Source organism: Halalkalibacter sp. AB-rgal2, assembly GCF_041821005.1.
In the GTDB taxonomy this organism is placed as follows: Bacteria; Bacillota; Bacilli; order Bacillales; family Bacillaceae_D; genus Halalkalibacter.
Genome location: NZ_JBGUAV010000017.1, coordinates 1 through 55547, shown reverse-complemented (window position 1 = coordinate 55547; position 55547 = coordinate 1). Strand labels below are relative to the sequence as shown.

The following is a 55547-nucleotide window of genomic DNA, read 5'->3' as shown; positions in this document are numbered from 1 at the left end:
ACTATTAATAAACTTTGAATTAGGAAGGAGAAAGACATTATGGCAAGAGAGTTCTCCTTGAAAGATACGCGAAATATCGGGATCATGGCTCATATTGATGCTGGTAAAACAACAACTACAGAGCGTATTCTTTTCTATACTGGACGTATCCACAAAATTGGTGAAACTCACGAAGGTGCTTCTCAAATGGACTGGATGGCACAGGAGCAAGAGCGTGGTATCACGATCACTTCTGCTGCGACAACAGCACAATGGAAAGACCATCGTATTAATATCATTGATACTCCAGGGCACGTCGATTTTACAGTTGAAGTAGAACGTTCATTACGTGTATTAGATGGTGCTGTAGCGGTACTTGATGCTCAATCGGGTGTTGAGCCACAAACAGAAACGGTATGGCGTCAAGCGACAACATACGGAGTACCACGTGTCGTGTTCATTAACAAAATGGACAAAACAGGTGCTGATTTCCTTTATTCAGTAGGGACGCTTCGTGACCGACTTCAAGCAAATGCTCACCCAATCCAATTACCAATTGGAGCTGAAGATGAGTTTAATGGTATTATCGATTTAATTGATATGGTTGCGTACTTCTATGAAGATGACCTAGGTACTCGCACGGAAGCGAAAGAAATTCCTGATGAGTATAAGGACAAAGCGCAAGAATTACATGAGCAACTAGTCGAAGCAGTAGCTGAACTAGATGAAGAGCTCATGATGAAGTATTTAGAAGGTGAAGAACTAACAAAAGATGAATTAAAAGCAGCGATTCGTAAGGGTACGTGTAATGTAGAATTTTATCCAGTACTTTGTGGATCTGCATTTAAGAACAAAGGTGTTCAGTTAATGTTAGATGCTGTTCTTGATTATCTTCCATCACCTCTAGATGTACCAGCAATTAATGGTACAGTACCTGAAACAGAAGAAGAAGTAACTCGCGAACCTGGTGATGACCAACCTTTCTCTGCTTTAGCATTTAAGGTTATGACAGATCCATACGTTGGTAAGTTAACATTCTTCCGAGTATATTCAGGAACATTAGATTCAGGTTCATATGTAAAGAACTCTACTAAGGATAAGCGTGAACGTGTAGGTCGTATCCTACAAATGCATGCGAACTCTCGTGAAGAGATCTCTACTGTGTACTCTGGTGATATTGCAGCAGCAGTAGGTTTGAAAGACACATCTACTGGGGATACTCTATGTGATGAGAAGAATCTTGTTATTCTTGAATCTATGGAATTCCCTGAGCCTGTTATCTCACTATCTGTTGAGCCGAAATCAAAGGCTGACCAAGATAAGATGGGTATTGCATTAGCTAAGCTTGCTGAAGAGGATCCGACGTTCCATACTGAAACGAACGAAGAAACAGGTCAAACGATTATCTCTGGTATGGGTGAGCTTCACCTTGACATTATCGTTGACCGTATGAAGCGTGAGTTTAAAGTAGAAGCTAACGTTGGTGCTCCACAAGTATCGTATCGTGAGACAATTAGACAATCTGCTCAAGTAGAAGGAAAGTTCGTCCGTCAATCTGGTGGTCGTGGACAATTCGGTCACGTTTGGGTAGAGTTTTCTCCAAATGAAGAGGGAGCAGGCTTCGAATTCGAAAATGCGGTTGTCGGTGGATCGGTTCCTCGTGAATACATCAGTTCTGTTGAAGCGGGTATTAAAGAGTCTTTGCAAAATGGTATGATCGCTGGGTATCCAGTTATTGACCTCAAAGCGAAACTTTATGATGGTTCATATCATGATGTTGACTCAAGTGAGATGGCATTTAAGATTGCCGCTTCAATGGCACTTAAGAATGCTAAATCAAAATGTAGTCCTGTACTACTAGAGCCACTTATGAAAGTAGAAGTTGTTATTCCAGAAGAGTACATGGGTGATGTAATGGGTGACGTTACAGCACGTCGTGGACGCGTTGAAGGAATGGAAGCACGCGGAAACGCACAAATCGTTAAGGCGTTTGTTCCTTTAGCAGAAATGTTTGGTTATGCAACTTCACTTCGTTCACGTACTCAAGGTCGCGGAACGTACTCAATGTTCTTTGATCATTATGAAGAAGTACCTAAGAGTGTCGCTGAAGAAATTATTAAGAAGCAAACTGGCGAATAATTTTTCGTTTAGGAATTGTTTCGACATTATGTTTGTTGTAAGCTAAGAAAGGTGATATTCTACAATGGGTACGCACCTTTCTTACCCATAAAATACTTATACTTTTCTTAATTAAGGGAGGAAATGAATCATGGCTAAAGAAAAATTCGACCGTTCCAAAACACATGCCAACATCGGTACAATTGGACACGTTGACCACGGTAAAACAACTTTAACTGCTGCAATTACAACAGTATTAGCTAAGCAATCTGGTAAAGGTACTGCAATGGCGTATGACGCAATTGATGGTGCACCGGAAGAGCGTGAGCGTGGAATCACAATCTCAACGGCTCACGTTGAGTACGAAACTGAAACTCGTCACTATGCACACGTTGACTGCCCAGGACACGCAGACTACGTTAAGAACATGATCACTGGTGCTGCACAAATGGATGGAGGTATCTTAGTAGTATCTGCTGCTGACGGTCCAATGCCTCAAACTCGTGAGCACATTCTATTATCTCGTCAAGTAGGTGTTCCTTACCTTGTTGTATTCTTAAACAAGTGTGACATGGTTGATGACGAAGAATTACTTGAGTTAGTAGAAATGGAAGTACGTGACCTTCTTTCTGAGTACGATTTCCCTGGTGATGATGTTCCTGTTATCCAAGGTTCTGCTCTTAAAGCACTAGAAGGAGATGCTGCATGGGAAGCGAAAATCATCGAGCTTATGGAAGCTGTTGATAGCTACATCCCAACTCCAGAGCGTGACAACGAGAAACCATTCATGATGCCAGTTGAGGATGTATTCTCAATCACTGGTCGTGGTACAGTTGCTACTGGTCGTGTTGAGCGTGGACAATTAAATGTTGGTGATGAAATTGAAATCATCGGTATCACTGAAGATGCTCAAAAGACAACTTGTACTGGAGTAGAAATGTTCCGTAAGCTTCTTGACTATGCAGAAGCTGGTGATAACATTGGTGCGCTACTTCGTGGTGTAAGCCGTGAAGAAGTACAACGTGGTCAAGTACTTGCAAAGCCAGGTTCTATTACACCACATACAAACTTCAAAGCTGAAGTTTATGTTCTTTCAAAAGAAGAGGGTGGACGTCATACTCCATTCTTCTCAAACTACCGTCCTCAGTTCTACTTCCGTACAACTGACGTAACTGGAATTGTTCAACTTCCAGAAGGCGTTGAGATGGTAATGCCTGGTGACAACATCGAAATGACGGTTGAGCTTATCGCTCCAATCGCAATTGAAGAAGGTACTAAGTTCTCTATCCGTGAGGGTGGACGTACAGTTGGTGCCGGCGTTGTTGCTTCAATTCAAAAGTAATTAATTTCTATATAAAGAAGACTCCTGTCACATGACAGGAGTCTTTTCTATTCTTTTGAAAGCAATCATGCAGATAGGTGCGATCAAGGTAAGAAGTCCAATAGTCGTGAAGGCAGCTCCCCATGAATAATAGTCTAGGATGAATCCAAACAATAATGGAGCAAATATAGTAGTCGAAAACCCAACAATTGATTGAATCCCAAGAGCTAGCCCTGTTAATTCTGGATCAGTGACTTCACTAATCGCAGTGCTGTAAATGGGTGAGTCTGCTATAATACTGAAGCCATATACGATTAAAAGAATAACCATGAATGCAATCGGTAAAGATGTTAGCCAACCGATGACGACCGAACAACTAATGCTTGTCATAAGAAACCAAGTTGATGTGGTCCCTCTTCCAAATCGATCAGAAGCCTTTCCTCCTAGATAAGAGGCGATTCCACCTAGCATGATGATGAAGGATGCTAACATATTTCCGGCGGTAATCGCATTTGTTGCATGAACACCATGAACGGTAAAATAATAGACTAGAAATGGACCTATCCATGACCACATCGCATATAGCTCCCAACAATGAGCAGCATACCCTCCGTTAATGAGAACATTCCTTTTTCGGAAAACGTCCTGTAGTAATTGTTTAGAAATGACTAAAGGTTTAGAAGGAAGCTGTGGTATCTTTGTCATGAAAACAACGAAGCCTGCAATTAAACTAAACACAGAGGTTAACAGTATGACACCTTTCCAGCCAATAGAAGAAATAAGAAATCCTGAAATGAATAATGAAAATCCTGAGCCGATGACAAGTGACCCAACATAGATCCCCATTGCCTTCCCACGAGTCGAGGGTGGGAATAATTGAGATACTAGCTTCATTCCGGGAACGTAAATACCTGCAACGCCAACCCCTGTTACTGTTCGTAAAATGACAGCTGTCCAAAAACCGTTAGCTAGAAGAGGGAACCATACCCCGGATAGACCGGCAATAAGAGCGCCAATTATGATGATGTACTTTGGGTTATAGGCTGATAGAAAGAAACTGTAACTAATAACAGCTAGAACATATCCGATATGAAAGAAAGCAAAAATGATGCCAGACTGAGTTGCTGTTAGCATCCATTCGCTTTCTAAGACAGGTATAATAGAAGAAAAATTAAACCATACTTGCATAATAAGAAATTGCGCAATAGACAAAGTCCACAAAAGTCTCGTTGATTGGTTCATTACTTACTGCCTCCGCTGACGTACATTATTTGTGATACGATAATGAATTGTAACATGAAACATATGGAAACGAAGAAAATTGAGATTTCTTGAATAAAACATTGCTTTTTGCATGTTAGACTATTATAATAGATAAGGTGTGATCAGCGTAGGTTCTTCACTTGCACTGGTTATTATTTTTGTGTATAATGTTGAACGTTGGTCACTGACAGCGATGAAGCGAAAGGTTGCTGACACACCCGGCTCCTTTGCCATGGCAGGGTGTAGGAAATTTTCGCAGAGTATGTCTGTTTATAAAATGGACGATAAAGGAGGGGCTATTATGGCAAAACAAAAGATTCGCATTCGTTTGAAAGCATATGATCACAGAGTCCTTGATCAATCAGCAGTGAAGATTGTAGAAACAGCAAAACGTTCTGGTGCTAGTGTATCGGGTCCGATCCCACTACCAACTGAGAAATCTGTTTACACGGTTTTACGTGCTGTACACAAGTATAAAGATTCTCGTGAGCAATTTGAAATGCGCACACATAAGCGTTTGATTGACATTGTGAATCCTACACCGCAAACGGTAGATGCGCTAATGCGTCTGGATTTACCATCTGGTGTGGACATTGAAATTAAGCTATAAACATTTTGATGAGAAGGTCGTTTCTCATTTAATGATATGAAAATGGCAAAATAAACTGAACAATAATAGGAGGTGTAACGGATGTCCAAAGGAATCTTAGGTAGAAAAATTGGTATGACACAAGTATTTGCTGAAAATGGTGAAGTAATCCCGGTTACAGTTATTGAAGCAGAGCCAAACGTTGTTCTTCAAAAGAAGACAGTTGACTCTGATGGATATGAAGCTATTCAAGTCGGTTTTGCTGATCAAAAGAAAGCAAATGTCAACAAGCCAGCTGAAGGCCATGCTGCTAAAGCAAACACGGCTCCTAAGCGCTTCATCAAGGAAATCCGTAACGTTAATCTTGACGATTATGAAGTTGGTCAAGAAGTTAAGGTAGATACATTTGCAGAAGGTGACACAGTTGATGTGACAGGCACTTCTAAAGGTAAAGGATTCCAAGGTGCGATTAAGCGTCACAATCAATCTCGTGGACCGATGTCCCATGGTTCTCGTTATCATCGTCGTCCTGGTTCAATGGGTCCAGTTGATCCGAACCGTGTATTTAAAGGGAAGCTTCTTCCTGGACGTATGGGTGGAGAGCAAATTACAGTACAAAATCTAGAAATCGTAAAAGTGGACACAGAGCGCAACTTGCTACTAGTTAAAGGGAATGTTCCTGGAGCTAAGAAAAGTTACGTAGAAGTTCAAAGTGCGATTAAAGCAAAATAAGATTGACAGAAAGGAGGACACATCATGCCAAAAGTAGCTTTATTTAATCAAAGTGGATCTCAAGTTGGAGATGTTGAATTAAATGATTCGGTATTTGGTATTGAACCAAATAACAGTGTACTTCATGACGCAGTAGTAATGCAGCAAGCATCTCTACGTCAAGGTACACACAAAACAAAAGGACGTTCTGAAGTACGTGGTGGTGGTCGTAAGCCATGGCGTCAAAAGGGAACTGGACGCGCTCGTCAAGGGTCAATCCGTTCTCCACAATGGGTTGGTGGTGGAGTTGTATTTGGGCCGACTCCTCGTAGCTACAGCTACAACCTTCCAAAGAAAGTTCGTCGCTTAGCGATTAAATCTGCTCTTTCTAGTAAGGTGAAAGCAGAAGAGATTATTGTTCTTGAAGAGCTTGCGTTTGATGCTCCGAAGACAAAGGAAATGAAGTCAGTGCTTGCTAACATTTCAGCTGATCGTAAAGTGTTAGTCGTAACAGCTGACTACAATGATCAAGTTGCACTATCTGCTCGTAATATCCCAGGTGTTACGTTTGTTTCAGCAGACGGAATTAACGTTCTTGATCTATTAAAGCATGATAAGCTTGTCATAACGAAAGGTGCCGTTGAAAAGGTAGAGGAGGTGCTTGCGTAATGTCAAATGCTCGTGATATCATTAAGCGCCCTGTAATTACAGAACGTTCAACAGATTTAATGAGTGATAAGAAATACACGTTTGAAGTGGACGTTCGAGCAAACAAAACTCAAATTAAAGATGCAATCGAAGAGATCTTTGATGTGAAGGTTGATAATGTAAATACGCAAAATTACAAAGGTAAATCTAAACGTTTTGGTCGTTATACAGGTTTTACTGCTCGTCGTAAAAAAGCGATTGTTACATTGTCAGCAGATAGCAAAGAATTAGAATTCTTTGAAGGTGTTTAAGAACTACTAGTGAAGGAGGGAATTAAAGATGGCGGTAAAGAAGTATAAACCAACCAGTGCCGGTCGTCGTGGTATGTCTGTATTAGATTATGCAGAAATCACTACAGACAAACCAGAAAAGTCATTGTTAGCCCCTTTACACAAAAAAGGCGGACGCAATAACCAAGGTAAATTAACTGTACGTCATCAAGGTGGCGGACATAAGCGCCAATACCGTGTGATTGACTTTAAGCGTAATAAAGATGGAATTCCAGGGCGCGTTGCTACAATCGAGTATGATCCGAACCGTTCAGCGAATATCGCACTTATTCATTATGTTGATGGTGAAAAGCGTTATATTTTAGCTCCGAAAGGTCTTAAGGTTGGAGTAACAATTGAATCTGGTCCGGAAGCTGATATCAAAGTTGGGAATGCATTACCACTTAAGAACATCCCTGTTGGTACAGTTATTCATAATATCGAATTGAAGCCAGGTAAAGGCGGTCAATTAGTACGTTCAGCCGGTGCAGAAGCACAGCTTTTAGGTAAAGAAGGCGATTATGTACTTGTTCGTTTGAAGTCTGGTGAAACTCGTTATATTCTAGCAACTTGCCGTGCGACAATCGGTCAAGTAGGAAATCTTGAGCACGAACTTGTTAACATCGGTAAAGCAGGTCGTTCGCGTTGGTTAGGCAAGCGCCCAACTGTTCGTGGATCTGTTATGAACCCTAACGATCACCCACATGGTGGTGGTGAAGGTCGTGCGCCGATCGGTCGTAAGTCTCCTATGTCTCCATGGGGTAAGCCGACTCTTGGCTACAAGACTCGTAAGAAGAACAAAGATACTGATAAGTATATTGTACGTCGTCGTAAAAAATAACGGGATTGGGCTACGGTTCTTAATAAGAACCGTGGGACGGTCACGAAGGGAGGAATTCTCATGGGTCGCAGTTTGAAAAAGGGACCTTTTGTCGATGATCATTTAATGAAGAAAGTTGAAGGATTAAATGAAGCAAATGACAAGAAGGTTGTTAAGACATGGTCTCGTCGTTCAACTATTTTCCCTGAATTTATCGGTCATACAATCGCAGTATATGATGGCCGTAAGCATGTACCTGTTTACATTTCTGAAGACATGGTAGGACACAAGCTTGGTGAGTTTGCACCTACTCGTACGTATAAAGGTCATGCAGCAGATGATAAGAAAACAAGACGTTAAATGTAAGAGGGGAGGTCAATCCTATGCAAGCTAAAGCTATAGCAAAACAAGTCCGTATTGCTCCTCGTAAGGTGCGTCTAGTCGTGGATCTTATTCGTGGAAAGCAAGTCGGTGAAGCTATTGCCATTCTTCGCCACACGCCAAAAGCAGCATCTCCTGTAGTAGAGAAGCTTTTGAACTCAGCGATTGCGAATGCAGAGCACAACTATGAAATGGAGCCAAATAATCTTGTAATTAGTGAAGTTTTTGTTGATGAAGGCGTAACGTTGAAACGTTTCCGTCCTCGCGCAATGGGGCGCGCAAGTCGCATCAACAAGCGTACTAGTCATATCACATTAGTGGTAACAGAAAAGAAGGAGGGATAAAACGTGGGTCAAAAAATAAATCCTACCGGACTTCGAGTCGGTGTTATCCATGACTGGGAGTCAAAATGGTATGCTGATAAAGATTTTGCTGATCTACTACACGAGGATATTAAAATTCGTGAGTATATCGAAAAGCGTTTGAAGGATGCTTCAGTTTCTAAGGTTGAAATTGAGCGTGCTGCAAACCGTGTAAATATTACCGTTTCTACTGCTAAGCCAGGTATGGTGATCGGTAAAGGTGGTTCAGAAGTAGAGGCGCTACGTAAAGCCCTAAATACACTAACAGGTAAAAGAGTTCATATTAACATTTTTGAAATTAAGCAAGCAGATTTAGATGCGAAGCTTGTTGCAGAGAACATTGCTCGTCAATTAGAAAATCGTATTTCATTCCGACGTGCGATGAAGCAAGCGATTCAACGTACAATGCGCTCCGGTGCAAAGGGGATTAAGACTCAAGTGTCTGGTCGTCTTGGTGGTGCGGATATCGCTCGTGCTGAACATTATAGTGAAGGAACGGTTCCACTTCACACACTTCGTGCTGATATCGATTATGGTACAGCAGAAGCTGATACAACATACGGTAAGTTAGGTGTTAAAATCTGGATTTATCGTGGTGAAGTCCTTCCTACAAAAGGAACGAACAAAGTGGAAGGAGGCAACTAATCATGTTAATGCCTAAACGCGTAAAATATCGCCGTGAGCACCGTGGTAAGATGAGAGGTCGTGCTAAGGGCGGGACTGAAGTGCATTTTGGCGAATATGGTCTACAAGCACTTGATGCTTCATGGATCACGAATCGTCAAATTGAAGCTGCTCGTATTGCAATGACACGTTACATGAAACGTGGCGGTAAAGTTTGGATTAAGATTTTCCCTTCAAAGCCATATACTGCTAAGCCATTAGAAGTTCGAATGGGTTCTGGTAAAGGGGCTCCTGAAGGTTGGGTAGCTGTTGTTAAACCAGGTAAGATTATGTTTGAAATTGCTGGTGTTCCTGAGGAAGTTGCACGTGAAGCATTACGTCTGGCCGCACATAAGTTACCAGTGAAATGTAAGTTTGTAAAACGCGAAGAAGTGGGTGGTGACGCAAATGAAAGCTAATGAGATTCGTAACTTAACCACTGCTGAAATTGAGCAAAAGACACAATCATTAAAAGAAGAGTTGTTTAACCTTCGCTTTCAACTAGCGACTGGTCAATTGGATAATCCAACCCGTATTCGTGAAGTTCGCAAAGCAATCGCTCGTGCGAAGACTGTACTACGTGAACGTGAGCTTGGAATTAACAACGGCTAAAAAGGAGGTTTGCTTAAATGGAACGCAACCAACGTAAGGTTTATACAGGGCGCGTTGTTTCAGACAAGATGGATAAGACCATTTCGGTTCTTGTTGAAACATATAAGAAAGATCGTCTTTACGGTAAACGCGTAAAGTATTCTAAGAAGTTCAAAGCGCACGATGAAGAAAATAGTGCAAAAGTTGGCGATATCGTTAAAATCATGGAAACTCGTCCACTTTCTAAAGATAAACGTTTCCGCTTAGTAGAGATCGTTGAAGTAGCGGTAATTATCTAATAAGATCCTTTAGTTGAAGGGAGGTAAGATCTTATGATCCAACAAGAAAGTCGTTTAAAAGTTGCTGATAACTCTGGTGCTCGTGAAGTGCTTTGTATTAAAGTACTAGGTGGCTCAGGTCGTAAAACAGCTAATATTGGTGATGTTATTGTTTGTTCGGTAAAACAAGCAACACCAGGCGGCGTTGTCAAGAAAGGTGAAGTCGTTAAAGCGGTTGTTGTACGTACGAAGAGTGGTGCTCGTCGTAAAGATGGTTCTTACATTAAATTTGATGAGAATGCAGCGGTTATTATCCGTGACGATAAGAGCCCAAGAGGTACTCGTATTTTTGGACCTGTTGCACGTGAACTTCGTGAAAATCAATTCATGAAAATTGTTTCTCTTGCTCCAGAAGTTCTTTAATTAAGATATAAGTTAGGCCCGCTCAAGGAGGTGCAATAATGTCAATGCATGTCAAAAAAGGTGATACGGTTAAAGTCATCTCAGGAAAAGACAAAGGAAAACAAGGTGTAATTCTAGAGGCATTTCCTAAGAAGAGTCGCGTTCTTGTAGAAGGAGTTAACATGATCAAGAAGCATGCGAAGCCTTCTCAAGATAATCCACAAGGTGGGATCTTGAACCAAGAAGCGCCAATTCACTCTTCTAACGTAATGCCAATTGATCCTAAATCTGGCGAACCTACCCGAGTAGGTTTCAGAGAAGAGAATGGTAAAAAGGTAAGAGTTGCGAAAAAGTCTGGCGAAGTTTTAGATAAATAGTCAGAGTGTGAAAGGAGGTCAATAGTATGAGTCGTTTAAAGGAGAAATATTCAACTGAAATTGTTCCTTCTCTTGTTGAGAAGTTCAACCATTCTTCAGTAATGGGTGTACCTAAGCTTGAGAAAATCGTTGTCAACATGGGTGTTGGTGATGCTGTATCAAACGCAAAGGCACTTGATAAAGCTGTTGAAGAATTAACAGAAATCACAGGTCAAAAGCCATTAATTACGAAGGCGAAAAAGTCTATTGCTGGATTTAAATTACGTGAAGGTATGCCGATCGGTGCTAAGGTGACATTACGCGGAGAGCGTATGTATCAATTCCTTGATAAGTTAATTACTGTTGCATTACCTCGTGTACGTGACTTCCGTGGTGTATCAAAGAAAGCATTTGACGGCCGTGGGAATTACACATTAGGTGTGAAAGAACAATTAATTTTCCCTGAAGTTGACTATGATAAAGTGGATAAAGTTCGCGGAATGGATGTTGTTTTAGTAACAACTGCTGAAACGGATGAAGAAGCTCGTGAATTATTAACACAAATGGGAATGCCATTTCAAAAATAATCGAAGACTTTTCGAAGAGGAGGGAAAACGTTGGCGAAGAAATCTATGATTGCAAAGCAAAAGCGCACACAAAAGTATAAAGTACAAGAGTATACTCGTTGTGAACGTTGCGGTCGTCCTCATTCAGTATTACGCAAGTTTAAACTTTGCAGAATTTGCTTTAGAGAACTTGCGCATAAGGGTCAAATCCCTGGTGTGAAAAAAGCTAGTTGGTAATCCCTAGAACGGGAAGGAGGTAAAGAATAATGGTCATGACAGATCCAATTGCAGATATGCTTACTCGTATCCGTAATGCTAATACGGTACGTCACGAGAAGCTAGAACTACCTGCTTCAAAGGTAAAGAAGGAAATTGCTGATATTCTTAAGCGCGAAGGGTTTATTCGTGATTATGAGTACATTGAAGATAACAAACAAGGTGTCATCCGTATTTTCTTGAAATATGGTGTAACTAATGAGCGTGTTATTACTGGTCTAAAGCGTATTAGTAAGCCTGGACTTCGCGTATATGCGAAAGCTGGTGAGCTTCCTCGTGTATTAGGTGGACTAGGAATCGCTATTGTTTCTACATCTAATGGTGTAATGACGGATAAGGATGCACGTCAACAACAAGTCGGTGGGGAAGTTTTAGCGTACGTTTGGTAATAGATATGATAAGAACGGAGGTGTAGACGAATGTCTCGTATTGGTAAAAAGCCAGTTGAGGTCCCAAGTGGTGTTACTGTAACACTTGATAGTCATCTTATGACAGTTAAAGGTCCTAAAGGCGAACTTAAACGTAAGCTACACGAAGAAATGAAGATCAATATTGCTGAAAACGAAGTGACAGTAGAACGTCCTTCGGATAATAAAGTACATCGTGCTCTTCATGGTACAACTCGTAGCTTAATTCAAAATATGGTTGAGGGAGTAACAAAAGGTTTCGAGCGTTCTCTTGAACTTGTCGGTGTCGGTTACCGTGCTAGTAAATCAGGTCAGAAGCTTGTACTAAACGTTGGTTACTCACATCCGGTTGAAATTACTCCTGAACAAGGAATTGAAATTGAAGTTCCTTCAAACACGAAAGTGATTGTAAAGGGAATTGATAAGGAACGCGTAGGTGCGATTGCATCTAACATCCGTTCTGTTCGTTTACCTGAACCTTATAAAGGTAAAGGAATTCGTTATGAAGGCGAATATATTCGTCGTAAAGAAGGTAAAACAGGTAAATAATCACTAACATACGGAAAGGATTGACGTTCAATGATTACGAAGCCTAATAAAAATGCGGCACGTAAAAAACGACACTTACATGTACGTCGTTCAATCACTGGAACACCTGAACGTCCTCGTCTAAATGTATTCCGTTCTTCGAAGCACATTTACGCGCAATTAATTGACGATGTAAATGGGGTTACACTTGCGTCAGCATCTACTTTAGATAACGAAGTAAATGCGAGTGAGTTAACAAAGACGGAAGCAGCGAAGGCCGTAGGCGAACTAGTTGCAAAACGTGCAGTTGAAAAAGGTCATGAATCAGTAGTATTTGATCGTGGCGGATATTTATATCATGGTCGAGTAGCGACGCTTGCAGATGCAGCGCGCGAAAACGGTTTGAAATTCTAAAAAAGGAGGGAAAAACGAATGCGTCGTATTGACCCTAACACGTTAGAACTTGAAGAAAAAGTAGTAGCTGTCAATCGTGTAGCGAAAGTTGTTAAAGGTGGACGTCGTTTCCGCTTTGCTGCACTTGTTGTTGTCGGCGATAAGAATGGACACGTAGGATTCGGAATGGGTAAAGCACAAGAGGTTCCAGAAGCAATTCGCAAAGCTGTCGAAGATGCAAAGAAGAACCTTATCGAAGTACCAGTTGTGGGTACGACAATCCCTCATGAGATTGTTGGACACTTCGGTGCAGGTCGCGTTCTACTTAAGAATGCATCAGAAGGTACTGGAGTTATTGCTGGAGGACCGGTACGTGCGGTACTAGAGCTTGCTGGTGTTGGTGACATTCTATCTAAATCACTAGGTTCAAACAATCCAATCAATATGGTTCGTGCTACAATCGAAGGCTTAAAGAACCTAAAACGTGCTGAAGAAGTTGCGAAACTTCGCGGAAAATCAGTAGAAGAACTGTTAGGTTAAGGGAGGGATAGGAATTGGCTAAGAAATTAGAAATTACCCTCACTCGTAGTCTTATCGGACGTCCAGAAGACCAACGTGTAACGGTTAATACACTTGGTTTACGTAAAATGCACCAAACGGTTGTTCAAGAAGATAATGCTGCGATTCGCGGTATGGTGAACAAAGTTGCTCACCTTGTAACTGTAAATGAAATCGAAGCATAATAGGATTACTTAAATTTGAGGAGGTGTCAACATGAAACTTCATGAGTTGAAGCCTGCAGAGGGATCTCGTAAAGTACGTAACCGTGTCGGACGCGGGATCGGTTCTGGTAATGGGAAAACAGCAGGAAAAGGGCACAAAGGTCAAAATGCTCGTTCAGGCGGTGGAGTAAGACCAGGTTTTGAAGGTGGTCAAAATCCAATTTACCGTCGTCTACCTAAGCGCGGATTTACGAATCCTACTCGTAAGGAATGGACGATTGTGAATGTAGAAACGCTGAATCGTTTCGATGCAGGAACTGATGTAACTCCTGAGTTGCTAATTGAAACAGGTGTAGTAAAGAACGTTAAGCATGGTATTAAGATTTTAGGAAATGGAAATCTTGAAAAAAGCCTAACTGTGAAAGCTCACAAGTTTTCTTCTTCAGCATTAGAAGCGATTGAAGCAGCTGGCGGAAAAACTGAGGTGATTTAATGTTCCGGACGATCTCCAACATTTTTCGGGTGGGTGATTTACGAAATAAAGTAATTTTCACCCTACTCATGCTCATTGTTTTTCGGATCGGAAGTTTTATTCCTGTTCCAGGCACGAACAAGGACGTATTAAATTTCTATGACGATCAAGCAAATGCATTTGGGTTTTTAAACACGTTTGGTGGTGGAGCATTAGGGAACTTTTCTATTTTTGCGATGGGGATTATGCCATACATTACAGCATCGATTGTCGTTCAATTGTTGCAAATGGATGTCGTCCCTAAATTCGCAGAATGGGCGAAAGAAGGGGAAACTGGTAGACGTAAATTAGCTCAGTTTACCCGCTATGGAACAATCGTATTAGGCTTTATCCAAGCGCTCGGAATGTCAATCGGATTTAATTCGATTTTCCCAGGATTAATTCCTAATCCATCTGTGCCAACATATATCTTTATTGCACTCGTACTAACAGCGGGTACGGCCTTCTTAATGTGGTTAGGTGAACAAATCACAGCTAAAGGCGTTGGTAATGGTATTTCTATCATTATCTTTGCGGGTATCGCTGCTGGTATTCCAGGTGGAGTCAATCAATTATATGCGACACAAATTGAGACTGCTGGAGAACAGCTATTTTTAAGTATTGTTACAGTGCTTCTACTTGCACTTGCCGTGTTAGCAATTGTCGTTGGAGTCATTTTTGTTCAGCAAGCATTAAGAAAGGTGCCTGTACAATATGCAAAGCGTTTAGTTGGTCGTAGTCCAGTAGGCGGTCAGTCTACTCATTTACCGTTAAAGGTTAATGCAGCAGGGGTTATTCCAGTTATCTTTGCACTCTCTCTCTTTATTTTCCCACCAACGATTGCTGGATTCTTTGGTTCAGGAAATGAGATTGCAAATTGGGTAACGAGAGTTTTCGACTATACGAATCCTATCGGCATGGTCATCTATGCAGCGTTGATCATTGGTTTTACGTATTTTTACACGTTTATTCAAGTCAACCCTGAAAAAATGGCTGACAACCTGAAGAAGCAAGGTGGCTATATTCCAGGGATCCGTCCAGGTAAAACAACGCAATTTTACTTAACACGCATTTTATATCGTTTGACGTTTGTTGGCGCGCTATTCTTAGCTACAGTTTCCATTATTCCTGTGTTCTTCACAAACTTAATGGACTTACCAGCCGCTGTACAAATTGGCGGTACTGGATTATTAATTGTAGTTGGTGTAGCATTAGATACGATGAAGCAAATTGAAAGTCAGTTGATAAAACGTTCTTATAAAGGCTTTATTAAGTAATAGGGGGAACAGGGGAAGGTGTTCTTCCTGTTCGCCTGTTGTTAAGACCGAAGATGGGGTGAATGAACGAATGAATCTTATTTTGATGGGTTTACCGGGCGCTGGTAAAGGAACTCAGGCTGAGCGTATTGTCGAGAAGTATGAGATCCCTCATATTTCAACGGGAGATATGTTCAGAGCTGCAATTAAAAACAAAACCGAGCTTGGTTTAGAAGCGAAATCTTACATGGATAAGGGAGAGCTTGTTCCAGATGAAGTAACGATTGGAATAGTGCGTGAACGCTTATCTGAGTCAGATTGTCAAAAGGGCTTCTTGCTAGACGGCTTTCCTCGAACAGTAGCACAAGCTGAAGCATTAGAAGAAATGCTCAATTCTATGGGTCGTAAGCTTGACTTCGTGCTAAATGTTGAAGTTCCTGTTGAGCTTTTGCTTGAGCGTCTAACAGGTCGTCGCGTTTCTCCAACGACAGGAAGAACATATCATGTCTTATTTAACCCACCAAAGGTTGAAGGCAAATGTGATGTCGATGGTAGTGAATTAATTCAGCGTGATGACGATAAACCCGAAACTGTTAAGAAAAGACTAGAAGTTAACCAACAACAAGCTAAGCCGCTTTATGATTTCTATTCAGAAAAAGGATATCTCAAGAACGTCAATGGCGACCAAGATATCAATGAAGTCTTTGCAAATATTGACTCATTGCTGAAAGGGATTCATGCATGATCATTTGTAAAACGGAACGAGAATTAGAAATCATGCGGGAAGCTGGTAAGATTGTTGCTCTGACACATCAAGAGTTAAAGCAGCATATTCAACCCGGTATATCTACTAAGGAATTGGATGGGATTGCAGAAAAGCTGATTCGTTCACATGGTGCAACACCCTCATTCAAAGGTTATAATGGATTTACTGGTAGCATCTGCGCTTCGGTAAATGAGGAATTGGTGCACGGTATTCCTGGTAAGCGAGTGCTTAAAGAAGGGGACATCATTAGTATTGACATTGGTGCAAAGCTAAATGGCTATCATGGAGATTCAGCTTGGACCTATGCCGTTGGCGACATTGCAGAAAATGATCAAGAACTATTAGAAGTGACGGAAACGTCCTTGTATCAAGGTCTCGATCAAGCAAAATTTGGCGCGCGATTGTCTGATATCTCTCATGCGATTCAATCTTATGCAGAGCCATTAGGTTATTCAATTGTACGTGAGTATGTCGGGCACGGCGTTGGGCAAGACTTACATGAGGACCCACAAATACCTCATTATGGTCCCCCTGGGAAAGGTCCACGCCTAAAGCCGGGTATGGTGTTAGCGATTGAGCCGATGATTAATGCTGGAACCAGGTACGTACGCACACTTTCTGATCAGTGGACAGTTGTTACAGTTGATGGAAAGAATTGTGCGCACTTTGAGCATACAATTGCAATCACAGAATCAGGGTATGAGATTTTAACAAAAGCTTAAATGTAGGTGATGGTATTTATGAATGACTCTGGTCCAAGTCCAGAGCTTGGTCGAATCGTACTTATCAAGAAAGGTCGTGACCAAGGACAGTTTGGCATCATTGTTGAATTGATTGATGATCGCTTTGTTGGTATCGCAAACGGTGATACTCGTAAGGTTGACCGTGTCAAAAGGAAAAACCTCAATCACCTTGAGCTCGTTGATTATATTGCTGATGAAGTACGCAATAGCTTTGTAGAGACAGGACGTGTTACTAATGGAAAGTTACGGTATGCAATTACAAACTTTCTTGAGCAACACTCTGATTTACTGAAGGAAGGAGAGTAAATCCATGGCAAAAGAAGATGTTATCGAGGTAGAAGGAACGGTTATTGAACCTCTTCCAAATGCAATGTTTCGTGTTGAATTAGAAAATGGTCATAAGATTCTTGCCCATGTTTCTGGTAAAATCAGAATGCACTTTATTCGTATTTTACCAGGTGATAAGGTGACAGTGGAGTTATCACCTTATGATTTAACACGTGGACGAATCACATATCGATATAAATAAATTGTTACGCTGATTGTATAATCAGACGACTCCGTACTAAATAGGAGGTAAAAAAAATGAAGGTAAGACCATCAGTCAAGCCTATTTGTGAGAAGTGTAAGGTTATCCGTCGTAAGGGTACGGTTATGGTTATTTGTGAAAACCCTAAACACAAACAAAAACAAGGTTAATTTACAAGGAGGTGCGCATACATGGCACGTGTTGCAGGTGTTGATATTCCTCGTGATAAGCGCGTTGTGATTTCACTTACGTATGTATTTGGAATTGGTAAAACAACAGCTTCTGAAGTTCTTGCTCAAGCAGGTGTTTCTGAGGATACTCGTGTACGTGACTTAACGGAAGAAGAGTTAGGACGTATTCGTGAAGCAGTAGAAGGTCAAACAGTAGAAGGGGATCTTCGTCGTGAAGTTTCTCTAAATATTAAGCGTCTAATTGAAATTGGTTCATATCGTGGTATCCGCCATCGTCGTGGGTTACCAGTACGTGGCCAAAATTCTAAGAACAATGCTCGTACACGTAAAGGTCCTCGTCGTACGGTAGCAAATAAGAAGAAGTAGGAAAGGAGGTAACATAGTAAATGGCTAAGAAAACGAATACTCGTCCAAAGCGTCGTCAACGTAAAAATATTGAAACTGGTATTGCTCACATTCGTTCTACTTTTAACAATACAATTGTGACAATTACAGATCCACACGGTAATGCTATTTCTTGGGCAAGTGCTGGCGCGCTAGGTTTTAAAGGTTCTCGTAAATCAACTCCGTTCGCTGCGCAAATGGCTGCTGAAGCTGCTGCAAAAACAGCGATGGAACATGGTATGAAAGTAATTGAGGTTACTGTTAAAGGTCCTGGTGCTGGTCGTGAGGCAGCAATCCGTTCTTTACAAGCTGTTGGACTTGAAGTAAACATGATCAAAGATGTTACTCCGGTTCCGCACAACGGTTGCCGTCCACCAAAACGTCGTAGAGTGTAACCTGACACATATTGTATAGAATCTTCTAATTTGTCTATAATGGATAGAGCGATAATCGTCCGTTAGAAGATTAGTATCATGCAAAGGAATTGCCGACTGAATCACCGGTCAGGCAATCCCTGCAAGTCTACCGGAGTTCGACGTTTTGAAGGAGGGTTTGTTAATGATTGAAATCGAAAAGCCAAATATTGAAGCGGTTGAAATAAGTGAAGACGCAAAGTATGGAAAATTTGTAGTTGAGCCACTCGAAAGAGGTTACGGGACAACACTAGGTAACTCCTTACGTCGTATTCTACTTTCTTCTTTACCTGGCGCCGCTGTTTCAACGGTTCAAATTGACTCGGTCTTACATGAATTCTCAACCATTGAAGGGGTTGTAGAGGATGTAACGACGATCATCTTGAATGTAAAGAACCTTGCCCTGAAGATCTATTCTGAAGAGGAGAAGACTTTAGAAATTGATGTTCAAGGTGAAGGGGTCGTAACAGCAGCAGACATTACTCATGATAGTGATGTTGAAATCTTAAATCCAGACTTACACATTGCAACGTTAGCAAAAGGAGCTCATTTGCATATGCGTTTGACTGCTCAGCGTGGCCGTGGATATGTGTTAGCAGAAGGGAATAAGAGAGACGATCAACCTATCGGGGTTCTTCCTATTGATGCCATTTACACACCTGTTTCTCGTGTGAATTATCAAGTTGAGAATACGCGCGTCGGTCAAGTGACCAACTATGACAAACTAACTCTTGATGTCTGGACTGACGGAAGCATTCGCCCTGAAGAAGCTGTTTCAATCGGGGCAAAAATCTTGACTGAGCATTTGAATATCTTTGTTGGATTAACTGATCAAGCGCAAAACGCTGAGATTATGGTTGAAAAAGAGGAAGATCAAAAAGAGAAAGTTCTTGAAATGACGATTGAAGAGCTTGACCTATCTGTTCGTTCTTACAACTGTTTAAAGCGTGCTGGCATCAATACGGTGCAAGAGCTTACTCATAAATCGGAAGAAGATATGATGAAAGTGCGTAACCTTGGTCGTAAATCTTTAGAAGAAGTTCAAGAGAAATTAGGAGAACTTGGTTTAGCCCTTCGCAATGAAGAATAAGCTAAGTCACATAGTGAATTGCAATAGTGACAAAGGAGGGGAATTTACATGGCATATGCAAAATTAGGTCGTGATAGTGCTGGTCGTAAGGCGTTGTTCCGTGACCTTGCTACTGATCTTATTATTAATGAGCGTATTGAAACAACAGAAGCAAAAGCAAAAGAGCTTCGTTCAATCGTGGAGAAAATGATCACTCTTGGTAAGCGTGGAGATCTTCACGCTCGTCGTCAAGCAGCTGCTTTCATTCGTAAAGAAGTTGCAAATGAAGAGTCTGGTCAAGATGCTGTACAAAAGCTTTTCTCAGACATCGCACCACGCTTTGAAGACCGTCAAGGTGGATACACTCGTATTTTGAAAGTCGGTCCTCGTCGTGGAGATGGTGCACCGATGGTTATTATCGAGCTTGTTGAAAAAGGTGAATAAGTAACGTGATTTTAAAGGGCAAATCAGATCCGGGCTATTACGCTCTGACACTGGGCCCTTTTTTTGATAGATATGAAAGTATCACATTGTTAGATGTTTCATCATGGAGGAAATAGGTGGATTGCAGCAGTCGACGGCCATGCTTTATGAAAGAACCGCATTTTAATAAACGCTCAACTCCTTTGTAACGCCCATCACGACGGAATGAAGAAAAGAATTGCCGATCGACTGCACAGGGATGGACGGAGAAGGAGCACATAGGTCAGCTGCTGTATGCGGTTCCTCATTCCTCTATTTCGTTTTTTATGGTTCGTTTTGGCCTCTATTTTGGCTTTTCTCCCTCGTTTCGAATGCTTTCTCTTATTTTAAAGGGAACCTTAAAAGTTAAAAACAAACTTTTTCAGTGTCCATTTTTGAAGACACTAGTTTTGTTGTTTATATAGTTGAACACTATGGAAAAAAAGGTGTTGGTCGTTTTGTCGAGTTTAATTGCAATGAAGGATGTCTTTTTTCGTTATCATGAAGACGTACCATGGACATTACAAGCGATGAATATAACAGTGGAAAAGGGTGAATGGCTGACGATTGTTGGTCGTAATGGCTCGGGGAAGTCAACGTTTGCTAAACTACTAAACGGACTTCTTCTCCCTACTGAAGGCGAAGTGATTGTTGACGGATATAATACGAAAGATGAGCAAGCTTTGTTTCCAATTCGACAAAGGGTTGGAATGGTCTTTCAAAACCCTGATAACCAGTTTGTTGCGACAACTGTGGAGGATGATATCGCATTTGGCCTTGAAAATATGGGGATAGCACCTGCTGAGATGAAGGTACGTATTGAAAAATATGCCTCCTTAACGGGAACTCGACATTTGCTTAAGGAAGAGCCTCATCGCTTATCAGGTGGACAAAAGCAACGAGTCGCGATAGCAGGAGTTGCAGCGATGGAGCCAGAATTAATTGTATTTGATGAAGCTACATCAATGCTTGATCCTACGGGACGAGAAGAAGTGCTTACTACGATTAAAAGCCTTCAACAACAAGGCTCTGCGATTGTGACGATTACGCATTACATGGAAGAAGCGTTAGAGAGTGATCGAGTTGTGTTGATTCAAGGAGGTCAAGTGACGGTCGATGAGGCTCCGATGTCTTTTTTTGAAAAGGCGGTTCAAATTCGTGAAGCGGGCTTAACGGTTCCACCTCTTGTCGCATTACAGCATCAATTAAGGGAAAGAGGCATTCCGATTCAGCGTCTTTTCTTGAAGGAAGAGGAGTTGATGGAGCAGTTATGGATATTGTCTTCAACAACGTAAGTCACATATATATGCGCAAAACACCGTTTGAGAAGTATGCATTAAAGAATATCGAGGTCACGATCCCATCAGGCTCATTTACGGCTATTATCGGAGCAACAGGATCTGGGAAATCAACGTTCACTCAGCATATCAATGGGCTTCTAACGCCCACAGAGGGAACGGTCCAAATTGGATCACATCACATTACGCGAAAATCGCGAGGAGATATGAGAGCGTTACGTCAGGATGTTGGCTACATCTTCCAATATCCAGAGCATCAACTGTTTGAGGAAACAGTAGAGAAGGATATTTGCTTTGGACCGCTTAACTTTGATGTTTCGGAAAGTGATGCTAAGCGAAAGGCGCATACGATGATTGAATTAGTCGGCTTATCTAAGGATGTTCTACAAAGGTCTCCTTTTGAATTAAGTGGGGGACAAATGCGCCGAGTGGCGATTGCGGGAGTGTTGGCAAGTGAACCAAAGGTGATCGTGCTAGATGAGCCAACAGCAAGCCTTGATCCGATTGGGAGAGAGGAAATGATGACGCTATTTACAACGTACCAAAAGGAGCATGAGGCGACGATTGTACTTGTAACCCATCAGATGGATGAAGTCGCTCGATATGCGGATCACGTAATCGTTATGAACAAAGGTGAAATAACAATGCACGGGACACCTTCAGAAGTCTTTTCACAAGGCGAGATGCTTTCTTCGGTCGGATTACATACTCCACCTGTTATGAAGCTCGGGAATCTGTTTAAGAGACGATTAAACTTGGGAGAATGGCCAACGGTATTTGATGAAGGTGAGCTAGCAGAGCATATGGCGACATTTCTTCTTTCGAGGAGGGAGAAATGATGTTTCAGCATATTTTGATTGGTCAATATTTCCCGGGACAATCGATTGTCCACCGGCTTGACGCAAGAGCGAAATTACTTGCTGTCATGGTGCTAGTTGTCGTGATCTTCCTAGCGAGAAATTGGCTTTCCTTAGGGATCATCTGCTTCTGTCTATTTGTTCTCATTCTACTTTCAAGAGTTACTATTTCTTATATTTGGCGTGCAATGAAACCGATTCTATTATTAGTGATCATTTTATTTCTTATTCAGTTGTATACGTATCGCGATGGTGCTGTGATCGTGGGTGATGGAATCTTTGCGATTACTGAGGAAGGACTCACCCAAGGTGCAATGATTGCGATAAGGCTGCTCTCGCTCATATTAGTGACGTCTTTGCTCACATTAACGACAAAGCCGATTGTGTTAACGGATGGATTAGAGTACTTGTTACGCCCGTTTGAAAGGGTGAGGCTTCCATCTCATGAGCTAGCTCTCATGATTACGATTGCGATTCGATTTGTCCCGACACTGCTCCAAGAAACAGAGAGGCTACTGAAGGCGCAATTCGCCCGAGGGGTTAGCTATCGTTATGGCCCTTGGAAAAAAAGAATGACAGCTCTTGTAAGCTTACTAGTTCCTTTGTTCGTGCATTCCTTTAAGCGTGCTGAGGATTTAGCGACAGCGATGGAATCACGAGCATACCGTGGTGGAGAAGGACGAACGAAATACCGTGCGTTACAATGGTGTGTACGAGATACGGTGGCGTTAGTCGTTGTGATGATCATTTCAGGTGTTATTGTCTATTTACGATATGTATAAAGGGTGTGAAAGGATGCAGCGTGTAGCATGTCTTGTTTCATATGATGGTACGAACTTCTCCGGTTATCAAGTCCAGCCTCAAAAGCGAACGGTGCAGCTTGAGCTTGAACGTGCTCTGACGAAGCTACATAAAGGGCAGGAAATAAAGGTTATATCCTCTGGACGAACAGATGCAGGTGTGCATGCGATTGGACAAGTGATTCATTTTGATACGTCCTTACATATTCCTCTGGAGCGTTGGCCAAACGCCTTCAATGCTTGTTTGCCTAATGATATTCACATTCATGAGGTAAGGTCAGTTGATCCGCAATTTCACGCACGGTTCGATACAGAGGGAAAGGAATATCGCTATCGTTTGCTGCTTAATAAGCAAGGTGATGTATTCCGTCGTCATTACACACATACGATCGAGCGCGATATAAGTATGGAGAGGATGAAGTGTGCGGCTCAATATTTAGTGGGAAAGCATGATTTTTCTTCCTTTTGTGCAGCCAATACAGATGTCACAGATAAAGTGCGCAAAGTAACGGCAATCGAGCTTTGGAAGGACCGGGACGAGGTTATTTTCAGCTTCAAAGGCAATGGCTTCTTGTATAATATGGTGAGAATTATGGTCGGAACGCTGCTAGAGGTCGGCTATGGTAAATTGGAATGTGATGATGTCGCTCAAATATTAGTAGCGCGAGATCGAACGAAAGCAAGCAAAACCGCGCCAGCACAAGGTTTATACCTTTGGAAAGTCGAATATCCGAATCCCGTCTTTCATATATGATAAAAACAACGAATCCTAGTGTAACATTGTATTGACATTGGATATTGAATATTATATGATGGTAGATGGTAATTCCAAAAACCCACTAGCCCCGGGTTCCGGAACGATACTATAGACATGGATATGTAAAGCTTTTTTTAGTTTGTACAGGAAATTGAAAGTGATTGTTTATTAGGAGGGTAAATTATGCGTACAACATATATGGCAAAGCCAAACGAAATTGAGCGTAAATGGTATGTCGTCGACGCAGAAGGTCAAACACTTGGTCGTCTTGCTTCTGAAGTAGCATCCATTCTTCGCGGTAAGCACAAGCCAACATTCACACCACACGTTGATACAGGTGATCACGTGATCGTGATAAATGCAGAGAAGATTGAACTAACAGGAAATAAACTAAATGACAAGATTTATTACCGTCATTCTCTTCACCCAGGTGGCTTGAAGAAGACAACAGCTGGAGATATGCGAGCGAACAAGCCTGTGCGTATGCTAGAGCTAGCAATCAAAGGCATGCTTCCAAAGAATACACTTGGACGCGCTCAAGGAATGAAGCTACACGTATATGCAGGTAGCGAACACAAACATCAAGCTCAAAAACCAGAAGCATATGAACTTCGTGGTTAATCGATAGGAGGGTATTATTTTGGCACAAGTACAATATTATGGTACAGGTCGTCGTAAGAATTCAGTTGCTCGTGTGCGCTTACTGCCAGGCGATGGACGTATCGTGATTAACGGTCGTGAACTAGATGAATACTTTGGTCTTGAAACACTTAAGCTTATTGTTAAGCAACCACTTGTAGAAATTGACGTAGAAGGTCAATATGACGTTCTTGTTAATGTTGATGGTGGAGGTTACACAGGTCAAGCTGGTGCAATCCGTCACGGAGTTGCACGTGCGCTACTTCAAGTAGACCCTGATAACCGTCCGGCTCTTAAATCAGCTGGATTCTTAACTCGTGATGCACGTATGAAAGAACGTAAGAAATACGGTCTTAAAGCAGCACGTCGTGCACCTCAGTTCTCAAAACGTTAATATCACTGTTATATCAACGTTCGGCCCTCTTTGCTCTTATGGAGCAGGGAGGGTTTTTTCGGTTCTATTATAAATGTTGGGGTATGGAGAAAGTTTTGTGAAAAAAAGCACGCAGACCCTAATGTCCTTAATACTTGAATTTGCCGAAACAAGAAAAAGGATAGGAGCTGCGTGTACATGCACCATAACATGATTATCCCAGTATTAGAAGATGTCATTATTACAAATTCAGAAGTCATTGAGGGAACCTGGAAGCTTTCTGTAGAGGTTCCGAAGTGTCGTCATAAATGTCCTTGTTGCGGTAATAGGACCAACCGTGTTCATGATTACAGGCTTCAGAAGATCAAACATCTTAACGAAACGAAGGTATTTAAATGTAAATTTGGCTTTAAACGGTATGAATGTTTCCGAATGCGAATCTTATTGCACCATCAATTGAAATACATACCGGTACATATAGGTTAAGGGGCAGGCGGAAACTTGCCTACCTAAACATTTGACTTAGAACCCTTTTTATATGAAATGTATTCTCCCACTCTCTTTTATTGGTTATAATAGGAATATAGTCATAAACAGGGGGTGTATCATGGGAAAAAGCAATTTTCATTTTCTTTCTGACAAATGGGACATCTTAGCTAACCTAGGTGAGACCGCAGAAAGTAACGTCTTTATAGATCCAAACACAACCTTGATGAAACTACGAGTATTTGCTGAGACGTTAACGAAATTTATACTGGCATTTGAAGAGATTAAGGAAACGTATGATACAAAACAAACAGATCGCATCCAAGCATTAAGAAGAGATGACCTAATTACTCAAGAAATAGATGATATCCTTGAAACCATTCGCAAAAAAGGTAATAAGGCTATGCATGAGGGATATGGTACACAGAAGGAAGCTCTAGCATTAGTCCATATGGCATTCCGTCTAGCCGTTTGGTTTATGCAAGTATACGGTGACTATAATTTTGAGGAGCCGGAATATCAGGAACCAGTTCCAGTAAAAAAAGTGGATGAAGAAGAACTAAATAAATTGTCTGCTACATATGAAAATAAATTAGCAACACTCGAGAACGAACTAGAAAAACTAAGGCTCGTTCAAACTCATATACCGGATAAAGACAAGCTCAAACGAAAAAAAGCTGCTAGAACGTTTGGAAGTAACTTAAACTTAACAGAGGCCGAAACACGTATAAAAATAGATGAACAGTTACGCGAAGCAGGTTGGGAAGTGGATACGGAAGAGCTGCGATATGGAAAAGGTGTTCGTCCTGAAAAAGGAAAGAATTTAGCTATTGCTGAATGGCCATTAAAAAAAGGATTTGCCGATTATGCTTTGTTTATTGGGTTAGAGTTCGTTGGAATCATCGAAGCGAAGAGATTGAGTAAGAACATCCCCTCTGACATAGAGCAGGCAAAGAACTATGCTCGGCTAGTAGAAAAAAAGGGCGACGAGACTATCTTACAACCGTATGGCGATTATTTTGTTCCGTTTTTATTTGCAACAAATGGACGACCATACATGAAGCAATTTGAGTCTAAATCAGGAATATGGTTTTTAGATGCAAGAAAGCCAACCAATCATCCGCGTCCCCTTAAGGCATGGTATTCTCCACAAGGTCTAAAAGAGTTGTTAAAACAAGACGTAGATCGAGCAAATCAAAAACTCCAAGATGAAACACTAGATTATTTAAATTTACGACCTTATCAAGAGGATGCCATCAAAGCGGTTGAACGTGCTGTGGAAAAGGAACAGCGTGAGATTTTACTTGCAATGGCAACAGGAACTGGGAAAACAAGAATGGCAATTGGTCTTATTTATCGTCTCATAAAACATAACCGTTTTAAACGTATTTTGTTTTTAGTTGATCGGTCTGCACTTGGGGAACAAGCAGAGGGTGCATTTAAAGATTCTAAGCTAGAAAATTACCACTCATTCACGGAAATTTTTGAGCTTCAATCTCTAGATGATGTACAACCTAATCCAGAAACAAAAGTGCAAATTGCCACTGTACAAGGGATGTTAAAGCGATTATTCTACTCTGACAACGAGCAAAATAAACCGACTGTAGATCAATATGATTGTATCATCGTCGATGAAGCTCATAGAGGCTATACACTCGATAAGGAATTGTCAGAAGTAGAAGAGTTATTTAGGGATCATCAGGACTATGTGAGTAAATACCGCCAAGTGTTAGAGTATTTTGATGCAACAAAAATCGGTTTAACTGCCACTCCTGCTCTACATACTGTTGAGATTTTTAGGAAAGCTGTGTTTACTTATTCCTACCGTGAAGCAGTGGTGGATGGCTATTTGATCGACCATGAGCCACCGTATCAATTTGAGACAGCGCTAAAGAAAAAAGGCATTCAATGGTCTGTCGGAGAGACAGTAGACATTTACAATACTCGGACGGGTGAAATCGAAACGGAGCTGCTAGAAGACGAAGTAAATATTGAAGTAACCAACTTTAATAAAACCGTGATTACCGAAAACTTTAACCGCGTGATTCTAGCAGAACTAGCTAAGTACATTGATCCAACGAGTCTGGGAAAAACGTTAATGTTCGCAGCAACAGATGATCATGCCGATATGATTGTAAGGATTTTTAAAGAAGAGTTAGAAGAAATTCATGGACCAATTGATGATAATGCGGTAATGAAAATTACTGGCTCGATTAAAAATCCATCCCAAGCGATAAAGTTATTTAAAAACGAACGCTTACCGAACATCGTTGTGACCGTTGATTTACTAACAACAGGCGTCGACGTGCCTCCGATTACCAATTTGGTCTTTCTAAGACGTGTTCGCTCTCGGATTCTCTATGAGCAAATGCTGGGCCGGGCAACAAGGCGTTATGATGAAATTGGAAAGGATCACTTCTCTATTTATGATGCAGTCGGAATCTACGAGTCACTAAAGCCTTATACAACAATGAAACCAGTTGTCAAAAGCCCAAAAGTAACCGTGCAACAGTTAGTAGAAGAATTGGAGCAGTTGGATGATAAAGGCCAACAACAGCAGCATAAAGAAGAATTGATTGCAAAAGTCCAGCGTAGAAAGCAGCGTTGGGAAGAAAAGGACCATGAAGACTTTAAAGTCCTATCGGGTGGGCAAACGATAAATGAGTTCGTGGAATGGATGAAACAATCAGAACCAGAAAAAGTGATCGAAAAATTAACATCTAACCAAAACATACTACAGTACCTTGACGAGAATAGAGGAAGACCTGTACTTCAGTATATTTCAACACATGAAGATGAAGTGAGAGAAGTTACTCGTGGGTATGGGGATGCGGAGAAGCCAGAAGATTATTTGCAAAGCTTTAATCAGTTTATTAAAGAGAACATGAACTTGATTCCAGCTCTTCAAGTGGTCTGTACACGTCCTAAAGAATTAACGCGTCAGCAATTAAGAGAGTTAAGGATTGCACTAGACCAAAAGGGTTTCACAGAAAAGAGCTTACAAACAGCGTGGCGAGATGCGAAAAATGAAGATATTGCAGCTGATATTATTAGTTTTATTCGCCAACAGGCATTAGGGGATCCATTAATGGACCACGAGGAACGAATAAAGAATGCGATGAAAAAAATCTATGGAATGAAAGCATGGCCGAAAATCCAGAAGTCATGGTTAGAACGGATCGAAAAGCAACTTTTAAAAGAATCTGTCTTAGACCCAGACCCAGAGCAAGCATTTGATGTCGAACCATTTAAAAGTCGTGGTGGATACAAGCAGTTAAATAAGATATTTGATGGACAACTAGACGATATTGTGAGTAAAATCAACTATGCATTATATGTTAATGATGAGAAGGAGCAAGCTTAATATATGGGTAACCAACAGATTGTACAGAAATTATGGAATTTATGTAACGTATTACGAGATGATGGGATTACGTATCATCAATACGTAACAGAATTAACTTATTTATTGTTTTTAAAAATGATGAAGGAAACAGATAACGAGGATAAGGCAGCGATACCTGAAGAGTACCGCTGGGGTTCATTAGTAAGCATTCATGGTCTTGAACTAAAGACTCATTACCAAAAGTTGCTTATTGATTTAGGTAATGAAGGTAACGATGTTCTAAAGCAAATCTATACAAATGCTAAAACAAATATAGATGAACCAAAGAACTTAGAGAAAATTGTTCGTTCAATTGACGAGCTTGATTGGTACAGCGCAAAAGAAGAGGGGCTAGGTGACTTATACGAGGGTCTATTAGAAAAGAATGCGAGTGAAACAAAATCAGGTGCAGGGCAGTACTTTACTCCTCGTGTTTTGATTGACGTAATTGTTAAGCTGGTAAACCCACAACCGGGAGAGCGTTGTAATGACCCAGCCGCTGGAACATTTGGATTTATGATTGCAGCGGACCGTTATGTTCGTGAGCAAACAGACGATTATTTTGATTTAGGGGAAAAAGAAGCTGAATTTCAAAAATATAAAGCTTTTACTGGTGTTGAACTTGTGAAAGACACTCATCGTCTAGCACTGATGAATGCGATGTTACACGACATTCAAGGTGAAATTACATTAGGTGATACATTATCGGAAATGGGTAAGAACCTTAAAAATTATGACGTGATCTTGACGAATCCACCATTCGGTACAAAGCAAGGTGGGGAACGTCCTACCCGTGATGACTTAACATTTACTTCTACGAACAAACAGTTAAACTTCTTGCAGCATATATATCGTGCTTTAAAACCAGATGGTAAAGCACGTGCAGCTGTTGTATTACCAGATAACGTCCTATTTGAAAGTGGAATGGGAGCTAAAATTCGAGAAGATTTAATGGATAAGTGTAACCTACACACGATCTTACGCTTACCTACTGGGATTTTTTATGCTCAAGGTGTTAAGACGAACGTTCTTTTCTTTACTCGTGGTGTAACAGATAAGGATAATACAAAAGGTGTGTGGGTGTATGATCTACGAACGAATATGCCTAGCTTTGGTAAAAGAACACCTTTAACAGAAAAGCATTTTGAAGCATTTGTCTCTGCATATGAATCAGAAGACAGAGTGAATGTAAAAGATGAACGCTTTAATGTCTTTACTCGTGAAGAGATTCAGAAAAAGGATAATAGTTTAGATATTGGGCTAATTGCAGATGAATCTTTATCGGCTTATGATAACCTACCTGATCCAATTGAATCAGCAGAAGAGGCGATTGAAAAACTTGAGCAAGCTGTTAGCTTATTGAATGAGGTTGTAGCAGAGCTTCGTGAGGTTGAGGAAGGTAAGGTTATTACTGAACCAGTTGAGGTGGGAAGGAATGAGTAGGAAAGGTAAGATAAAGCAGAAAGTAGAGGGATTGATAGAAGAAGCATTTCCTGTGGAAGAGCAGCCTTATGAAGTGCCAGAAAATTGGACATGGGTTAGCCTTGGGCATTTATCCAAAGTTGTTTCAAAGGGTACTACCCCTCCAAAGAGTAAAGGTCATGATTATACAGATGAAGGTGTCAATTTTTTAAGGGTTGAGAATATCACAAAAAATAGAACTTTAGATTTATCAAAAGTGAAATTTATTAATGAAGTTACTCATGATAGTGTTCTAAAGAGATCTAAGGGGGAAGAGAATGATATCTTAATTTCTATAGCAGGAGCATTAGGAAGAGTAGCAATAATTAAAAAAGAACACCTTCCGTGTAATATGAATCAAGCTATAGCATTCATAAGACTTCTTAATAATAAGATAAATCATGAATATATAATGTATGGTCTTTCTTCTCCAGCCTTGCAAAATAATTTATTAAGTCAACAAAAGACTACAGCACAGGCAAACCTAACATTAAAAAATATAAGTGAAATATCAATTCCTTTACCTCCTTTAAAAGAACAAAAACGAATTGCTGACAAAGTGGAACGCCTTTTAATTAAAATTGGCGACGCAAAGCGATTAATTGAGGAAGCAAAGGAAACGTTTGAAATTCGACGAGCTGCAATTTTAGATAGGGCTTTTCGTGGGGAATTAACTAAAAAGTGGCGTGAGGAAAACCCCGTTAATAATCATGACTTAGAGCAGCTAGTTAATGATGGTGATTTTCCTTACCAACTACCTTTAGGTTGGAAGTGGAAAAAATTAAAAGACGTTGTGGAACAAGACAAACATGCAATGAAAAGGGGCCCGTTCGGGAGTGCTCTAAAAAAAGAGTTCTTTGTAAAAGAAGGTTATAAAGTATATGAACAAAAAAATGCGATTTATGACGATTTCACAATTGGTACGTATTATATAAATGAAGAAAAATACAAGGAACTGGAAGCGTTCAAAGTTCTTCCAGGTGATTTGATAATTAGTTGTTCCGGAACAATTGGTAAAATTGCTATAGCTCCTCAAGATATAGAAGAAGGCGTTATTAACCAAGCTCTATTAAAGATCTCATTGAATGAAGATTTAATTAATTCGCAATATTTTATAGAGTTGTTTCGCTCCGAGACTTTTAATAATCAAGTTACTGATAATACAAGAGGGACAGCTATAAAAAATATTGCTTCAGTCAAAGTGTTAAAGGAATTAATGGTTCCAGTACCTTCAATAAATGAACAAAGAGAAATTGTTAGGATATTGAGTGGTTATGATGAAAAACAAAAAGAAATATTGGAGAATTTAAATTTTAATACCGAACAATTGAAAACATCTATCTTAAATAAAGCCTTCCGTGGCGAACTGGGTACAAATGATCCAACAGAAGAAAGTGCAATCCAATTACTAAAAGAAGTCCTACAAGAACAAGTAAAGTAACATAATTTTCGTGACCACATTCTGACCACGAAATATATAGAAGAATATATTACCCATTTTTTATATAAAGCAAAAAGCCCTAAAAAATAAGGCTTTTCGAAAATCATTTCATTCCCAGTTTCTTCATATTTAATAGTTGAATAAAAGAGCGTAAGAAATACGGTCTTAAAGCAGCACGTCGTGCACCTCAGTTCTCAAAACGTTAATATCCTTGTTATATCAACGTTCAGTCCTCTTTGCTCTTATGGAGCAGGAGGGTTTTTTCATGCCCCGATGTGGAATTGAATACCCCTTGAATACCCCGAGCTAAAAAGTCATGTACTTCTGGAACATCTCGGCTGTTTTTTCCTTCGCTTCTTCGGTCACGGGAGTGTAAATATCCAATGCCTCTTATTTGAATCGATGGTTCGTTTGCTATCTGCGCGTTGTTAATTTTGCTTAGGTCGTGTACTTTTGGAGAAATTGTGGTAAGATGGTACTAACAAAGCATATACTAAAAAGTGACCACAGTTCCCGCTGTGGCCACTAGATATCCATTCTCTTAATAGGGGATTCGTGTTATCTGTTCTATGAAGAAAAAATAGCCCTCGCCCATGCGAATAGGGGGGCTATTTTTTTACGTTCAAAATAGCAATAACAACGGCAATCAGCGCTATCATCATAGTCGAGAAAGAAATCATGAGTGTTAGAGCCTGAAATGTCGTCATGGCCTCACCCCCTTTCGGGGACAACACCAACCACCCTATCCGTTTTTTAAAAACGCTAAATCGAATGAATATCTATCATCTATTATACCATAAATATCCACAGTACACCTTTGTTTTCATAAAGAAAACCCTGTAATATCAAGGTGTTTTACGGTTTTTATATCGATGTTCTGGGCGATTAATGTGTGGGAACCAAGTATTTGGATAACTACCTTTATTGGTGCAATTTCCTTCAACAAAGAAAAAAGTGCACCGTGAAGCGTTACACTAAGAGGGCACCAAAAAAGTTAAAAATCAAACCTTTTCAGTGGCCAAGTAAACCAAATGCTTTTAAGTGCTTGCTAAAAATCCAATTTAATTACGGTCCAATACTTACGTAAAGTGAATTAACAGCTACTCCTAGAAAGAAGCGTTTGTACTCGTATTGATCTCCTTTAAACTCCTCTCTTTTCATAGAATGATTACCCTTTTTTCTGATTCTCAAGCCCTGATCAAAATGACCTGTTTCACATGAATATAAGAAAAAGTGTTAAATAGTTCCTTCTGATACGTTACACTAGAATTTGTCAAAAGAAACGTAAGGAATTGAAAACCTCGTAAGGAGGATGGATCACGATGAGACGTCTTTGTTTAGCTATGTGTATGGTAGTGAGTGTGATGAGTTTAGGAGGTTGTTTATCGATGTTTGGTGAAATTTCAGAAGAAGAACATGCAGAACGTACGTTGATGAGCGTCAATGAATATACAGGAGAAGAATACAGACTTCGCGGTGGTCAAGCAACGAATGACTTAGCACAGGAATTGTTCCCCGACATCGAAGAGGCGGTACAAGCGTTTTTTCGAGAGGAATACAAAACCGATGTGATCGTTCACAATGCAGTAGGGGCATCAGGAGGAGCGACGGTGTTTGTTGAATCGGTTGGTGAACCCCATTTTCATACGTTTGCCGTTATCCCGATTGACACTGAAAACAAACGAGTTCGGGCAGAGGATGTTTGGACTGAGGAAGGGCAAGTCGAGCAAAGCCTTTTTGGTGGTCTGCTGGCGATGATCATGGAGGATGAATTTAAAGCGTTAGAGGAGTATTTAGTCGGATTAACGAAGGAATATCCGGTAGTAGGGCTACGGCAAGAGGCGGTTAATAACGTGAAAGCGACCGGGTATACAACCCCTCACTTCTTCGTTCAACCTTTGACGATGGATGAGTTAGAAGAGGTCAATCAACTGTATCTCAATAATCCAGATATCACGAAAGAGGAATTGAGAGAGCACTTTGATATAGAAAGTTATAAAGCAGAGAGTTTATCAATAGTAATCAATTTATATATGAGTGAACCAGGGGTGGATCCAGATGAAGAGATATTTGACATGGTTGTAGATGATTTGGAATCTATGAATTGTATTCCTCGAGGGGCATACGCGTTTTTGTTACGCGATAATAATGTTATTAAACGTACCGGTACAGGAAATGATCAAAATTATCTTAGACGTAATACACCAAACAAGATTATAAGAGATTGATATAAGAGTTGGAGGTGCAATAAGGTGGATCAAATTACAATGAATCGTACATCTGATAGGGAACTTGTACAAATGGGAGGTTTACATGCGTATCTAGAGCATGAAGAAGGTTCAAGTATTACAATAGAAAATAGAGATTTTGAGGTCATCCACACCGAATACAACCACCCCACCGGTCTCGATGCCCTAACCGTTCAAAACCTCGAAACCGGCGAATACACCGTCGTGTTCGTCGGCACGGACGTCGAAAGCAAGTACGGCATGCAGGATGTGAAGACGAATGTGCAGCTTTTGACGGGGCCAACGCCTGCACAGCTTGAGGCGGGAGTGGCGTATGTGGAGTCGGTTCAGGTAGAGCTAGGGATTGAAGTTGAATCGCTTGCGGGTAATTCGCTTGGTGGTAGTTTGGCGAATGCGGCTGCTGTTGCCTTTCCTCATATGCGGGCTGTGACGTTGAATCCGGCGCCTCTTCCGGCAGGGTTGCTTGATCCTGATACAGAGTATGAGAATATGACCAATTATTTGACGGAGAATGATATTTTGACGACGGCGCTTCGAGCGGGGAGGATTGCTCATCAAGTCCCTGGAAAGCATGTTGAGATTTATCAAGGGGTTCCGGGCTTAGCACAGCTTGTCCCGAATCATACGGGGTATATAAAGGACGGCAATCGCCATGTGCCAACGTTAACGATTGGAGAGTACGGACAGCCAGGGTACGGCCATATATACATGGATGCCGATCGACACATTGTGACGAGCATTTGGACGGGGCAGCCGTTATATGGACAACGCTCTGAGCGCATTCAGATTGACTATGAACAGCTGTCTCTATTAGGTGCAGGGTTAGAGCCTGCTGTGATTGACCGGTTGACGTTAGCTCAAACGTATCTGACTCATGCAATGGATATTGTTGAGCATCAGAGAACGCAAAAGCATAGGCGGGTGAATGAATTGCGCGAGGCCTTTCTCGACATGTTTGAGCAGCTTGCGGATCGGCAATTGCTTTTCAATATCCATTTACCTCATAATGAATTAAAAAAGATCATTCAGCGTTTACATACCTTACTTGATCAAGCAGAAGCACAATGTGCGTCCCTTGACATCCTTTTAAATTCCCCACCGATGGAATTAGTCGAATCCCTTTTTAACACGAGCGTTGATGTGGCTAGTTTGTTCGCTCCTGTTCGAAATTATTTATATGAATTAGAAGAAAAAGTCGACGAATTGTCTTCTTATGTCAATGAACTGATCATGGACAAAGTAGAGGACTTATTAAAAGGAGGCCAGAAGGTCTTTTTGGATGTGGTTGTCGATGAGTTAGCGGCTCACCACGAATTGGTCGGTCGGAATCAGGAGCAAGTCTTAACGCAAGTGAAGGAGTTTCGAAGTCAAGTATCGCAAACGGCTTCAGAATTTGAATATGTCGACCATCAAATAACAGACGCGGTTCGCCAGGGGGGGACAGTAGGGCTATCGGGTCCTGTTCAGAGCACGAACATCGTGACATTGGAGGAGTCGCCTTACATGCTTTATTTTATGAAGTTCAAAGAATTGCATCGTAATATGGCAATTGAAGGGTTTAGGTTGAGTACATATCCAATTGTTGTCACGCTAGTTGGGGCGATTGACTTCGTTTTAGGAAGCATCAAGTTAGGAGCAGAGGCGATTCAGCTTGCGATTAGAGAAGATTCTCGGTTAGGGAGAAAAGTTCAATTAGCTGATACCGCTTTACGAACCTTTTTCAATTATGAGAGCCAAGTTATTGCTGCAGTGAACCGGGCGCGAGAGCAGCTAGATGATTTCATCGATACGGTGCAAGGGCTTCGAAATGGGCTATCTATGTTACAGGACAATTACCCAACACTCGTCAATAAGCTACGTCCCTATGTGGATTCGGCGTTATTCCGTCAAGAAGATTACCAGAATGTCTATTTCTATAACCATGCCGCACGGTCGCTCATACGAGAGTCGGAGGTTGTCTTTGACGATGTGTACTATCATTTCCAAATGAATCGAGCGAAGTCGATTAGGATGCTGAGAGAGGTATCAAATAATGTCGTTGGAAATCTACAAGTGCTGGATGAACAAGTGAAACGTTGTTCAACAGGCTAAAACTAACAATCTAACAATGATGAAGGTGAATGTGAGATGGGTCAACGTTCATCTTTTTTTGTCGTTGGTGTGCTACTGATCTATAAGGAATGCGACAAAATCGGGTCATTAGAGATCGACGAGCGCCTATTTCCCTTTCCACGTTACCTCTTTGCTAGGAGCTAGTAACTAACGGTTTGGTTTTGATAACAGTTAATCCTTATCAAAGGATAATTCCTGGCCATTGATGTAAAAGGGCTTGTTCGTATCAATGCCAGCTAACTCTAATCTGTATTTTATGCAGTGCGACAGGAATATATGGGGCTTGCTCGTTTGCGTAACGGATGAGACTGCCGAATGCATTCACTGCTTGATCTAAAGTCTGATATGAATCAGTGCCACCTAAGTTATTTATCGCACTTTGAAACGAATGCTCTATTTCTCTTAGACCGCTAAATCTTCTTACGACAATTTAGAAAGTTCAGGGACTACATCGGGGTTTTGTACATGAAGCATCTTTCGAATTATTCTATTCTTTTCTTCGATATAAGTATGTCCAAGGGAGGTCTTAGAAGTTGATAGAATAGTCTTTATCCCCAACGGTTAAGAATTTATCAATACCCGTATCGGTCTTTAAAGTAATTTTTGATCCAGGCGTTAGAATTAAGGCATTATCCGTCTGAGGGTTGTTTGTTATTTGCTTTTGTAATTCAACTTCGGTTAAAAAAGGTAGATTTTATAAGCGTTGTTATTGTTATGACTTCCTTAATTAATTCTTCCTGAGAAATTTCAAAACCCGTGTTGATCCAATTGGTTAACAGACCATAAAAGCCATATGCGGTGTAGCGTTTAAATGCAGCAAAAGCTGGTGTCGTGAACGTGACTCGTTCCCTTGCTTTAGAATTTGCAGAACGTAATATTCGTATCAATGCATGATGTCCAGGATTTATTGAAACACCCATTTTAGGTGATACAGATAGAGAATTCCTAACAAATGCAACACCAATGAAACGTCTAGGTAAACCAGAAGAAATGGCAAAAGCGGTATTATTCATGGCCAGCGATGACACTACTTTCATGACTGATCATTCCCTAGTCGTTGATGGTGGATACACGGCACAATAATAGTAGAATGTGAATGTAACCAAATGGGTAGCTTTCTCCTAAGTTGTGATGAAATCGATAAAGTTGGGCAGTTTAATGTTAACGAGGTGTCCTGCAATGTTGTTCACGTAATAATAAGAAGAGAAGGTGACTGTCATGGAAAGATTTGAAGGAAAAGTTGTACTAATTACTGGAGCAGGATCTGGCCTAGGTCGTGCTGTTGCATTACAGGTAGCAAAAGAAGGAGCGAAGCTATCTTTAGTTGATTTAAATGAAAAAGGATTAGAAGAAACAAAAAGCGAGGTTCAAAAAGTAGCTCTAAATGCCGACGTGCTTTTAGTAACGGCTAATGTCGCTAACGAAGATGAAGTTAGAAATTATGTGGATAAAACAGTAGAAGCATTTGGAACAATTGATGGTTTCTTTAATAATGCTGGAATTGAAGGGAAACAAAACGCGACTGAAGATTTCGGTTCTGAGGAGTTTCGTAAAGTTGTAGATGTCAACCTAAATGGTGTATTTTATGGTATGACATATGTTCTTAAAGTGATGAAAGAAAAAGGTAGCGGCCATATCGTAAATACGGCTTCTGTTGGTGGTATTCGTGGCGTTGGTAACCAATCAGGCTATGCGGCTAGTAAGCATGGAGTCGTTGGTTTAACACGTAATTCAGCTATTGAGTACGGTCAATTTGGTATTACGATTAATGCGATTGCACCAGGAGCCATTATGACACCAATGGTTGAAGGATCATTAAAACAAATTGGTGGTGAAGATGGATGGGAAGAAGTAGGGAAAGCGTTTGTTGAGCCTAACCCAATGAAACGTTTTGGCAAACCAGAGGAAGTAGGCTACCTTACTGCCTTCCTTCTATCTGATCAAGCAGGATTTGTCAATGCAGCGGTTGTGCCAATTGATGGTGGACAATCTTATAAGTATTAAGATATGGCTGCCCCTTTTATTTGCAATTCGGTTATCCAAAAAGGTATATCAAAACAATATCGATTACTAAAAGAAGCAAGGGGAGGGTCTCTTGCTTCTTTTACTGCATAATCAGACTTATAAAATTCGAGGAAGGAAATGTGGGGAAAGAATAGAGGGTATTGGCAAACTCAAAGAAGAGCCACGGCTTCGCGCGTTACACGTTTTTCTGAAAGAACTCCAATTTCAGAAAAACTGAAAGCCTCTGTAACGGCTTCACACGTCGCTTACAGAAAAGATGCTGTCGTGTTTTTCTTACATAATCAGAATTTATAAGCGTTTAGCGTTGCAGAAGCGGAGGGCGTAGGTCGCGTGCTCTTCGGTTCCTCATTACGCTATTTCGGTTTTTTGGTCTCATTTAGCTTTAATAGCGGAATGAGGATTCCCTTTGTTCTTTGTGAGATCCTTTTTTCTCTCTGATGGAATGCGATAAACAGCTATTGACTTTTTATATAATAAACAGAAGTTACTGGGGATTAGACTCTCTAATCAGTAGAGTTCAATAAGTTGTATGTGTTACGAGAACCTGATGAGGGTTAATCAATTTCAGAACATTCCTGCTGTTGAATTCGACGTATTATTTTAAGTGAAATAATGGTATAATAATTTCAGCGAAAGGAGTTAATATGATGCCAAATATTAAACCTGTTTCAGATTTAAGAAATTATAATGAAGTTTTAAAGGACATCGCGGTAGGTGAGCCGGTTTTTTTAACGAAAAATGGACGAGGTAAATATGCGATTATTGATATTGAAGAATATGAGAAAAACCTAGCTACGATTAAACTGCTTTCAAAGCTTATGGAAGCTGAAAAAGCAATAAAAACTGGAGATGAATGGCTAACTGAAGAACAAGTTAAGAATGATCTAGGAGTTTAATCTTTATGTATAAGTTGAGAATAAACCCTGTTGCTAAACAAGACTTGTATGATATTAAGGAATATATGATTAAAGAATTTGATAATCCGACGGCTGCTGTAAATATAGTTTCAACTATCATTGAGAGTTACAAAAAACTAAAAGTTTATCCAATGTTAGGTCTACAGTTATCATCAAAAATTCATATTGAAACAGATTACCGGTTTTTAGTCAGTGGTAACTACATTGTTTTTTATAAATTTGATGATGTTTATGTTTCGATCTATCGAATTTTAGATTCGAGAAGAGATTATGTAAAGTTATTATTTAACGAAGAAATGAATTCAAATAAGGAATAGTGAAACCTTTAAAATCGTTGAGAAATATGTGGATGAACGAACGTTATTCGTAAAACAAAGCAAGATACAGTAGAAGGCATTGGAAAAGGCTATATCACCTTTCCAATGCCTTCAATGTAAGAATGACACATATGTCTACATCCCTCGATACTCAAACCAATCAAAATCAGCGACATTTTCACTTGCTGCTCCTTGGCTGCTCGCATACATACCGATATACGCTCCGACAAATCCTCCTGCAACATCAGTACTGAGGATGCGGCCATCGACATATTCCTTCAGTGTCTGCCATTGCTCGAACTTTGTAGCATAATAAAAATGATAATCCTGTTCGATAGCCTCTACTTTTAAATAGAGCTTTTCGCTTTCTGGTAGCTTCGCTTGTGCGACAACCTCCTCAGCTCCTGCCTCGCGTTTGATGAGCTGAAGCCTTCTATCTCCGTTGATGGAAGAGAGCTCGACTCGATATTGATAGTTGTGATTTTGCAAGAGGACGATTCCTGCTACCTCCTGTTCGTGGTGCGGCTCGAACTCTAACGCACAGCGAGCGGCGAAGGATAGGTGCTCTTGGCGTCTCCCGATAAAGCTTGGGTTGACCTCTTCATTAATCATTTCAGGCTTTAGCTTTAAGCGTAGGTAGCCGGGTCGCTCAGCTAATGACCAGAAGTCACCGCGAGGCGTACGGATGAAGTTCCAGCGTTGATCTAATTCGGCTGCTTCAAAATGGTCACAAGCAGGTGCTGTTGGCCAGCGGTGTTCACGGAGTGAGGGGCGTTTTGTTTCGATTTCGATGATTCCTTTTCCTGGATTGACGAGTGGCCAATCCTCCTCCCATGTGAACGGAACGAGAAATGTTTCTCGTCCGAGGTTGCGGTAATAGCCCCCATAAGGCCTTGAAGCGAGGGCAACCATCCATCCTTCACCGTCCTGAGTTTCGACGATATCGGCATGACCGACATTGACGATAGGATAGTCTCTTCCTAAATGACGATGTGTCAATATTGGATTGAGCTTGCAGTTTTCATAAGGACCGGTAAGAGACTTGCTTCGGGCGACCGTGACGGAGTGAGTGTGGCCAGTGCCACCCTCTGCGATCAGTAAGTAATAATAGCCATTTCGCTTATAAAGGTGGGGTGATTCTTGCGCGTGGATTTGCTTAAGAGCGCCATCCCATAAGCTATAGCGTTCCCCCACTAAAGTCCCTTTCTCTAAGTCAACCTCCTGTAGCCAAATTTCCATATGCTTTGGATAGTGTTGACCAGAAGGTGGCTTGCGGTTTGCTGTACAGTAGCATGTGCCATCCTCATCAAAGAAAAACGATGAATCAATTCCTGGTGCGCCTTCTAGCCAAATCGGATCGGACCAGTCTCCTTCTGCGTCTTCGGTTGTCACGTAGAAGTTGCGACGAGCCCCTGTTTGACTTTCAACGAACGTTGTAATCATATAGAACGTTCCTTCGTGATAACGAATCGTTGGTGCATAGATTCCTTTTGAATAAGGTGTGCCATCAAGGTTTAATTGTGAAGGCCGATCGAGCACGTGGCCGATTTGTCGCCAATTCACGAGATCCTTACTATGAAAGATCGGTACACCGGGGAAGTATTCAAAGGTAGAGGTGACAAGGTAATAATCATCATTGACACGACAAATCGATGGGTCTGGGTAGAAGCCAGGGATAATTGGATTTTGAAACGTTTTCATGATTTTCCTCCCTTTCATTCCTTTGTTTCCATTAGTTTAGTATAATAAAAGCAAAAAATGTTTGTGTTTCTTGCTTAATTATGGCTCATTTTTAGTGATGTTTGCTCAATTTTGAGAGGGTGGCGAAAATGAAAGATGAACAAAAATATTATATTGAAGGCTCTCATTTTTCGATTCAATATATGTATCAAACGGGGTATTCCAGAATGACACGTCCTCATTCTCATTCCTCATATGAGCTATTTTATATTTATCATGGGAGCAAATACTTTTTTATTAACGATACGGTATACTTAGGGCAAAAAGGAGATTTAATCTTCATTCAGCCGAATGATATTCATCGGACAAGCAGTTCAAATGATCTGGAATGTGAGCGGATGCTAATGAACGTTTCAGATGAATTTATAGAGCTGGAATTAAGCCGATTCCAAGCTTCGTTTGCCCAGTTTTCTCGTTCCTTGTTTCGGTTTCAAGTAGACGAGCAACCGCTGATTGAAGAGGTGATCGAGAAGATGTACCGAGAAAGCCGCGAGCGACGAATCGGCTATGAGGCATGTGTCCGTTCCGCATTGACCGAGCTATTTGTTCAAATGAAACGAGTAGAAGTCGAAGAAAGCAACCGACACATCCATTCTGATCACCCTTTACAACAAAAGGTAACTGAGGTTGCTAGCTATATAAAGAAGCATTATGATCAGGCACTTACGTTAGATGAAGTAGCTAAAGCCGTCTATATTAGTCCGGCCTATTTAAGTCGTAGCTTTAAACGGTTAACCGGCTTTACGTTCAAGGACTATGTACAAGCTGTGCGTATACGCGAGGCGAAGCGTCTATTGCGAGAAACGTCAACGCCAATAGGGCGAATTGCTGAGCTTGTTGGCTTTTCTTATACGGCTAATTTTAATGTGACGTTTAAGAAAGTAACGGGAGTCAGACCGTTATCCTATCGCAAGCAAAAGCGAAAATAAGTGAGGAGGGGAATACGTGTATAAGGTGTTTATCGTTGAAGATGATCAATCATTACAGTCTCTTATGAAGGAAGCGCTTGAACAGCATGGATATGAGGCTTTTTTGCAAACAGATTTTAAAACCGTTACGGAGGACTTTATTCAAATACAACCAGACCTCGTTTTGTTAGATATTCATTTGCCTTATTATGATGGCTATTTTTTATGTCATAGTCTTCGAAAGCATTCGAATGTGCCAATTATCATGATTTCAGCCAAAAGTGCTGAGGTTGATCAGGTTATGGCGATTGAATATGGAGCTGACGATTATATCACAAAGCCTTTTACGTTTGACATATTGCTATCAAAGGTGAAAGCAACGATTCGGCGAGTATACGGTGAGTATGCAAAACGGGATACAAGTGTGTTCTCGATCGGTGATTTGTCTATCGATAGTCAAAAGCTGACGATGAGCTTTAAGCAACAAGGAGTAGAGCTAAGTAAAAATGAGTATAAGCTTATGAAAAAATTCATGGAGAACAACGGCACGTTCTTATCAAGAGAGCAATTAATTGAAGAAGTTTGGGATGATATAGCGTTTGTTGATGATAATACGTTAACGGTCAATATTACGAGAATCAAGCAGAAGCTGGCTGAAATTGGATTAAAGGATACAGTGATAAAAAGCAAGCGAGGGGTTGGTTATATTTTTCATTATGATGAACGGAGTGGTGACAGGTGATGAAACGAATCCTCTCTAACTATTTGAAGGATCGCGCGCTTTTTATGACTTTTTACTTGATGAGCTTCATTTGTGTCATTGGATTCTTCTATTTAAGTGATCCCATTCGAAATGAAATTCTCTATCCCGTTTATATCGGTTTCTTTTTTTTAGTCGTTTTCTTATTGGTTGATGGAACGAATTATTATCAATTTAATAAGCGTGTTCAGCTTTTACTTATGGACGAATATGCGGAGCTTCAGCCAAAGTCAAAAGAACAAGCACAGATGAAGCAATTGTTAGATAGACGTAATCGTCAGACGAATGCTGAGCATAGCCAATTAGTGGAGCAGCATAAAGAAGGTATGGCCTTTCTCTCCCATTGGATTCATCATTTAAAAACACCGGTGTCTGTTATGGAGCTCATATTAGATCGTCAATTAGAGAATGAGGAGGATATGAAGAGGCTGAAGCAGGAAAATAAAATGTTACATACGAGGATTGAGCAAGGTTTAACGATGATACGAATGGAACGTTTTGAGAATGATTTTGAAATTCGTGCGGTTCACCTAATCACTTCGTTACGAGAAGTGATTAATGAGAGAAAGAGCGACTTTATCTATAACAGCGTCTACCCACTTATTGAATGTGAGCAAGAAGAGTTACTTGTCCTAACAGATAAAAAATGGAATAACATCATGCTAGATCAAGTTATCTCGAATGCCATTAAATATTCTAGTGGTCAAGGCAAGAAAATGATAGTTCGCGTGGAGCGCGAGCATCAGCGTGTCATTGTATCGATAACGGATCATGGAATTGGGATACCTCCCTATGATATGGAGCGGATTTTTGATCCATTCTTTACTGGTGAGAATGGGCGCGAGTTTCGCCACTCTTCAGGAATTGGCCTCTATTTATGCAAGAAAATCGCAGAAAAGCTAGATCATGCATTATCCGTTCATTCAGAGTTAAACAAAGGAACGACGGTTTCGATTACATACCTTACAAAATCGTAAGGTATTTTTAGCTTGAGCGATGGTTAGGACATAGCTTGTTTATTAGTGTATAGAGAGAGGAGGGGGAAGAAGTATGGAGATTGTACATGTAGAACGATTAATGAAAATATATGGAGAGCATCAACAACAAGGGGCTACAACAGCGCTTGATGGTGTGAGTCTTTCCATTCAAAAAGGTGAATTTGTTGCGATTATGGGGCCATCAGGTAGTGGGAAAACGACCTTGCTCAATTTATTGAGTGGGATCGATAAACCGACGGCTGGAACGATTACGATAGCCGGTGATGAAATAAGCACGATGCAGAGAGAGCAGCTTGCCTTATTTCGACGAAGGCAGTTAGGCTTTGTGTTTCAAGAGTTTCATCTGCTTGATAGTCTAACGATCAAAGAAAACATTATATTGCCGATGATTCTAGAAAAGAGGAATTCCTCGTATATGAACGAAAAGGCTGCACATGTCATGGGGTTATTCGGGATAAGTGAGCTTGCTGGTAAATACCCTTATCATGTGTCTGGGGGACAACAGCAAAGAGCTGCTGTATGTAGGGCGTTAGTGAATGATCCCGATATCCTTTTTGCGGATGAACCGACGGGGAACTTAGACTCGAAGTCCTCGACGGCTATATTAGAATGCTTTCACGACATCGTAACGACATTGCAAACGACGATTTTAATGGTAACACATGATGTTTTCGCAGCGAGTTATTGTCAGAAGGTAATTTTTATAAAGGATGGGCGTATTCATTCTCAGCTTATGAAAAAAGGGAGCCGGAAACAATTTCTCGATCATATTATGGATAACCTTGCTGTTCTAGGAGGAAGAAGCCATGACCTTTAATGATCTTGTTTGGAAAATGGCGAAGGTGAATCAAAGGAAATACCTCTTTTATTTTATTTGTAATAGCTTTGTTGTGACGGTTTTTTTTATGTTTTCAACGATTTATTTTAACGAAGCGATTGTCCATGCAAATGAAATGGAAGAAGAGGCGATTTCAGCTGTATTAATGATCCCTACAGTGGCGTTACTTGCATTTACGGTTTTCTTTATCAATTATGCCCATTCGATTTTTATTAAAAGAAGGAAAAAGGAATTTGGTCTTTTCATGATGTTAGGAATGTCTGATAAAGATATTCGTAAGCTTCTGCTGCTAGAAAACGGTGCGATTGCCGTGCTATCACTTTTGGCGGGATTATTGTCAGGGAGCGTCGTTTCGCGATTGTTCTTTCTTCTGCTTATGAACGTCATTGATTTAAATGATGTGCCATTTGAATTAAATGGAAGGATGTTTGCTGCGACAATCGGAATCTTCCTCGTTATTTTTTCAGGGGCTGTTTGTCACTCATTAATCGTGACGAGCAGGAGTGAGATTACAACGACATTTAAAGATGGAAGGGTCTCTGAGGGAAATCGAATACGTAGTCCATTACTTGGTGGTGTCGGCATTGCGCTCGTGATTGGTTCAATAGCTCTGCAATACTACTTTTTTTCTGAGGTGGATAACAGCATTAATGATGGTACAGTTCTTTTAGTCGGGACCGTTGTTTTATTGATTGGGCTTTATTTGAGTTTATCTCAGCTAGGAAGTGTTATGCTTGAACTTGCAAAGAAAAAAGAGTCTTTCTATTATAGGCAGGTGCTGTTTTTAGCAAATGTTGACTATAAATTTAAACAATTAAAAGGCATTTTTATGTTAATTATAACGATGGCAATGGTAACCATTTTCTATACGTCGATGCTCCTTTATTTCTACTCGTCTGCAGAACAGCTAGCGGATGAACGGTATATATATGATGTCTTCTTTCCTCAGACGACGATGAAAAATACGATTTCTAATGAAGAGCTAGAGCAACTTTTTCATACAAACGATCATGTCATTGAGGAGCACGATGTATTAGAAGTGGTTGATTACTTTGAGCCTCATCCTCAATGGGATGATTATATTCGTTATAGCTTTATTTCGATTGAAGAGCTTAATCAATTATATTCAAAGGAATTGTCTGTAAGTAAGGGTGAATATATTTATTTTGAAAACACAGATTCATTATATGCAAATGATCGTGAGTTTGCTGAGAGGACCATTTCGATTGATGAAGATTTATCATTCTCTATGAAGGAGAAGTTAATCGCACCCGTTTTTGATCATTCTTCGCTGTATTTTTCGGATTTTATAATTGTGCATTCAGATGATTACTCAAACATTAAAGAGAGCCTTGATGTGTATACATCGAATTTCCATTTCGGATTGGAAAGGAGCAGGGGATGCCTTCTATGAGCTAAAGGAGCGTTTTCAAGCAGGGAATAGTGAGATGGAACGGGATCCGTTAATGTCGTATCTGTATTATGCTTCAGAGGAAGATGTGATGAAGCCACGTTCTAAAATAGAGGAATATCATTTAAATCGTAAAGCAGGTGGGCTGCTCTTCTTTGTGTCGAGCTTCTTAGGTGCATTATTCTTTCTCGCAACCTTCATGCTATTGTACCTAAATGTGTTCTCGAACATTGAGCAAGAGCGACAAACATTTGGAAAGCTATACAAAATTGGAATAACGGAAAAGGAAGTAAGGAAAAATATTGCAAAAGAACTACGCTTGCTCTTCTTTTTCGCTCCAATTAACGGCTTGCTCGTTGCCTATAGCTATATTGTTATTTTTGCTAAAGATGGTGGAGGGATCAAGGAGAATACTCTACTTACGACGAATTTCATCATCGTTGCGCTCTTTTATTTCACCTTACAAATCGTGTATTATCAGCTCGCGAAGCGTAAGTTTATGAAGGAATTGATGGGGTCATTGTGAATGTGGTGAAAGTATAAGATTTCAAAGAAAGGACTCGTCCACATAGATACGTATTGCATGAGGGCACATTGCCTTCATGCAATACAAAACATAAAAAGCTCCTATAATGCCGTTAACCCACCATCAATTGGATATACGGCACCGTTAATAATCGCAGACTGATCGCCTAATAAATAAACGACTAAATGCGCAACCTCTTCTGGTGTACCGTAACGTCCAGCAGGAATGCCTGATTCGACAGCTACTTTTGCTTCTTCTGAACCTTGGGTGAAGCGCTCCATCATTTTTGTTGCCGTTGGTCCTGGAGCAATGGCATTAACGCGAATACCTTGGCCCGCATATTCTCCCGTAGCTGTTTTGGTTAAGCCGACAACAGCATGCTTTGTTGCTGCATAAGGACTCACACCTGGAGTACCGACAATTCCAGCATTGGAAGCAGTGTTCACAATCGAACCTCCCCCATTTTCAAGCATTACTTGAATAACGTATTTCATTCCGTAGAAAACACCCTTAAGATTAATATCGACCACTTTTTCAAATAGGTCATCAGGGTATTCAGCTAACTTCGTAACAGACCCTTCTATTCCAGCGTTATTGAAAAACATATCAATCGTTCCGAAGGCTTTTACTGTTTCATCGACATATTGTTTTACTTCATCCCGTGAGCCTACATCTGCTTGAACGAAGATGGCTTCTGCTCCGAGCTCTTGAATAAGAGATACGGTTTCTTCTCCGCCTTCTTTTGAAATATCAACAACTGTTATACGTGCACCCTTTTCTGCAAGTAGTAAGCAAGTCGCACGCCCAATTCCACTACCGGCTCCAGTGATAATCGCTACTTTATTTTTGTATAGTTCCATATTCATTCCTCCATTTCAGATTTAGTATGCAATATGAACTAAAAAAAATACAGTAAAATGCTTTACTTTTTATGAAAAAAGGTCGATATTTGATATGTGACGTTCAATAATATTGAGAATAAAAGGAGTTTTTTAGTTGGATAAAGTACAAGCGTTTATTACATCAGTACCATATATAAAAGAGATCTTACGAGAGGAAACGATGATTACAGTTTTTGATGATAAGCAATATTTGTTCTATTCACCAAGTGCTGAATTAAATTTCGAGCATAAACCAGGAGATCCACTGCCAGATGCCTATTTGAATTTTGCTATGGTCAATGCAGAAGGGACAACGGTTGTAAAGGTGCCGGCAGAAGAATTCGGGGTGCCGTTTAATAGTATTTCCTTTCCAATTAAAGATGAGAACGGCAAGGTGATTGCAGCCGTTAATGCTGCTGTAAGCACGAAAAATCAAGATGTATTTAATGAAATTATTTTAAGTATGGATAAGGTAGCTGATTCGTTACTAGGAAAAGTACAACACATTGCTGCACATTCTGAAGAGCTATCAGCAACGACTGAACAAATTAATGAAAATACAAAGAGTACAGTAGAGCATTCATCGAAAATTACGGAAGTGACTGGTACGATTAAAGGGATTAGTGATCAAACCAATTTACTCGGTTTAAATGCAGCAATCGAGGCTGCTCGGGTAGGTAAAGAAGGTGCTGGTTTTGGCGTAGTTGCAAATGAAGTGAGAAAATTAGCGATTGACTCAAAGAACGCAACTTTAAGCATAGAGGATACATTAACAGCTATTAAGTCTTCGATTGAACAGATGCAGGAGGATTTTCATGAAATTGCGACAAGCTCTCAAGAAGAAGCGAAGCTCGTAACCGAATTTATGGCGGAAATTGAGAACTTAACGGAGACATCAAAGAAACTAAAGACATATATGGAGTCAAACGTCCTATAACAAGGATGAAAATGTATCTAAAGTAAGAGAAAACCTTTGATTTTTATACTTATAATTGGTACAATTGAAACATAAAATAAATAATTGTTCACGATAATAGCAAACTTATTGAAAAATAAGGACGCAAAGCCGCGGGCCTAAAGTAGGATTATACTAAGGTAGCCGGGTTGCCGAAGGGACTGATATGAGAGTGGATATCTATGTTCTTGGGTATCCGCTTTTTTTATGTGAATAATACATGTCCTAATGATAAATGTTTGTTGTATCTAAGATAGAACGGCATTAGGTAGTCCGACCGTGGTAAAAAACAGAAGGCCAAAATAGGAAGGGGAACGAACATGTATAAAGTTGAACCGAATTTGAAGAGGTTATTGAATTTAACTGATTGGTCTATTGAACAGCTCATTACCCGTTATAACGACTTATTGGCAGACTTGAAATTTGCTCGAAATGCGTTTGAATTTGAGAAAACATCTGATATTAAGACAGAGATGGTATACATAAAAGAAGAAATGAATAATCGGAAAAAGGCTCAAATGGAGGAAGAAGCAAAGAAGCATCGAGAAGAGCTGGAGCTACTGATTTATAATAAGAAGTGAATAACAATGATGAAGAAAATGTTCCTAAAAGGTGAAACGACTTTTGGGAGCTTATTTTTTTTGGATAGACCTAGAGCTTTTATTATGTAATTAAACCCAAAACCGACAACGATTGCTCAGCATGTGTCATGGATCAACTCCTCATACTAAGGAAAACAAAACAAGAGGAGAGGATTTTGTGACAACGGTTGTAACAACATTAGCGGATAAACGAAGGGAGAAACAGTGGAAATTCGAGCGGAGTGTATTAAAGAGCTTATCATTAAAGGAGCTGAAAAAGGATGTACAGCTTCATTTTGAGTCTGTTTTTCCTGCTTATGTGCTTTCCCATCCATTTTTAGTTGATCCTTGTATGGATATGGCGATTGACGCTTACTTGTTAGGAGCGGACTACGCGAAATTTGGTTATTATGGCGAGAGTGAAATGGATGTCAAAAAGCGTTGTGATGAGGAGTTAACGGAGATTACCCATATGGTGTTCTATATGATGCAAGGTTGGCTGACTGATACAGAATATGTGTTGGATTCGCTAAAGGTAGCCACCGATGCCTTTGTTCATAATTGGTGGATCAAAGGCTTTCGTGAAGGAGAGAAGCGCTATCGGATGAGGTTGCATTAGATAAGAGGGTAGAAGTATGTAATGAAGGAGGGAGTGAGTAAGTGCTGTATATGGTTCCTCATTCCTTTATTTTTCCTTTACTTCACTTATTCATGTCGTTACGGTTCCTGATTCCTCTATTTCAGCTTTTATTGCTCTTTTGGTCTTATATAGCTCAAATAGAGGAATGAGGGTTCCTTTTTTCTTCTTAGGGAGCGGGGTTTGCCCGATTTAGAGGAATGAGGATTCCCTTTGTTCTTTGCGCGCTCCTATTGTCTCTCAATGGAAAGCGGAGACGATAGGAGGAGGCGGGGCCGCGCTGTATGCGGTTCGTTGCTGTTGTGCTTCGCACGACGGCATTAAGATAAGACTGCTGAGCAGCTTTTCTTAAAAATCACTTCATATTCTTTTACTTGTCCTAATATACATAAGTAGACGGGGACGAGGGGGGAATACGGTGACGATAAGAAAATGGTTAAAAGGTGTCATGTTTGCCATCGGTGTTGTGTGTTTATTAAGTGTGATTCAATATCAATTTGTTAGTAACGATTCATGGGGAACGTGGAACCTCCCTTTGTCTGGGAAGGTTATTATTATAGATCCAGGACATGGAGGGATTGATGGTGGAGCGGTTTCGAAGGCCGGAGTGTTAGAGAAGGATGTGACATTGGCCATTAGTGAGCAATTACGTGACTACTTACAAGAAGCTGGAGCCCTTGTTTTGATGACGCGTGAAGAAGATCGAGATCTTGCTGATGCTGATACGCAGAAGATCCGCCATCGTAAAATACAAGATTTAAAAAGACGTGTAGAAGTGATTAATGAATCAGATGCAGATTTATTCGTTAGTATTCATTTAAATGCCATCCCTTCACCTAAATGGAGCGGAGCGCAAGTCTTTTATAATCGCGCGATTCCTGAAAATGAACCTATGGCTAAGTTTGTCCAAGATGAGCTTCGGGTTAATTTGGAAAATACGACTCGACAAGCTAAGCCAATCCATAACGTATATGTTATTAAAGAAGCAACCATTCCAGGTGTATTAATTGAAGCGGGTTTTCTTTCTAACCCATTTGAATCGGAACAGCTGAATACGGAGGAATACCAACAGAAAATTGCAGCGTCTATCTATCAAGGGTTATTACGTATGTATACGAATGAGAAGCCCCCGTTGTGATTTTATGGTCACTTCAATATTGCGAACCGTAAAGAATGAAGCCCTTTTCCTGCTTGTGCTATACTGTATATATTATTAAAAAAGGGATGGTGTCATACTTGGCTTTTACGGAATTAGAGATTAAAGGTTGGCTTAAAGGAGTAATAGATCGTGATTTAAATAAAAGTATTGTCGACACGAATGGGATTCGTGAAATTAAAATAAACGGTGACCACGTTAGCTTAAAGGTAGCTCTTGCTAAAACAGGGACAGCTGAACAAATGGACATTCAACAAGAAATTGTCCAATTGTTAAAAGGTGAGGGAGTGGATTCAGTAGGTCTTCGATTTGAGGAATTGAAGGAAGAAGAAATTCAAGCGCTTGGGGGATTTCCCCACCCCGGTGAAGCAAAGAGCTTATTAGATGAAGGCAATAACACAACATTTATTGCTGTGACGAGTGGTAAAGGTGGTGTTGGTAAATCAACGGTATCGGTGAATCTAGCTGTATCGCTTGCCCGTCTCGGAAAAAAAGTAGGGATTATTGATGCTGATATTTATGGCTTTAGCGTTCCTGATATGATGGGGATTGAAGAGCGTCCACAGGTGATCAATGAGCGAATTCATCCTGTTGATCGATTTGGTGTTAAGGTGATTTCAATGGGCTTTTTTGTAGAAGGGAATGCTCCTGTCATTTGGCGTGGGCCTATGCTTGGCAAAATGCTTAATCAGTTTTTCTCCGAGGTCGAATGGGGGGAGCTCGATTATCTAATCCTTGATTTACCTCCTGGTACAGGTGATGTGGCACTTGATATTCATACGATGCTCCCGCATTCAAAAGAGATCATTGTTTCAACACCGCACGCAACAGCAGCGTTTGTTGCTGCAAGGGCAGGTGCTATGGCTATCAAAACCCACCATGAAATCCTCGGGGTCGTAGAAAATATGGCCTATTTCCAAAGCAAGCTAACAGGGGAGAAGGAATATGTATTTGGACAAGGTGGCGGCGATCGACTAGTCGAGGAGTTGAAAACCGACATGCTAGGGCGTATTCCGTTAGGGCAGCCGGACCTAAGAGAGGATGTCTTTGCTCCTTCGGTGTATGAGGAGACTCATCCAATCGGAGAGATTTATATGGATATTTCGAAAAAAGTGATCGAGAAAACGTTATAGAGGGTGTTTAAAAAAAGGTGGATTGTCCTCTTGTTGAATGAAGCAATTGTAGTCGCTATATCTTATAAAAGTCTTGTGGTGAGTGCTTTTCTCGCAACAAGACGCGTAGCGAACAGAGTCATTTCCCCTCGGAACGCCAATAAAAAGACTAAAGGGAATCCTCTTGCCGCTAAATGATTGAAACAGTGGTGAGAAGAAAGTAAGGTAACCCTCATTCCACTATTCGACTAAAACGAGTCCAAAATGAGTCTAAATAGTCGAAATAGCGGAATGAGGAACCGCCTGTAGCACGTGATCTTATCCAAAAGACCTTGTAACGTATGAAGCCATTAAGCAAAGACCGCAGCAGAGGCCAATGAAAAAGGGCAAATCGACTTTTCAGTACCTTTGTTTAGGCAAACGGCTCACTCGTTGCTCGCATGATAGGAGAAACCCATTCAACAGACAACGGTTTCGCACATTGCTTAGAGGACACTAAAAAAGTTAAAAATCAAACTTTTTCAGTGCTCTCCCATTGCGTGGTTTTCCTTAAAGCATTAACTAGATTGTTCTTGTTGTCCCTCTTGTCCCTCTTGTTCCTGCTCGTCCTGCTTTTCAACAAGCTTATCGAGCTGTTCCTCTGCTATTCCCATTAATATTTCATTAATCCTTGCTACGAAATAGGGACTTTCAAAAGCATCTGAAATAATGGTCATCACTTGTTGTCTATATTCTTTTGATTTCATTAATTCGAGTAATGCTTGCTCCATTTCAGGGTCTTGAAGGACATCAATTAGCATGGATTGATACTCGGGGTCCTTCATTAATACCTTAATCATTTCTTCATTTTCTGTTTGCATCGTTTCTGAATAGATTTTGGCAAATTCAGGGTCTTTCACTGCCTCAGTCCAAAATGTTCTTCCTTCTTCAGACGTCAGTGTTTGTTGGATCGTGTCACGAACAAATGTATCTTCTAACACAAGCTCTTTTCGAACTTCCTCATCGGCTAGAAGCTCTTGGATGGCCTGCTTCCCTTCATCAGTTTTAAGCATATCGACCATCATTTTCTTCATGCTTTCGTAATCAGGAGGTTGGTTGCCGTTCTCAGCTGCTGCACAGCTAGTAAGAAACGTGAAAAGGAGACATATTAATAAGATGAAGGTACGAAAAGTCATAGCTGTCTAGCTCCTTTCTGTCATTTTGTCATTAATTTGAGATATTTTCACTGAAATTATTCATGAACGCGTGAGAACAGCTAGCATTTTATGAATGAGGTTTGATACAATCATGACAGCATAACTGAATTTGGAGGATTAGCTAGTGAATAGTCGTAAAGTCGTCTTTCTTTTTTTTACTACATTGCTTATTGGAAGTGTTAGTGGTGCCATTGTTGGTTTAATTTTAGATTATGACATGTATGTAGAGGGCTCTTTCTTGAATCTAGTCTTTGGGGTTGTTTGGCTTTTAGGAATAAGTGCAGCCTTTACGTTGATTAGCCAGATGGGTTTTTTCGCTTACTTGACGGTCCACCGTTTCGGACTTGGTTTGTTTAAGTCACATAAACTATGGAATGCCGTTCAGCTTATTTTAGTTGCGTTTGTTATTTTTGACCTTATTTACTTTAGGTATATTGCATTTGTTGAAGAGGGACAAACGATATTTGGGTACATGGTGATGCCGATTTTATTATTAGCATATGGGTTAGTAGTCGCTTACTTAAAGGCGAGGGATACGCATGAAGGAGCATTTGTGCCTGCGTTGTTCTTTATGGTAGTCGTGACAACGATTGAATGGGTGCCTGCACTCACTGTAAATGATCCTAAGTGGCTCTGGTTATACTTAACTCCTCTTCTTTTTGCTAATACGTATCAATTGTTGATTTTACACAGGCTTACGAAACAGCCAGTTAAATAACAGGATAAGGGGTGCTTCTAGGGCTAATAATAACCATTGGAAGCACCCTTTTGTAACGTCTTTAGCACGATGGAATTTATAAGTGGTCCCCCTATTCTAGACTTTCCGATGGACTGCAGACGGTTGGACTGAGACGGGGTGCATTAGTCCACGTGCTGTTTACAGTTCTTTATTTCTCTGATTTGGCTTTCTCTTTCTTTTCGAACTCCTTCTGAAAATGGCTCCGTTCGTTACGCGCCTTTGTGCTCAGAAAACCACTGATCATAAGATTTTTAAAAGATGTAGCGGCTATGTTCATTGCTTCATTCAACAAGGGAAAGCCAGTCCTTCTTGAACAACCTTCCTTAATGTATTTCTTCTGTTTGAGTTTCTGTGTTAGCCATTAATTCCTCTACAGTTTTAAAAGAAAATCCTGCATCTTGCAATTGATCAATAATGATTGGTAATGCCTGATGGGTTTGTTTAACAGAATCAGAAGCATGAAATAAAATCACATCTCCAGGCTCCGTGTTTGGCACTACAGATTGGATAATAGCTTCTACCCCAGGATTTTGATAGTCATTTGAATTGACGCTCCAATGAATGGTGCTATAACCAGCTCGATCTGATATGGATAATACCTCTTTATTGAAGCTCCCATTTGGTGGTCGTAGCAACGTAGGCCTCTCGCCCGTTAATTCTTCTAGTACTTGTGTGCTTTTATTTAAATCATTCCTTACTTTGTCCTGCTCCCATGTAACATAGTCTTTGTAACGATAGCCGTGACTTCCGATGCTGTGTCCACGCTTGTGGATCTCTTCAATTAACTCAGGGTATCGTTCAGCCCAAGATGCAGAGACGAAGAAGTTGGCCTGTTCAATCCCCTTTTCATCTAAAATTTCAAGAATAGGGAGTAACTGCTCCTCTCCCCAGCTAATGTTAAACGTAAGGGCGATTTGCTTCTTATCAATCTCGGCTTTGTAAAAAGCTTGTGGTCCATCCGTTGTTGAAAAAACACTGATTTGATTTCGTTCGACAAACACTAAACTCGCGGTGAAAAAGGCAACAAGTATGATTAGCATTAGTTGCTTTATTTTTTTTGCGCTTACGATCCAATAGAAATTCAATGGTTTAGTCCTCCTCGTCGTTGTTCGTTACCATCAATCTATTTCAAAACTGGACAAGATATGAATAAAAATCATCAGAAACGAAAAGAATTTAAGGAGGTTACTTTTTAAATGGATAAGCAAGCATGAAATTTGCAGAAATAGTTTTTGGAAGAAATAACGAGAGAAGGGAAAGTATCTATGCCGTCGGTACACGTTTTGTTTCAGGCAAGTTTAAATGATTGTATCGACTGCGCATGATGTTTCCAAGATAGATGCTCATAGAGTTGTATTCAAAAATAATAAAGTGATGATTTATTTCCAATAGTCGAGGTGGTCGCGTGTTAGGGTTCATGTTTAATGAGCAGGAAGTACAAGAAGTGGAGTATATGTTAAGAAGGGAAATGGAGGAAATCTTATTAGATTTATCTGATCCTCGTATTGATGACGTCGTGAAGGTAGCGATGGAAGAGAAATATCAGGTTATATTCAATATGTATAAACGTTTTGTTCCTGCAAATGAAACGTTAAAGTATCTATTGAAAAGAAACCGAAGAAATATGCAATAATTTTTGAAAAATATATTGACTCGATGATGCAAACATGTTAAATTATTAATCCACCCGGTAGCAGTCATATTGTTTATGAAATTTAATTTGACAACGATGATTCACCGTGGTATATTATTTTAGTCGCTTAAGAGCGATGTCAAGCAAGCTCTTTGAAAACTGAACAAAAGCCAAGCGAAAAAGAGACAATTGTTGCGAGAGCAACAAGGAATCTCGTCAATGTTTTATGTAGTATATGAGCTAATTCAACTCAACTTTTATGGAGAGTTTGATCCTGGCTCAGGACGAACGCTGGCGGCGTGCCTAATACATGCAAGTCGAGCGGACTTTAA

67 protein-coding genes, 1 rRNA gene, 3 pseudogenes and 1 riboswitch are annotated in these 55547 nt (G+C 40.5%); of the genes and pseudogenes, 64 read left to right on the top strand and 7 right to left on the bottom strand.

The features are described 5' to 3' along the window. Positions 1–39 precede the first annotated feature (39 nt). On the top strand, positions 40–2118 hold the full coding sequence (gene fusA / locus ACERJO_RS13800) for an elongation factor G (RefSeq protein ID WP_247106954.1): 2079 nt from the start codon (positions 40–42) through the stop codon (positions 2116–2118). 130 nt (positions 2119–2248) lie between these two features. Continuing rightward, the gene (gene tuf, locus ACERJO_RS13795) at positions 2249–3439 is read left to right on the top strand and encodes an elongation factor Tu (protein WP_247106955.1); all 1191 of its coding nucleotides are present in this window, start codon (positions 2249–2251) and stop codon (positions 3437–3439) included. A gap of 27 nt (positions 3440–3466) precedes the next feature. Here tuf and ACERJO_RS13790 read toward each other — a convergent pair whose 3' ends face one another. Beyond that, entirely contained in the window at positions 3467–4660 is a 1194-nt protein-coding gene (locus ACERJO_RS13790) for an MFS transporter (protein WP_373647864.1), read from the bottom strand. A gap of 322 nt (positions 4661–4982) precedes the next feature. On the opposite strand from ACERJO_RS13790, the gene rpsJ reads away from it, so the two are divergent. The 42 genes and pseudogenes from rpsJ to rpsI (ACERJO_RS13580) all read left to right on the top strand — a co-directional run. Beyond that, positions 4983–5291: a 30S ribosomal protein S10 gene (rpsJ, locus tag ACERJO_RS13785; protein WP_099305467.1), complete on the top strand. Its 309-nt coding sequence runs from the start codon at positions 4983–4985 to the stop codon at positions 5289–5291. Between the two features lie 81 nt (positions 5292–5372). Then, positions 5373–6002 (top strand): 50S ribosomal protein L3, encoded by a 630-nt coding sequence (gene rplC / locus ACERJO_RS13780; protein WP_247106958.1) that lies wholly within the window; start codon positions 5373–5375, stop codon positions 6000–6002. Positions 6003–6026: 24 nt separating this feature from the next. Further along, positions 6027–6650 (top strand): 50S ribosomal protein L4, encoded by a 624-nt coding sequence (gene rplD / locus ACERJO_RS13775; protein WP_247106960.1) that lies wholly within the window; start codon positions 6027–6029, stop codon positions 6648–6650. After that, entirely contained in the window at positions 6650–6940 is a 291-nt protein-coding gene (gene rplW / locus ACERJO_RS13770) for a 50S ribosomal protein L23 (protein ID WP_247106962.1), read from the top strand. The genes rplD and rplW overlap by 1 nt, the downstream gene beginning before the upstream one ends. Before the next feature lie 28 nt (positions 6941–6968). Continuing rightward, positions 6969–7799, top strand: coding sequence for a 50S ribosomal protein L2 (gene rplB / locus ACERJO_RS13765; protein WP_247106964.1), 831 nt, complete (start codon positions 6969–6971; stop codon positions 7797–7799). Positions 7800–7859: 60 nt separating this feature from the next. Continuing rightward, the gene (gene rpsS, locus ACERJO_RS13760; protein ID WP_035345220.1) at positions 7860–8138 is read left to right on the top strand and encodes a 30S ribosomal protein S19; all 279 of its coding nucleotides are present in this window, start codon (positions 7860–7862) and stop codon (positions 8136–8138) included. A 23-nt stretch (positions 8139–8161) separates the two neighbouring features. Further along, on the top strand, positions 8162–8503 hold the full coding sequence (rplV, locus tag ACERJO_RS13755) for a 50S ribosomal protein L22 (protein WP_247106965.1): 342 nt from the start codon (positions 8162–8164) through the stop codon (positions 8501–8503). Between the two features lie 3 nt (positions 8504–8506). Then, entirely contained in the window at positions 8507–9166 is a 660-nt protein-coding gene (gene rpsC / locus ACERJO_RS13750) for a 30S ribosomal protein S3 (RefSeq protein WP_247106966.1), read from the top strand. Positions 9167–9168: 2 nt separating this feature from the next. Beyond that, positions 9169–9603 (top strand): 50S ribosomal protein L16, encoded by a 435-nt coding sequence (gene rplP / locus ACERJO_RS13745; RefSeq protein WP_247106967.1) that lies wholly within the window; start codon positions 9169–9171, stop codon positions 9601–9603. Then, the gene (rpmC, locus tag ACERJO_RS13740; protein WP_035345231.1) at positions 9593–9796 is read left to right on the top strand and encodes a 50S ribosomal protein L29; all 204 of its coding nucleotides are present in this window, start codon (positions 9593–9595) and stop codon (positions 9794–9796) included. Before rplP ends, rpmC begins: the two co-directional genes overlap by 11 nt. Positions 9797–9813: 17 nt before the next feature. Beyond that, positions 9814–10074 (top strand): 30S ribosomal protein S17, encoded by a 261-nt coding sequence (gene rpsQ / locus ACERJO_RS13735; RefSeq protein WP_247106969.1) that lies wholly within the window; start codon positions 9814–9816, stop codon positions 10072–10074. Positions 10075–10107: 33 nt separating this feature from the next. Then, a complete protein-coding gene (rplN, locus tag ACERJO_RS13730; protein WP_035345236.1) occupies positions 10108–10476 on the top strand; it encodes a 50S ribosomal protein L14 in 369 nt (122 codons plus the stop codon). Positions 10477–10520: 44 nt separating this feature from the next. Further along, entirely contained in the window at positions 10521–10832 is a 312-nt protein-coding gene (gene rplX, locus ACERJO_RS13725; RefSeq protein WP_247107049.1) for a 50S ribosomal protein L24, read from the top strand. A 26-nt stretch (positions 10833–10858) separates the two neighbouring features. Further along, a complete protein-coding gene (rplE, locus tag ACERJO_RS13720) occupies positions 10859–11398 on the top strand; it encodes a 50S ribosomal protein L5 (protein ID WP_247106970.1) in 540 nt (179 codons plus the stop codon). 30 nt (positions 11399–11428) lie between these two features. Further along, the gene (locus ACERJO_RS13715) at positions 11429–11614 is read left to right on the top strand and encodes a type Z 30S ribosomal protein S14 (protein ID WP_012957149.1); all 186 of its coding nucleotides are present in this window, start codon (positions 11429–11431) and stop codon (positions 11612–11614) included. A 29-nt stretch (positions 11615–11643) separates the two neighbouring features. Continuing rightward, complete coding sequence (gene rpsH, locus ACERJO_RS13710; protein WP_247106971.1) at positions 11644–12042, top strand: 30S ribosomal protein S8; 399 nt, start codon at positions 11644–11646, stop codon at positions 12040–12042. A gap of 30 nt (positions 12043–12072) precedes the next feature. Then, the gene (gene rplF / locus ACERJO_RS13705) at positions 12073–12609 is read left to right on the top strand and encodes a 50S ribosomal protein L6 (protein WP_247106972.1); all 537 of its coding nucleotides are present in this window, start codon (positions 12073–12075) and stop codon (positions 12607–12609) included. A gap of 30 nt (positions 12610–12639) precedes the next feature. Beyond that, positions 12640–13002: a 50S ribosomal protein L18 gene (gene rplR / locus ACERJO_RS13700; protein ID WP_247106974.1), complete on the top strand. Its 363-nt coding sequence runs from the start codon at positions 12640–12642 to the stop codon at positions 13000–13002. 18 nt (positions 13003–13020) lie between these two features. After that, positions 13021–13521: a 30S ribosomal protein S5 gene (rpsE, locus tag ACERJO_RS13695; RefSeq protein WP_035345252.1), complete on the top strand. Its 501-nt coding sequence runs from the start codon at positions 13021–13023 to the stop codon at positions 13519–13521. 14 nt (positions 13522–13535) lie between these two features. Continuing rightward, positions 13536–13724, top strand: a complete 189-nt coding sequence (rpmD, locus tag ACERJO_RS13690; RefSeq protein WP_247106976.1) for a 50S ribosomal protein L30 — start codon at positions 13536–13538, stop codon at positions 13722–13724. A gap of 31 nt (positions 13725–13755) precedes the next feature. Beyond that, positions 13756–14196 carry a 50S ribosomal protein L15 gene (gene rplO, locus ACERJO_RS13685; protein ID WP_247106977.1) on the top strand — a complete coding sequence of 147 codons (441 nt, stop codon included), beginning with the start codon at positions 13756–13758 and terminating at the stop codon, positions 14194–14196. Further along, the gene (secY, locus tag ACERJO_RS13680) at positions 14196–15491 is read left to right on the top strand and encodes a preprotein translocase subunit SecY (RefSeq protein WP_247106979.1); all 1296 of its coding nucleotides are present in this window, start codon (positions 14196–14198) and stop codon (positions 15489–15491) included. Before rplO ends, secY begins: the two co-directional genes overlap by 1 nt. Before the next feature lie 70 nt (positions 15492–15561). After that, the gene (locus ACERJO_RS13675; protein ID WP_247106981.1) at positions 15562–16215 is read left to right on the top strand and encodes an adenylate kinase; all 654 of its coding nucleotides are present in this window, start codon (positions 15562–15564) and stop codon (positions 16213–16215) included. Then, complete coding sequence (map, locus tag ACERJO_RS13670) at positions 16212–16958, top strand: type I methionyl aminopeptidase (protein ID WP_247106982.1); 747 nt, start codon at positions 16212–16214, stop codon at positions 16956–16958. The genes ACERJO_RS13675 and map overlap by 4 nt, the downstream gene beginning before the upstream one ends. A gap of 18 nt (positions 16959–16976) precedes the next feature. Then, positions 16977–17285, top strand: coding sequence for a KOW domain-containing RNA-binding protein (locus ACERJO_RS13665; RefSeq protein WP_247106984.1), 309 nt, complete (start codon positions 16977–16979; stop codon positions 17283–17285). 4 nt (positions 17286–17289) lie between these two features. After that, on the top strand, positions 17290–17508 hold the full coding sequence (gene infA, locus ACERJO_RS13660) for a translation initiation factor IF-1 (protein ID WP_010896341.1): 219 nt from the start codon (positions 17290–17292) through the stop codon (positions 17506–17508). 56 nt (positions 17509–17564) lie between these two features. Then, positions 17565–17678, top strand: coding sequence for a 50S ribosomal protein L36 (gene rpmJ, locus ACERJO_RS13655; RefSeq protein WP_003322638.1), 114 nt, complete (start codon positions 17565–17567; stop codon positions 17676–17678). A 21-nt stretch (positions 17679–17699) separates the two neighbouring features. Next, positions 17700–18065, top strand: coding sequence for a 30S ribosomal protein S13 (gene rpsM, locus ACERJO_RS13650; protein ID WP_247106985.1), 366 nt, complete (start codon positions 17700–17702; stop codon positions 18063–18065). Between the two features lie 20 nt (positions 18066–18085). Further along, positions 18086–18478 (top strand): 30S ribosomal protein S11, encoded by a 393-nt coding sequence (gene rpsK, locus ACERJO_RS13645; protein WP_247106987.1) that lies wholly within the window; start codon positions 18086–18088, stop codon positions 18476–18478. A gap of 163 nt (positions 18479–18641) precedes the next feature. Then, positions 18642–19586, top strand: a complete 945-nt coding sequence (locus ACERJO_RS13640) for a DNA-directed RNA polymerase subunit alpha (protein WP_247106989.1) — start codon at positions 18642–18644, stop codon at positions 19584–19586. A 48-nt stretch (positions 19587–19634) separates the two neighbouring features. After that, positions 19635–20009 carry a 50S ribosomal protein L17 gene (rplQ, locus tag ACERJO_RS13635; protein WP_247106991.1) on the top strand — a complete coding sequence of 125 codons (375 nt, stop codon included), beginning with the start codon at positions 19635–19637 and terminating at the stop codon, positions 20007–20009. Between the two features lie 476 nt (positions 20010–20485). Further along, positions 20486–21322 (top strand): energy-coupling factor transporter ATPase, encoded by an 837-nt coding sequence (locus tag ACERJO_RS13630; protein WP_373647863.1) that lies wholly within the window; start codon positions 20486–20488, stop codon positions 21320–21322. Then, positions 21298–22164 (top strand): energy-coupling factor transporter ATPase, encoded by an 867-nt coding sequence (locus ACERJO_RS13625; RefSeq protein ID WP_373647862.1) that lies wholly within the window; start codon positions 21298–21300, stop codon positions 22162–22164. The genes ACERJO_RS13630 and ACERJO_RS13625 overlap by 25 nt, the downstream gene beginning before the upstream one ends. Beyond that, on the top strand, positions 22161–22964 hold the full coding sequence (locus ACERJO_RS13620; RefSeq protein WP_373647861.1) for an energy-coupling factor transporter transmembrane component T family protein: 804 nt from the start codon (positions 22161–22163) through the stop codon (positions 22962–22964). The genes ACERJO_RS13625 and ACERJO_RS13620 overlap by 4 nt, the downstream gene beginning before the upstream one ends. A 13-nt stretch (positions 22965–22977) precedes the next feature. After that, positions 22978–23736: a tRNA pseudouridine(38-40) synthase TruA gene (gene truA, locus ACERJO_RS13615; RefSeq protein ID WP_373647860.1), complete on the top strand. Its 759-nt coding sequence runs from the start codon at positions 22978–22980 to the stop codon at positions 23734–23736. 186 nt (positions 23737–23922) lie between these two features. Next, the gene (rplM, locus tag ACERJO_RS13610; RefSeq protein WP_373647859.1) at positions 23923–24360 is read left to right on the top strand and encodes a 50S ribosomal protein L13; all 438 of its coding nucleotides are present in this window, start codon (positions 23923–23925) and stop codon (positions 24358–24360) included. Between the two features lie 19 nt (positions 24361–24379). Continuing rightward, entirely contained in the window at positions 24380–24772 is a 393-nt protein-coding gene (gene rpsI, locus ACERJO_RS13605) for a 30S ribosomal protein S9 (RefSeq protein ID WP_247106998.1), read from the top strand. A 177-nt stretch (positions 24773–24949) separates the two neighbouring features. Then, complete coding sequence (locus ACERJO_RS13600; RefSeq protein ID WP_373647858.1) at positions 24950–25237, top strand: transposase family protein; 288 nt, start codon at positions 24950–24952, stop codon at positions 25235–25237. A 121-nt stretch (positions 25238–25358) separates the two neighbouring features. Next, positions 25359–28601 carry a type I restriction-modification system endonuclease gene (hsdR, locus tag ACERJO_RS13595; protein ID WP_373647857.1) on the top strand — a complete coding sequence of 1081 codons (3243 nt, stop codon included), beginning with the start codon at positions 25359–25361 and terminating at the stop codon, positions 28599–28601. Between the two features lie 3 nt (positions 28602–28604). After that, positions 28605–30065, top strand: a complete 1461-nt coding sequence (locus ACERJO_RS13590) for a class I SAM-dependent DNA methyltransferase (RefSeq protein ID WP_373647856.1) — start codon at positions 28605–28607, stop codon at positions 30063–30065. Further along, positions 30058–31524, top strand: a complete 1467-nt coding sequence (locus ACERJO_RS13585; protein WP_373647855.1) for a restriction endonuclease subunit S — start codon at positions 30058–30060, stop codon at positions 31522–31524. Before ACERJO_RS13590 ends, ACERJO_RS13585 begins: the two co-directional genes overlap by 8 nt. Positions 31525–31664: 140 nt before the next feature. Further along, positions 31665–31730, top strand: a pseudogene (rpsI, locus tag ACERJO_RS13580) (30S ribosomal protein S9); the annotation flags it as partial. Between the two features lie 402 nt (positions 31731–32132). Here the strand turns inward: rpsI (ACERJO_RS13580) and ACERJO_RS13575 are convergent. Beyond that, positions 32133–32231 (bottom strand): putative holin-like toxin, encoded by a 99-nt coding sequence (locus ACERJO_RS13575; protein ID WP_247107031.1) that lies wholly within the window; start codon positions 32229–32231, stop codon positions 32133–32135. A gap of 615 nt (positions 32232–32846) precedes the next feature. On the opposite strand from ACERJO_RS13575, the gene ACERJO_RS13570 reads away from it, so the two are divergent. Next, on the top strand, positions 32847–33752 hold the full coding sequence (locus tag ACERJO_RS13570; protein ID WP_373647854.1) for a DUF1672 family protein: 906 nt from the start codon (positions 32847–32849) through the stop codon (positions 33750–33752). Between the two features lie 24 nt (positions 33753–33776). Then, on the top strand, positions 33777–35864 hold the full coding sequence (locus ACERJO_RS13565; RefSeq protein ID WP_373647853.1) for an SA1320 family protein: 2088 nt from the start codon (positions 33777–33779) through the stop codon (positions 35862–35864). A gap of 689 nt (positions 35865–36553) precedes the next feature. Here ACERJO_RS13565 and ACERJO_RS13560 read toward each other — a convergent pair. Beyond that, a pseudogene (locus ACERJO_RS13560) lies at positions 36554–36697 on the bottom strand (TetR-like C-terminal domain-containing protein); the annotation flags it as partial. Between ACERJO_RS13560 and ACERJO_RS13555 the strand changes: the two are divergent. The 4 genes and pseudogenes from ACERJO_RS13555 to ACERJO_RS13540 all read left to right on the top strand — a co-directional run. Next, positions 36696–36968 (top strand): annotated as a pseudogene (locus ACERJO_RS13555) (SDR family NAD(P)-dependent oxidoreductase); the annotation flags it as partial. The pseudogenes ACERJO_RS13560 and ACERJO_RS13555 sit on opposite strands and share 2 nt — an antisense overlap. A 135-nt stretch (positions 36969–37103) precedes the next feature. Next, the gene (locus ACERJO_RS13550) at positions 37104–37889 is read left to right on the top strand and encodes an SDR family oxidoreductase (protein ID WP_373647852.1); all 786 of its coding nucleotides are present in this window, start codon (positions 37104–37106) and stop codon (positions 37887–37889) included. A gap of 668 nt (positions 37890–38557) precedes the next feature. Beyond that, on the top strand, positions 38558–38806 hold the full coding sequence (locus ACERJO_RS13545; RefSeq protein WP_035347531.1) for a type II toxin-antitoxin system prevent-host-death family antitoxin: 249 nt from the start codon (positions 38558–38560) through the stop codon (positions 38804–38806). Positions 38807–38811: 5 nt separating this feature from the next. Next, complete coding sequence (locus ACERJO_RS13540) at positions 38812–39144, top strand: type II toxin-antitoxin system RelE/ParE family toxin (protein ID WP_373647851.1); 333 nt, start codon at positions 38812–38814, stop codon at positions 39142–39144. A 135-nt stretch (positions 39145–39279) separates the two neighbouring features. Here ACERJO_RS13540 and ACERJO_RS13535 read toward each other — a convergent pair whose 3' ends face one another. Then, a complete protein-coding gene (locus ACERJO_RS13535) occupies positions 39280–40845 on the bottom strand; it encodes a glycoside hydrolase family 43 protein (RefSeq protein WP_247107052.1) in 1566 nt (521 codons plus the stop codon). 128 nt (positions 40846–40973) lie between these two features. On the opposite strand from ACERJO_RS13535, the gene ACERJO_RS13530 reads away from it, so the two are divergent. The 6 genes from ACERJO_RS13530 to ACERJO_RS13505 all read left to right on the top strand — a co-directional run bounded on the left by ACERJO_RS13530 (position 40974) and on the right by ACERJO_RS13505 (position 46325). Then, on the top strand, positions 40974–41813 hold the full coding sequence (locus ACERJO_RS13530) for an AraC family transcriptional regulator (RefSeq protein ID WP_373647850.1): 840 nt from the start codon (positions 40974–40976) through the stop codon (positions 41811–41813). A 16-nt stretch (positions 41814–41829) separates the two neighbouring features. Next, the gene (locus tag ACERJO_RS13525) at positions 41830–42534 is read left to right on the top strand and encodes a response regulator transcription factor (RefSeq protein WP_373647848.1); all 705 of its coding nucleotides are present in this window, start codon (positions 41830–41832) and stop codon (positions 42532–42534) included. After that, complete coding sequence (locus tag ACERJO_RS13520) at positions 42534–43529, top strand: sensor histidine kinase (protein WP_373647871.1); 996 nt, start codon at positions 42534–42536, stop codon at positions 43527–43529. The genes ACERJO_RS13525 and ACERJO_RS13520 overlap by 1 nt, the downstream gene beginning before the upstream one ends. Positions 43530–43602: 73 nt before the next feature. Continuing rightward, complete coding sequence (locus ACERJO_RS13515) at positions 43603–44367, top strand: ABC transporter ATP-binding protein (protein WP_373647846.1); 765 nt, start codon at positions 43603–43605, stop codon at positions 44365–44367. Continuing rightward, the gene (locus ACERJO_RS13510) at positions 44357–45802 is read left to right on the top strand and encodes an ABC transporter permease (protein ID WP_373647844.1); all 1446 of its coding nucleotides are present in this window, start codon (positions 44357–44359) and stop codon (positions 45800–45802) included. Before ACERJO_RS13515 ends, ACERJO_RS13510 begins: the two co-directional genes overlap by 11 nt. Further along, complete coding sequence (locus ACERJO_RS13505) at positions 45744–46325, top strand: FtsX-like permease family protein (RefSeq protein ID WP_373647843.1); 582 nt, start codon at positions 45744–45746, stop codon at positions 46323–46325. The genes ACERJO_RS13510 and ACERJO_RS13505 overlap by 59 nt, the downstream gene beginning before the upstream one ends. A gap of 101 nt (positions 46326–46426) precedes the next feature. On the opposite strand, the gene ACERJO_RS13500 is transcribed toward ACERJO_RS13505, so the two are convergent. Beyond that, positions 46427–47185: an SDR family NAD(P)-dependent oxidoreductase gene (locus tag ACERJO_RS13500; protein WP_373647842.1), complete on the bottom strand. Its 759-nt coding sequence runs from the start codon at positions 47183–47185 to the stop codon at positions 46427–46429. A gap of 136 nt (positions 47186–47321) precedes the next feature. Here ACERJO_RS13500 and ACERJO_RS13495 point away from each other — a divergent pair, with 136 nt between their 5' ends. The 5 genes from ACERJO_RS13495 to ACERJO_RS13475 all read left to right on the top strand — a co-directional run bounded on the left by ACERJO_RS13495 (position 47322) and on the right by ACERJO_RS13475 (position 51668). Then, entirely contained in the window at positions 47322–48143 is an 822-nt protein-coding gene (locus ACERJO_RS13495; RefSeq protein WP_373647841.1) for a methyl-accepting chemotaxis protein, read from the top strand. A gap of 88 nt (positions 48144–48231) precedes the next feature. Further along, a riboswitch (cyclic di-GMP riboswitch) is annotated at positions 48232–48318 on the top strand. Between the two features lie 163 nt (positions 48319–48481). Further along, positions 48482–48742: a hypothetical protein gene (locus ACERJO_RS13490; protein ID WP_247107038.1), complete on the top strand. Its 261-nt coding sequence runs from the start codon at positions 48482–48484 to the stop codon at positions 48740–48742. Between the two features lie 178 nt (positions 48743–48920). Further along, positions 48921–49361 (top strand): YbaK family protein, encoded by a 441-nt coding sequence (locus ACERJO_RS13485; protein WP_247107039.1) that lies wholly within the window; start codon positions 48921–48923, stop codon positions 49359–49361. A 442-nt stretch (positions 49362–49803) separates the two neighbouring features. Then, on the top strand, positions 49804–50517 hold the full coding sequence (gene cwlD / locus ACERJO_RS13480; RefSeq protein ID WP_247107054.1) for an N-acetylmuramoyl-L-alanine amidase CwlD: 714 nt from the start codon (positions 49804–49806) through the stop codon (positions 50515–50517). Positions 50518–50615: 98 nt separating this feature from the next. Then, positions 50616–51668 (top strand): Mrp/NBP35 family ATP-binding protein, encoded by a 1053-nt coding sequence (locus ACERJO_RS13475; RefSeq protein WP_373647839.1) that lies wholly within the window; start codon positions 50616–50618, stop codon positions 51666–51668. Positions 51669–52204: 536 nt separating this feature from the next. Here the strand turns inward: ACERJO_RS13475 and gerD are convergent. Beyond that, on the bottom strand, positions 52205–52822 hold the full coding sequence (gene gerD / locus ACERJO_RS13470) for a spore germination lipoprotein GerD (protein WP_373647837.1): 618 nt from the start codon (positions 52820–52822) through the stop codon (positions 52205–52207). Positions 52823–52967: 145 nt separating this feature from the next. Here gerD and ACERJO_RS13465 point away from each other — a divergent pair, with 145 nt between their 5' ends. Then, entirely contained in the window at positions 52968–53561 is a 594-nt protein-coding gene (locus ACERJO_RS13465) for a KinB-signaling pathway activation protein (protein ID WP_247107042.1), read from the top strand. A gap of 344 nt (positions 53562–53905) precedes the next feature. Here ACERJO_RS13465 and pdaB read toward each other — a convergent pair whose 3' ends face one another. Next, the gene (gene pdaB / locus ACERJO_RS13460) at positions 53906–54667 is read right to left on the bottom strand and encodes a polysaccharide deacetylase family sporulation protein PdaB (RefSeq protein WP_247107043.1); all 762 of its coding nucleotides are present in this window, start codon (positions 54665–54667) and stop codon (positions 53906–53908) included. A gap of 320 nt (positions 54668–54987) precedes the next feature. Between pdaB and ACERJO_RS13455 the strand changes: the two genes are divergently transcribed. Continuing rightward, positions 54988–55215 carry a hypothetical protein gene (locus tag ACERJO_RS13455; RefSeq protein WP_247107044.1) on the top strand — a complete coding sequence of 76 codons (228 nt, stop codon included), beginning with the start codon at positions 54988–54990 and terminating at the stop codon, positions 55213–55215. Between the two features lie 256 nt (positions 55216–55471). Next, a 16S ribosomal RNA gene (locus ACERJO_RS13450) occupies positions 55472–55547 on the top strand; the annotation flags it as partial.

Excerpts from the sequence above, each read along its gene's own strand:
- ACERJO_RS13575 (WP_247107031.1), bottom strand. The coding sequence starts at position 32,231 with ATGACGACATTTCAGGCTCTAACACTCATGATTTCTTTCTCGACTATG.
- ACERJO_RS13535 (WP_247107052.1), bottom strand. The coding sequence starts at position 40,845 with ATGAAAACGTTTCAAAATCCAATTATCCCTGGCTTCTACCCAGACCCA.
- hsdR (WP_373647857.1), top strand. The coding sequence starts at position 25,359 with ATGGGAAAAAGCAATTTTCATTTTCTTTCTGACAAATGGGACATCTTA.
- map (WP_247106982.1), top strand. The coding sequence starts at position 16,212 with ATGATCATTTGTAAAACGGAACGAGAATTAGAAATCATGCGGGAAGCT.
- ACERJO_RS13640 (WP_247106989.1), top strand. The coding sequence starts at position 18,642 with ATGATTGAAATCGAAAAGCCAAATATTGAAGCGGTTGAAATAAGTGAA.
- ACERJO_RS13675 (WP_247106981.1), top strand. The coding sequence starts at position 15,562 with ATGAATCTTATTTTGATGGGTTTACCGGGCGCTGGTAAAGGAACTCAG.
- rpmC (WP_035345231.1), top strand. The coding sequence starts at position 9,593 with ATGAAAGCTAATGAGATTCGTAACTTAACCACTGCTGAAATTGAGCAA.
- ACERJO_RS13490 (WP_247107038.1), top strand. The coding sequence starts at position 48,482 with ATGTATAAAGTTGAACCGAATTTGAAGAGGTTATTGAATTTAACTGAT.
- rplX (WP_247107049.1), top strand. The coding sequence starts at position 10,521 with ATGCATGTCAAAAAAGGTGATACGGTTAAAGTCATCTCAGGAAAAGAC.
- rplB (WP_247106964.1), top strand. The coding sequence starts at position 6,969 with ATGGCGGTAAAGAAGTATAAACCAACCAGTGCCGGTCGTCGTGGTATG.
- rplQ (WP_247106991.1), top strand. The coding sequence starts at position 19,635 with ATGGCATATGCAAAATTAGGTCGTGATAGTGCTGGTCGTAAGGCGTTG.
- rplR (WP_247106974.1), top strand. The coding sequence starts at position 12,640 with ATGATTACGAAGCCTAATAAAAATGCGGCACGTAAAAAACGACACTTA.
- ACERJO_RS13530 (WP_373647850.1), top strand. The coding sequence starts at position 40,974 with ATGAAAGATGAACAAAAATATTATATTGAAGGCTCTCATTTTTCGATT.
- rplM (WP_373647859.1), top strand. The coding sequence starts at position 23,923 with ATGCGTACAACATATATGGCAAAGCCAAACGAAATTGAGCGTAAATGG.
- ACERJO_RS13625 (WP_373647862.1), top strand. The coding sequence starts at position 21,298 with ATGGATATTGTCTTCAACAACGTAAGTCACATATATATGCGCAAAACA.
- infA (WP_010896341.1), top strand. The coding sequence starts at position 17,290 with ATGGCAAAAGAAGATGTTATCGAGGTAGAAGGAACGGTTATTGAACCT.
- rpsH (WP_247106971.1), top strand. The coding sequence starts at position 11,644 with ATGGTCATGACAGATCCAATTGCAGATATGCTTACTCGTATCCGTAAT.
- ACERJO_RS13540 (WP_373647851.1), top strand. The coding sequence starts at position 38,812 with ATGTATAAGTTGAGAATAAACCCTGTTGCTAAACAAGACTTGTATGAT.
- truA (WP_373647860.1), top strand. The coding sequence starts at position 22,978 with ATGCAGCGTGTAGCATGTCTTGTTTCATATGATGGTACGAACTTCTCC.
- rplE (WP_247106970.1), top strand. The coding sequence starts at position 10,859 with ATGAGTCGTTTAAAGGAGAAATATTCAACTGAAATTGTTCCTTCTCTT.
- rpsM (WP_247106985.1), top strand. The coding sequence starts at position 17,700 with ATGGCACGTGTTGCAGGTGTTGATATTCCTCGTGATAAGCGCGTTGTG.
- ACERJO_RS13515 (WP_373647846.1), top strand. The coding sequence starts at position 43,603 with ATGGAGATTGTACATGTAGAACGATTAATGAAAATATATGGAGAGCAT.
- rplV (WP_247106965.1), top strand. The coding sequence starts at position 8,162 with ATGCAAGCTAAAGCTATAGCAAAACAAGTCCGTATTGCTCCTCGTAAG.
- rplD (WP_247106960.1), top strand. The coding sequence starts at position 6,027 with ATGCCAAAAGTAGCTTTATTTAATCAAAGTGGATCTCAAGTTGGAGAT.
- gerD (WP_373647837.1), bottom strand. The coding sequence starts at position 52,822 with ATGACTTTTCGTACCTTCATCTTATTAATATGTCTCCTTTTCACGTTT.
- ACERJO_RS13665 (WP_247106984.1), top strand. The coding sequence starts at position 16,977 with ATGAATGACTCTGGTCCAAGTCCAGAGCTTGGTCGAATCGTACTTATC.
- ACERJO_RS13585 (WP_373647855.1), top strand. The coding sequence starts at position 30,058 with ATGAGTAGGAAAGGTAAGATAAAGCAGAAAGTAGAGGGATTGATAGAA.
- rpsS (WP_035345220.1), top strand. The coding sequence starts at position 7,860 with ATGGGTCGCAGTTTGAAAAAGGGACCTTTTGTCGATGATCATTTAATG.
- rplF (WP_247106972.1), top strand. The coding sequence starts at position 12,073 with ATGTCTCGTATTGGTAAAAAGCCAGTTGAGGTCCCAAGTGGTGTTACT.
- ACERJO_RS13545 (WP_035347531.1), top strand. The coding sequence starts at position 38,558 with ATGCCAAATATTAAACCTGTTTCAGATTTAAGAAATTATAATGAAGTT.
- ACERJO_RS13520 (WP_373647871.1), top strand. The coding sequence starts at position 42,534 with ATGAAACGAATCCTCTCTAACTATTTGAAGGATCGCGCGCTTTTTATG.
- tuf (WP_247106955.1), top strand. The coding sequence starts at position 2,249 with ATGGCTAAAGAAAAATTCGACCGTTCCAAAACACATGCCAACATCGGT.
- rplP (WP_247106967.1), top strand. The coding sequence starts at position 9,169 with ATGTTAATGCCTAAACGCGTAAAATATCGCCGTGAGCACCGTGGTAAG.
- rpsK (WP_247106987.1), top strand. The coding sequence starts at position 18,086 with ATGGCTAAGAAAACGAATACTCGTCCAAAGCGTCGTCAACGTAAAAAT.
- rplN (WP_035345236.1), top strand. The coding sequence starts at position 10,108 with ATGATCCAACAAGAAAGTCGTTTAAAAGTTGCTGATAACTCTGGTGCT.
- rplC (WP_247106958.1), top strand. The coding sequence starts at position 5,373 with ATGTCCAAAGGAATCTTAGGTAGAAAAATTGGTATGACACAAGTATTT.
- ACERJO_RS13500 (WP_373647842.1), bottom strand. The coding sequence starts at position 47,185 with ATGGAACTATACAAAAATAAAGTAGCGATTATCACTGGAGCCGGTAGT.
- rpsJ (WP_099305467.1), top strand. The coding sequence starts at position 4,983 with ATGGCAAAACAAAAGATTCGCATTCGTTTGAAAGCATATGATCACAGA.
- rpmJ (WP_003322638.1), top strand. The coding sequence starts at position 17,565 with ATGAAGGTAAGACCATCAGTCAAGCCTATTTGTGAGAAGTGTAAGGTT.
- ACERJO_RS13510 (WP_373647844.1), top strand. The coding sequence starts at position 44,357 with ATGACCTTTAATGATCTTGTTTGGAAAATGGCGAAGGTGAATCAAAGG.
- ACERJO_RS13505 (WP_373647843.1), top strand. The coding sequence starts at position 45,744 with ATGTGTATACATCGAATTTCCATTTCGGATTGGAAAGGAGCAGGGGAT.
- ACERJO_RS13790 (WP_373647864.1), bottom strand. The coding sequence starts at position 4,660 with ATGAACCAATCAACGAGACTTTTGTGGACTTTGTCTATTGCGCAATTT.
- rplO (WP_247106977.1), top strand. The coding sequence starts at position 13,756 with ATGAAACTTCATGAGTTGAAGCCTGCAGAGGGATCTCGTAAAGTACGT.
- rplW (WP_247106962.1), top strand. The coding sequence starts at position 6,650 with ATGTCAAATGCTCGTGATATCATTAAGCGCCCTGTAATTACAGAACGT.
- ACERJO_RS13570 (WP_373647854.1), top strand. The coding sequence starts at position 32,847 with ATGAGACGTCTTTGTTTAGCTATGTGTATGGTAGTGAGTGTGATGAGT.
- fusA (WP_247106954.1), top strand. The coding sequence starts at position 40 with ATGGCAAGAGAGTTCTCCTTGAAAGATACGCGAAATATCGGGATCATG.
- ACERJO_RS13620 (WP_373647861.1), top strand. The coding sequence starts at position 22,161 with ATGATGTTTCAGCATATTTTGATTGGTCAATATTTCCCGGGACAATCG.
- ACERJO_RS13600 (WP_373647858.1), top strand. The coding sequence starts at position 24,950 with ATGCACCATAACATGATTATCCCAGTATTAGAAGATGTCATTATTACA.
- rpsE (WP_035345252.1), top strand. The coding sequence starts at position 13,021 with ATGCGTCGTATTGACCCTAACACGTTAGAACTTGAAGAAAAAGTAGTA.
- rpsQ (WP_247106969.1), top strand. The coding sequence starts at position 9,814 with ATGGAACGCAACCAACGTAAGGTTTATACAGGGCGCGTTGTTTCAGAC.
- secY (WP_247106979.1), top strand. The coding sequence starts at position 14,196 with ATGTTCCGGACGATCTCCAACATTTTTCGGGTGGGTGATTTACGAAAT.
- ACERJO_RS13590 (WP_373647856.1), top strand. The coding sequence starts at position 28,605 with ATGGGTAACCAACAGATTGTACAGAAATTATGGAATTTATGTAACGTA.
- ACERJO_RS13550 (WP_373647852.1), top strand. The coding sequence starts at position 37,104 with ATGGAAAGATTTGAAGGAAAAGTTGTACTAATTACTGGAGCAGGATCT.